Source organism: Fodinibacter luteus (genome assembly GCF_039541575.1).
GTDB classification, from domain to species: Bacteria; Actinomycetota; Actinomycetes; order Actinomycetales; family Dermatophilaceae; genus Fodinibacter; species Fodinibacter luteus.
Genome location: NZ_BAABGM010000020.1, coordinates 115344 through 172633 on the forward strand (window position 1 = coordinate 115344; position 57290 = coordinate 172633).

48 protein-coding genes, 1 tRNA gene and 1 pseudogene (2 of these 50 cut by a window edge) are annotated in these 57290 nt (G+C 74.3%); 18 read left to right on the top strand and 32 right to left on the bottom strand.

The genetic code is table 11. From position 1 onward, the window contains the following. Positions 1–1065 carry the final stretch of a CHAT domain-containing protein gene (locus tag ABD899_RS15290; protein WP_345207555.1) on the top strand. The gene continues 1392 nt to the left of window position 1, outside the view, so only the last 1065 of its 2457 coding nucleotides appear in the window; the start codon falls outside the window, past its left edge; its stop codon occupies positions 1063–1065. Here the strand turns inward: ABD899_RS15290 and cysE are convergent. Then, positions 1058–1651: a serine O-acetyltransferase gene (gene cysE, locus ABD899_RS15295; RefSeq protein ID WP_345207557.1), complete on the bottom strand. Its 594-nt coding sequence runs from the start codon at positions 1649–1651 to the stop codon at positions 1058–1060. The two genes, ABD899_RS15290 and cysE, sit on opposite strands and share 8 nt — an antisense overlap. Before the next feature lies 1 nt (position 1652). After that, positions 1653–2582, bottom strand: coding sequence for a cysteine synthase A (gene cysK, locus ABD899_RS15300; protein ID WP_345207559.1), 930 nt, complete (start codon positions 2580–2582; stop codon positions 1653–1655). A gap of 284 nt (positions 2583–2866) precedes the next feature. Here cysK and ABD899_RS15305 point away from each other — a divergent pair, with 284 nt between their 5' ends. Continuing rightward, positions 2867–6088 carry a (Fe-S)-binding protein gene (locus ABD899_RS15305; protein WP_345207561.1) on the top strand — a complete coding sequence of 1074 codons (3222 nt, stop codon included), beginning with the start codon at positions 2867–2869 and terminating at the stop codon, positions 6086–6088. Between the two features lie 241 nt (positions 6089–6329). Here ABD899_RS15305 and ABD899_RS15310 read toward each other — a convergent pair whose 3' ends face one another. From ABD899_RS15310 to mtrA, 6 genes are all read right to left on the bottom strand, one after another. Next, positions 6330–7253 (bottom strand): ABC transporter substrate-binding protein, encoded by a 924-nt coding sequence (locus ABD899_RS15310; RefSeq protein ID WP_345207562.1) that lies wholly within the window; start codon positions 7251–7253, stop codon positions 6330–6332. A gap of 47 nt (positions 7254–7300) precedes the next feature. Next, positions 7301–8065: an ABC transporter permease gene (locus tag ABD899_RS15315; RefSeq protein ID WP_345207563.1), complete on the bottom strand. Its 765-nt coding sequence runs from the start codon at positions 8063–8065 to the stop codon at positions 7301–7303. After that, the gene (locus ABD899_RS15320) at positions 8062–8709 is read right to left on the bottom strand and encodes an ABC transporter permease (RefSeq protein WP_345207564.1); all 648 of its coding nucleotides are present in this window, start codon (positions 8707–8709) and stop codon (positions 8062–8064) included. The genes ABD899_RS15315 and ABD899_RS15320 overlap by 4 nt, the downstream gene beginning before the upstream one ends. After that, on the bottom strand, positions 8706–9872 hold the full coding sequence (locus ABD899_RS15325; RefSeq protein ID WP_345207565.1) for an ABC transporter ATP-binding protein: 1167 nt from the start codon (positions 9870–9872) through the stop codon (positions 8706–8708). The genes ABD899_RS15320 and ABD899_RS15325 overlap by 4 nt, the downstream gene beginning before the upstream one ends. A 101-nt stretch (positions 9873–9973) precedes the next feature. Next, positions 9974–10186: a hypothetical protein gene (locus ABD899_RS15330; protein ID WP_345207566.1), complete on the bottom strand. Its 213-nt coding sequence runs from the start codon at positions 10184–10186 to the stop codon at positions 9974–9976. 315 nt (positions 10187–10501) lie between these two features. Further along, the gene (gene mtrA / locus ABD899_RS15335; protein ID WP_345207567.1) at positions 10502–11179 is read right to left on the bottom strand and encodes an MtrAB system response regulator MtrA; all 678 of its coding nucleotides are present in this window, start codon (positions 11177–11179) and stop codon (positions 10502–10504) included. A gap of 140 nt (positions 11180–11319) precedes the next feature. Between mtrA and ABD899_RS15340 the strand changes: the two genes are divergently transcribed. Further along, a complete protein-coding gene (locus ABD899_RS15340) occupies positions 11320–12762 on the top strand; it encodes a sensor histidine kinase (RefSeq protein ID WP_345207568.1) in 1443 nt (480 codons plus the stop codon). A gap of 35 nt (positions 12763–12797) precedes the next feature. On the opposite strand, the pseudogene ABD899_RS15345 reads toward ABD899_RS15340, so the two are convergent. The 4 genes and pseudogenes from ABD899_RS15345 to ABD899_RS15360 all read right to left on the bottom strand — a co-directional run. Beyond that, a pseudogene (locus tag ABD899_RS15345) lies at positions 12798–14591 on the bottom strand (FAD-dependent monooxygenase); the annotation flags it as partial. A 95-nt stretch (positions 14592–14686) separates the two neighbouring features. Continuing rightward, positions 14687–18157 (bottom strand): ATP-binding protein, encoded by a 3471-nt coding sequence (locus tag ABD899_RS15350; protein ID WP_345207569.1) that lies wholly within the window; start codon positions 18155–18157, stop codon positions 14687–14689. 106 nt (positions 18158–18263) lie between these two features. Further along, complete coding sequence (locus ABD899_RS15355; RefSeq protein ID WP_345207570.1) at positions 18264–19949, bottom strand: cbb3-type cytochrome c oxidase subunit I; 1686 nt, start codon at positions 19947–19949, stop codon at positions 18264–18266. Further along, on the bottom strand, positions 19946–20536 hold the full coding sequence (locus ABD899_RS15360) for a cupredoxin domain-containing protein (protein ID WP_345207573.1): 591 nt from the start codon (positions 20534–20536) through the stop codon (positions 19946–19948). The genes ABD899_RS15355 and ABD899_RS15360 overlap by 4 nt, the downstream gene beginning before the upstream one ends. Before the next feature lie 149 nt (positions 20537–20685). On the opposite strand from ABD899_RS15360, the gene ABD899_RS15365 reads away from it, so the two are divergent. Continuing rightward, positions 20686–22074, top strand: a complete 1389-nt coding sequence (locus ABD899_RS15365; protein ID WP_345207575.1) for an MFS transporter — start codon at positions 20686–20688, stop codon at positions 22072–22074. Here ABD899_RS15365 and ABD899_RS15370 read toward each other — a convergent pair. From ABD899_RS15370 to dcd, 3 genes are read right to left on the bottom strand one after another with little or no spacing between them, the layout of a single operon-like run. After that, entirely contained in the window at positions 22037–22675 is a 639-nt protein-coding gene (locus ABD899_RS15370; protein WP_345207577.1) for an alpha/beta hydrolase, read from the bottom strand. The genes ABD899_RS15365 and ABD899_RS15370 overlap by 38 nt on opposite strands. Further along, entirely contained in the window at positions 22672–23070 is a 399-nt protein-coding gene (gene cutA, locus ABD899_RS15375; protein ID WP_345207579.1) for a divalent-cation tolerance protein CutA, read from the bottom strand. The genes ABD899_RS15370 and cutA overlap by 4 nt, the downstream gene beginning before the upstream one ends. A 9-nt stretch (positions 23071–23079) precedes the next feature. Then, positions 23080–23655 carry a dCTP deaminase gene (gene dcd, locus ABD899_RS15380; protein WP_345207581.1) on the bottom strand — a complete coding sequence of 192 codons (576 nt, stop codon included), beginning with the start codon at positions 23653–23655 and terminating at the stop codon, positions 23080–23082. A gap of 152 nt (positions 23656–23807) precedes the next feature. Between dcd and ABD899_RS15385 the strand changes: the two genes are divergently transcribed. Both ABD899_RS15385 and ABD899_RS15390 read left to right on the top strand, forming a co-directional pair. Then, positions 23808–23878: transfer RNA gene (locus ABD899_RS15385), tRNA-Gly, on the top strand. A gap of 54 nt (positions 23879–23932) precedes the next feature. Beyond that, a complete protein-coding gene (locus ABD899_RS15390) occupies positions 23933–24070 on the top strand; it encodes a hypothetical protein (protein WP_345207583.1) in 138 nt (45 codons plus the stop codon). A gap of 27 nt (positions 24071–24097) precedes the next feature. Here the strand turns inward: ABD899_RS15390 and ABD899_RS15395 are convergent, their stop codons facing one another. Continuing rightward, positions 24098–24967, bottom strand: a complete 870-nt coding sequence (locus ABD899_RS15395; protein ID WP_345207585.1) for an alpha/beta fold hydrolase — start codon at positions 24965–24967, stop codon at positions 24098–24100. Positions 24968–25017: 50 nt separating this feature from the next. Between ABD899_RS15395 and ABD899_RS15400 the strand changes: the two genes are divergently transcribed. Then, complete coding sequence (locus ABD899_RS15400; RefSeq protein ID WP_345207587.1) at positions 25018–25608, top strand: TetR/AcrR family transcriptional regulator; 591 nt, start codon at positions 25018–25020, stop codon at positions 25606–25608. A gap of 26 nt (positions 25609–25634) precedes the next feature. Here the strand turns inward: ABD899_RS15400 and ABD899_RS15405 are convergent, their stop codons facing one another. The 8 genes from ABD899_RS15405 to ABD899_RS15440 are packed head-to-tail and all read right to left on the bottom strand — an operon-like array spanning position 25635 to position 38265. Beyond that, positions 25635–27095, bottom strand: a complete 1461-nt coding sequence (locus ABD899_RS15405) for an aminoglycoside phosphotransferase/kinase family protein (RefSeq protein ID WP_345207589.1) — start codon at positions 27093–27095, stop codon at positions 25635–25637. Beyond that, the gene (locus ABD899_RS15410) at positions 27092–28366 is read right to left on the bottom strand and encodes a phosphotransferase (RefSeq protein WP_345207591.1); all 1275 of its coding nucleotides are present in this window, start codon (positions 28364–28366) and stop codon (positions 27092–27094) included. The genes ABD899_RS15405 and ABD899_RS15410 overlap by 4 nt, the downstream gene beginning before the upstream one ends. Then, positions 28363–30279, bottom strand: coding sequence for an ABC transporter ATP-binding protein (locus tag ABD899_RS15415; RefSeq protein WP_345207593.1), 1917 nt, complete (start codon positions 30277–30279; stop codon positions 28363–28365). Before ABD899_RS15415 ends, ABD899_RS15410 begins: the two co-directional genes overlap by 4 nt. Continuing rightward, on the bottom strand, positions 30266–32650 hold the full coding sequence (locus ABD899_RS15420) for a glycosyltransferase (RefSeq protein ID WP_345207595.1): 2385 nt from the start codon (positions 32648–32650) through the stop codon (positions 30266–30268). The genes ABD899_RS15415 and ABD899_RS15420 overlap by 14 nt, the downstream gene beginning before the upstream one ends. Continuing rightward, positions 32647–34803, bottom strand: a complete 2157-nt coding sequence (locus ABD899_RS15425; protein ID WP_345207597.1) for a phosphotransferase family protein — start codon at positions 34801–34803, stop codon at positions 32647–32649. Before ABD899_RS15425 ends, ABD899_RS15420 begins: the two co-directional genes overlap by 4 nt. Next, complete coding sequence (locus ABD899_RS15430) at positions 34800–36041, bottom strand: phosphotransferase (protein WP_345207598.1); 1242 nt, start codon at positions 36039–36041, stop codon at positions 34800–34802. The genes ABD899_RS15425 and ABD899_RS15430 overlap by 4 nt, the downstream gene beginning before the upstream one ends. Beyond that, a complete protein-coding gene (locus tag ABD899_RS15435; RefSeq protein WP_345207600.1) occupies positions 36038–37228 on the bottom strand; it encodes a glycosyltransferase family protein in 1191 nt (396 codons plus the stop codon). The genes ABD899_RS15430 and ABD899_RS15435 overlap by 4 nt, the downstream gene beginning before the upstream one ends. Before the next feature lie 23 nt (positions 37229–37251). Then, complete coding sequence (locus tag ABD899_RS15440) at positions 37252–38265, bottom strand: NAD-dependent epimerase/dehydratase family protein (RefSeq protein WP_345207602.1); 1014 nt, start codon at positions 38263–38265, stop codon at positions 37252–37254. Positions 38266–38448: 183 nt separating this feature from the next. On the opposite strand from ABD899_RS15440, the gene ABD899_RS15445 reads away from it, so the two are divergent. Both ABD899_RS15445 and ABD899_RS15450 read left to right on the top strand, forming a co-directional pair. Further along, complete coding sequence (locus tag ABD899_RS15445) at positions 38449–39879, top strand: phosphotransferase (protein WP_345207604.1); 1431 nt, start codon at positions 38449–38451, stop codon at positions 39877–39879. Positions 39880–39986: 107 nt separating this feature from the next. After that, a complete protein-coding gene (locus tag ABD899_RS15450; RefSeq protein ID WP_345207606.1) occupies positions 39987–40841 on the top strand; it encodes a hypothetical protein in 855 nt (284 codons plus the stop codon). Between the two features lie 39 nt (positions 40842–40880). Here the strand turns inward: ABD899_RS15450 and ABD899_RS15455 are convergent, their stop codons facing one another. Then, positions 40881–41534, bottom strand: coding sequence for a hypothetical protein (locus ABD899_RS15455; protein ID WP_345207608.1), 654 nt, complete (start codon positions 41532–41534; stop codon positions 40881–40883). Between the two features lie 93 nt (positions 41535–41627). Between ABD899_RS15455 and ABD899_RS15460 the strand changes: the two genes are divergently transcribed. Beyond that, the gene (locus tag ABD899_RS15460) at positions 41628–43499 is read left to right on the top strand and encodes an acyl-CoA dehydrogenase (protein ID WP_345207610.1); all 1872 of its coding nucleotides are present in this window, start codon (positions 41628–41630) and stop codon (positions 43497–43499) included. A gap of 159 nt (positions 43500–43658) precedes the next feature. Here ABD899_RS15460 and ABD899_RS15465 read toward each other — a convergent pair whose 3' ends face one another. The 3 genes from ABD899_RS15465 to ABD899_RS15475 all read right to left on the bottom strand — a co-directional run bounded on the left by ABD899_RS15465 (position 43659) and on the right by ABD899_RS15475 (position 45691). Next, positions 43659–43907, bottom strand: a complete 249-nt coding sequence (locus tag ABD899_RS15465) for a DUF6458 family protein (protein ID WP_345207612.1) — start codon at positions 43905–43907, stop codon at positions 43659–43661. A gap of 63 nt (positions 43908–43970) precedes the next feature. Next, a complete protein-coding gene (locus ABD899_RS15470; RefSeq protein ID WP_345207614.1) occupies positions 43971–44138 on the bottom strand; it encodes a hypothetical protein in 168 nt (55 codons plus the stop codon). A 155-nt stretch (positions 44139–44293) separates the two neighbouring features. Continuing rightward, a complete protein-coding gene (locus ABD899_RS15475; RefSeq protein WP_425474981.1) occupies positions 44294–45691 on the bottom strand; it encodes an FAD-binding oxidoreductase in 1398 nt (465 codons plus the stop codon). A 120-nt stretch (positions 45692–45811) separates the two neighbouring features. Here ABD899_RS15475 and ABD899_RS15480 point away from each other — a divergent pair, with 120 nt between their 5' ends. Next, positions 45812–46723, top strand: a complete 912-nt coding sequence (locus tag ABD899_RS15480) for a hypothetical protein (RefSeq protein ID WP_345207618.1) — start codon at positions 45812–45814, stop codon at positions 46721–46723. Between the two features lie 59 nt (positions 46724–46782). On the opposite strand, the gene ABD899_RS15485 is transcribed toward ABD899_RS15480, so the two are convergent. After that, positions 46783–47622, bottom strand: a complete 840-nt coding sequence (locus tag ABD899_RS15485) for a nitrilase-related carbon-nitrogen hydrolase (RefSeq protein ID WP_345207620.1) — start codon at positions 47620–47622, stop codon at positions 46783–46785. Positions 47623–47702: 80 nt separating this feature from the next. Then, positions 47703–49700 carry a bifunctional copper resistance protein CopD/cytochrome c oxidase assembly protein gene (locus ABD899_RS15490; protein ID WP_345207622.1) on the bottom strand — a complete coding sequence of 666 codons (1998 nt, stop codon included), beginning with the start codon at positions 49698–49700 and terminating at the stop codon, positions 47703–47705. A 27-nt stretch (positions 49701–49727) separates the two neighbouring features. Here ABD899_RS15490 and ABD899_RS15495 point away from each other — a divergent pair, with 27 nt between their 5' ends. From ABD899_RS15495 to ABD899_RS15510, 4 genes are all read left to right on the top strand, one after another. Continuing rightward, entirely contained in the window at positions 49728–50576 is an 849-nt protein-coding gene (locus tag ABD899_RS15495) for a maleylpyruvate isomerase family mycothiol-dependent enzyme (RefSeq protein WP_345207624.1), read from the top strand. Continuing rightward, positions 50576–51049 carry an SRPBCC family protein gene (locus ABD899_RS15500; RefSeq protein ID WP_345207626.1) on the top strand — a complete coding sequence of 158 codons (474 nt, stop codon included), beginning with the start codon at positions 50576–50578 and terminating at the stop codon, positions 51047–51049. The genes ABD899_RS15495 and ABD899_RS15500 overlap by 1 nt, the downstream gene beginning before the upstream one ends. Before the next feature lie 82 nt (positions 51050–51131). Beyond that, positions 51132–51608, top strand: coding sequence for a MarR family winged helix-turn-helix transcriptional regulator (locus ABD899_RS15505; RefSeq protein ID WP_345207628.1), 477 nt, complete (start codon positions 51132–51134; stop codon positions 51606–51608). Beyond that, positions 51605–53299, top strand: a complete 1695-nt coding sequence (locus ABD899_RS15510) for an MDR family MFS transporter (RefSeq protein WP_345207630.1) — start codon at positions 51605–51607, stop codon at positions 53297–53299. The genes ABD899_RS15505 and ABD899_RS15510 overlap by 4 nt, the downstream gene beginning before the upstream one ends. A gap of 135 nt (positions 53300–53434) precedes the next feature. Here the strand turns inward: ABD899_RS15510 and ABD899_RS15515 are convergent, their stop codons facing one another. Both ABD899_RS15515 and ABD899_RS15520 read right to left on the bottom strand, forming a co-directional pair. Then, positions 53435–53911 carry a PTS sugar transporter subunit IIA gene (locus ABD899_RS15515; protein ID WP_345207632.1) on the bottom strand — a complete coding sequence of 159 codons (477 nt, stop codon included), beginning with the start codon at positions 53909–53911 and terminating at the stop codon, positions 53435–53437. Beyond that, the gene (locus ABD899_RS15520) at positions 53908–54141 is read right to left on the bottom strand and encodes a PTS sugar transporter subunit IIB (RefSeq protein ID WP_345207634.1); all 234 of its coding nucleotides are present in this window, start codon (positions 54139–54141) and stop codon (positions 53908–53910) included. Before ABD899_RS15520 ends, ABD899_RS15515 begins: the two co-directional genes overlap by 4 nt. 119 nt (positions 54142–54260) lie before the next feature. On the opposite strand from ABD899_RS15520, the gene ABD899_RS15525 reads away from it, so the two are divergent. The 3 genes in view from ABD899_RS15525 to nagA are tightly spaced (each overlapping or abutting the next) and all read left to right on the top strand, a layout consistent with a single transcriptional unit that may run on beyond the window. Next, a complete protein-coding gene (locus ABD899_RS15525; protein ID WP_345207635.1) occupies positions 54261–55106 on the top strand; it encodes a GntR family transcriptional regulator in 846 nt (281 codons plus the stop codon). Next, entirely contained in the window at positions 55103–56338 is a 1236-nt protein-coding gene (locus ABD899_RS15530; RefSeq protein ID WP_345207637.1) for a PTS transporter subunit EIIC, read from the top strand. The genes ABD899_RS15525 and ABD899_RS15530 overlap by 4 nt, the downstream gene beginning before the upstream one ends. Continuing rightward, a protein-coding gene (gene nagA, locus ABD899_RS15535; protein WP_345207639.1) for an N-acetylglucosamine-6-phosphate deacetylase crosses the window boundary here: on the top strand, positions 56335–57290 show its 5' portion. The gene runs 169 nt beyond the window's last position; only the first 956 of its 1125 coding nucleotides appear in the window; its start codon is at positions 56335–56337; its stop codon lies beyond the right edge, outside the window. The genes ABD899_RS15530 and nagA overlap by 4 nt, the downstream gene beginning before the upstream one ends.

The following is a 57290-nucleotide window of genomic DNA, read 5'->3' on the forward strand; positions in this document are numbered from 1 at the left end:
CGGATCGCCGCGCTCGAGGACCAGGTGGCGCAGCGGGAGTGGGCGCTCACGGTCGACGGCGCACGGGCCGCGACGGTCGCCGCCGTCGGCGCGGACGAGGCACGCGCCACGGCATCCGAGCGGGACGTCACCGTCGTGGAGTTCTTCGAGCTCGACGACCACCTGTGGACCATCGAGGTGTCCGCCGGTGCCCTCAGCGTGCGCCGTACGGCGCCGGTGGTGGACGCGACGCGGCTCGTGACCAGGCTGCGTCGCGACCTGCGGGCGCGGGCGATCGTGGCCGTGGGCTCCCCGCTGGCGCCGATGCTCGAGCGCGCCGCGACGGCGTCGCTCGTCGCGCTCGACGCCGCCCTCAACCCGGGGGGTCCCGGGAGCGCCCGCGTCGTCGTCATCCCCTCGCGCAGCCTGGCCGCCGTGCCCTGGAGCCTGCTGCCGAGCCTGTACGGTCGCCCGGTCACCGTCGCTCCCTCCCTCACCCGGTGGGTCCGGGGCCCGGCGCGCGCTGCGACCCCCGTGTGGACCGACACCGTGGCGGCGCTCTACGGGCCGGGCCTGGCCCGCACCCGGCAGGAGGTGGGGGCCGTGCGCGCCGCGTGGGCGGGCAGCCAGGAGCCCGACCCGGCGGGCCCCGCGACGAGCGAGGAGGTGCTGCGGGCGCTCGGGTCGGCGCGCGTCGTGCACCTGGCGGCGCACGGCATCCACGAGGCGCAGAGCCCGTTGTTCTCCTCGGTCCTGGCCGCCGACGGTCCGGTCTTCGCCCGGGAGTTCCCGCGCCCGGTCGCCGCAGAGCACGTGGCGCTCAGCGCGTGCGACGTCGGGCAGTTCTCGAGCCGGCCGGGAGACGAGCCGCTCGGCCTCGCGATCGCGCTCATCTCGCTCGGCGCGACGAGCGTGCTGGGGGCGGTGGCGCCGGTCTCCGACGACGTCGCGGCGGAGGCGATGGTCGCCTACCACCGCCTTCTCGCAAGCGGTGCCGACGCCTCGACGGCGTGGGGGCAGGTCGTCGAGCAGCACCCCGCCGCGGGGGTGTTCTGCTACTACGGCTCGGAGTGGAGCGTCAGATGAAGATGGCCGGCTCGGCGAACAGCGCGTCGTAGGGGTCCTCGCCGCGGTGCTCGGGGAAGCGCACGCGCGCAGGGATGCCGGTGGCGACCGCCCCCGGCGGGACGTCCTTGACGACGACCGAGTTCGCGCCGATCTGCACGTCGTCGCCGATCTCGATGTCGCCGAGCACCCGCGCCCCGGCGCCGATGGTGACCCGGTCCCCGACCGTCGGATGCCGTTTGGTCCCGCGGGCGAGCGACCGACCCCCCAGCGTGACCCCGTGGTAGAGCATGACGTCGTCGCCGACGACGGCGGTCGCGCCGATGACGACGCCCATCCCGTGGTCGATGAAGAACCGACGACCGATCCGCGCCCCGGGATGGATCTCGACCCCGGTGAGGGCCCGGGCCAGGGTGGAGACGACCCGGGCGACGGGGCGCCCGCCCGGCCTGAGCCAGAGCCGGTGCGCCCCACGGTAGATCCAGATGGCGTGCAGCCCGGGCGAGTTCACGGCGACGTCGGCACGCGTCTCCGCTGCGGGGTCACGCAGCATGGCGGCGTCGAGGTCCTCACGAACCATCGTCCGGGCGGCACGGATCCAGCTCATGTCAGTCGACGAGACCCTCGAACAGGATCGTCGAGAGGTAGCGCTCGCCGAAGCTCGGGATGATGACGACGATCGTCCTGCCGGCGTTCTCGGGGCGGGCGGCGACCTGCGCCGCGGCAGCGAGGGCGGCGCCCGACGAGATGCCGACGAGCAGGCCCTCCTCGGTCGCGGCCCGGCGGGCCCATTGCACGGAGGTCTCGGCGTTGACGTCGATGACCTCGTCGTAGACCTCGGTGTCGAGGATCTCGGGGACGAAGTTGGCGCCGATGCCCTGGATCTTGTGCGGTCCGGGCTGCCCGCCGTTGAGGATCGGTGACTCCTCCGGCTCGACGGCGATGATCTGCACCTCGGGCTTGCGGGCCTTGAGCACCTGGCCGACGCCGGTGATCGTCCCACCGGTGCCGATGCCGGCCACGACGATGTCGACCGCACCGTCGGTGTCCTTCCAGATCTCCTCGGCGGTCGTGCGGCGGTGGATCTCGGGGTTGGCCTCGTTGGCGAACTGCCGCGCCAGCACCGCCCCCTCGCGCTCCGCGACGATCTCCTCGGCCTTCGCGAGGGCCCCCTTCATGCCGAGGGAGGGGTCGGTGAGCACGAGCTCCGCGCCGTAGGCACGCAGCAGCGCGCGACGCTCCTTGCTCATCGACTCGGGCATCGCGAGCACGACCTCGTAGCCCCGGGCGGCGCCGACCATCGCCAGCGCGATGCCGGTGTTGCCGGAGGTGGCCTCGACGATCGTGCCGCCGGTCGTCAGCTCACCCGACGCCTCCGCGGCGTCGACGATCGCGACGCCGATGCGGTCCTTGACCGAGCTCGCCGGGTTGTAGAACTCGAGCTTGGCGGCCACCGTGGCGTCACCGTCGATGATCCGGTTGAGCCGGACGAGCGGGGTGTTGCCGACGGCCTGGGTGACGTCGTCGAGGATGGGCATGGACGGGTCCTTTCGGGGGCGCGGGCGCTGCGGTCGGCGTGCGGCATCCTGTGGGCACGCCATGCCCTCACTGTAACGCCGTCGCGTTATGGGTATTCCAATCCCCAGTTATCCCCGTCCGGCTCTCCCGCCGGCTGTCCGGCATCCGGCGCGGGCCACGTCGGGGGCGGCTGGGGTGAGCATCACACCGAGGTATGCAAGCGCTTAGTGATGGCTAGACTCGCGGTGCCCGCGTCGCCCGACCCGGGCACGCCCAGCCACCCTTCCGCCGGACGGAGCACCAGATGACGGCCGTTCTTGTGACCGGACTCCTCATGACCGCGATCGTGCTGGCGTTCGCCGGACGTCGAGTGGCCTGGATCTACCGGCTGATCACGAGCGGGCAGCCGGCACCCGATCGCATCGACAACGTCACCCGGCGCACGGCCACGGCCGTGAAGTCTCAGCTCGTCGAGGTGTTCGGCCAGCGCAAGCTGCTCAAGTGGACCGTCCCCGGTGCCGCGCACTTCTTCGTCTTCTGGGCCTTCCTCATCCTCGCGACCGTCTACGTCGAGGCGTACGGGTCGCTCTTCGTGGAGGGCTTCGCGATCCCCGTCGTCGGGCGGTGGGGCGTCCTCGGGTTCCTCCAGGACTTCATCGCCGTCATGGCGCTGCTCGGCATCCTCGCGTTCGCGGTGATCCGGCTCAAGGACTCGCCCGCGCGGCTGGGTCGCGGGTCGCGGTTCCAGGGGTCGCACCTGGGCAGCGCCTGGCTGACGTTGTTCATGATCTTCAACGTCATCTGGACGATGCTCCTCTTCCGGGGTGCCGGCGTCGCGACCGGCAACTTCCCCTACGGCGAGGCGGCGTTCGCCTCGCACGCCGTCGGCGCCCTCATCGAGCCCCTCGGCGAGGACGCCGCGACCGTGCTCGAGCACGTCGGGCTGCTGCTCCACATCGGCGTCATGCTCGCCTTCCTCATGCTCGTGCTCTACTCCAAGCACCTGCACATCTTCCTGGCCCCGCTCAACGTCATGTTCGGCCGCCGGCCGGTGGCCCTGGGGGCGGCCAAGGAGCTCACCGTCGCGGGCAAGCCGTTCTCGGTCGACGACGCCGAGGACCTCGACGAGGGCGCCGCGCTCGGTGTCGGCCACGTCGAGGACTTCACGTGGAAGGGCCTGCTCGACTTCTCGACGTGCACGGAGTGCGGTCGCTGCCAGAGCCAGTGCCCCGCGTGGAACACCGAGAAGCCGCTGTCGCCCAAGCTGCTCATCATGGGCCTGCGTGACCACGCCAACGCCAAGGCGCCCTACCTGCAGGCGCTCGCCAAGGTCGACGGCGACCGCTCGCGGGTGCCGGCGGGCGTCACCGCCGTGCCGGCCCACCACGGCCACCCGGCACCGGAGGGCCTGTCCTGGGACGACGTGCCGCTCGTCGGGGACACCGGCTACGACGGTGACCACCTCGCGGCCTACTCCCCGACCGGTCCGGGTGCGGTCATCGACACCGACGTGCTGTGGTCGTGCACGACGTGCGGCGCGTGCGTCGAGCAGTGCCCCGTCGACATCGAGCACGTCGACCACATCGTCGACATGCGCCGCTACCAGACCCTCATCGAGTCGGCGTTCCCGAGCGAGCTCGGCGGTCTGTTCAAGAACATGGAGAGCAAGGGCAACCCCTGGGGCATGGGCGCCCGGGCCCGGCTCGACTGGGCCAAGGACCTGCCGTTCCCCGTCAAGGTGCTCGGTCGCGACGTCGAGAAGGCGTCCGAGGTCGAGTGGCTGTTCTGGGTCGGCTGCGCCGGGGCCTACGAGGACCGTGCGAAGAAGACGACCCGCGCCGTGGCCGAGCTGCTCGATGCCGCCGGAGTGTCGTTCGCCGTGCTCGGCGACGGCGAGACCTGCACCGGCGACTCCGCGCGCCGGGCCGGCAACGAGCTGCTCTTCCAGACCCTCGCGGCCCAGAACATCGAGACCTTCGGCGAGTTCGGCGTCACCAAGGTCGTCGTGACGTGTGCGCACTGCTTCAACACGATCAAGAACGAGTACCCCCAGGTCGGCGGGTCCTCCTGCGAGGTCGTCCACCACACGCAGCTCCTCAACCGGCTCGTGCGCGAGAAGAAGCTCGTCCCGGTCGCGCGCCCGGACGACGTGCCCGGGATGTCGTCCGCCAGGAACCCCGCGTCGACCGCGGCCACCGTGACCTACCACGACCCCTGCTACCTCGGTCGCCACAACGACGTCTACGCCCCACCGCGCGAGCTCATCGGCGCGCTGCCCGGAGTCGAGCTGCGCGAGATGGAGCGCACCAAGGAGCGGTCGTTCTGCTGCGGCGCCGGCGGTGCGCGCATGTGGATGGAGGAGAAGCTCGGGTCCCGGGTCAACACGAACCGCACCGAGGAGGCGCTGGCCACCGGTGCCGAGCGGATCGCCATCGGCTGCCCGTTCTGCCGGGTGATGATCTCCGACGGGGTCACCGAGAAGGGGCGCGCGGACGAGGTCGAGGTCGTCGACGTCGCGCAGATGCTGCTCGCCGCGGTGCGACGTGGCCAGGAGGCGCCCTCGGGTGCGCAGGAGGCCGAGCCCGTCGGCGCCGGCGCAGGGATGCCGTCCGCACCCGCTCCCGAGGTGACCGCACCCACCGCTGCCGCCACCGCCTCGGCGGCTGCGGCCACCACCACCGCTGCTGCGACTGCCGCGGCAGCACCGGCTCCCGCAGGCCCCGCTGTCGAGGCGGACCCCTGGGACGAGCCCGCCTCGGCCCAAGCAGCACCTCCTGCAACCGCAGCACCGGCCCCGGCACCCGCGGCAGCACCCGTCGCCGAGCCGGACCCCTGGGACGAGCCCGCCTCGGCCCAAGCAGCACCTCCTGCAACCGCAGCACCGGCCCCGGCACCCGCGGCAGCACCCGTCGCCGAGCCGGACCCCTGGGACGAGCCCGCCGCGACCGCACCCCCCGCAACCGCAGCACCGGCCGCAGCACCCACAGCAGCACCCGCGGCAGCACCCGTCGCCGAGCCGGACCCCTGGGACGAGCCCGCCTCAGCCGCAGCAGCACCTCCTGCAACCGCAGCACCGGCCCCGGCACCCGCAGCAGCACCCGTCGCCGAGCCCGACCCCTGGGACGAGCCCGCCTCGGCCGAAGCAGCACCTCCTGCAACCGCAGCACCGGCCCCGGCACCCGCGGCAGCACCCGTCGCCGAGCCGGACCCCTGGGACGAGCCCGCCGCGACCGCACCCCCCGCAACCGCAGCACCGGCCCCGGCACCCGCGGCAGCACCCGTCGCCGAGCCGGACCCCTGGGACGAGCCCGCACCCGTGACGGACGCCCTGGCCGTTGAGCCACCGGCCGTCGAGGCCGAGACCCCCGAAACCGGGGCACCGGTGAGCCCGCAGGCACCGGCATCCGCTGCGGCCCCACCGTCTGCGGCCCCTCCGGCTGCGGAGACGCCGAGCGACGGGGCCACCCCGGCAGCGGAGTTCAGCGGCGACCCGTCGCTGCTCGACGAGCCCGACCCCTGGGACTGAGCCACCGCCAGGGAGCGCCACCATCAAGGAGCGGAGAACCCGGGGTGATCACCCCGGGTTCTCCGCTCCTTGACCCGATCCTGCTTTCTCCGAACCCGGCGGGACCCGGCATCAGCGCGACCTACCGCCTGGTGGTCGCTGCTGTGGCAGCGACTCCTGCGCGGTAACCGACGCCGTGCCCGCCGCGCCCCCAGCCAGGGCAGCCACCAGCGGCGCGACGCCGCCGTGCGGGCTGGACGGGTCAGCCGAGGTCGTTCGTCGTGAGGAACTCCTGGGCGACCGCCTTGGGGTCCTTCTTGTCGATGTCGGTCTGCTTGAGCATCGCCGCGATCGACTCGGTCGTGAGCTTGGCGGACACGGCGTTGAGGGCGTCCTTCACCTCGTCGGCCCGGTCGGCGCGCACGAGCGGGACGATGTTCTGGGAGCCGAAGAGGCGCTTGGTGTCCTCGAGCTGGACGAAGCCGTTCGCCGCGATGGCAGGGTCGGTCGAGAAGATGTTGGCCGCGTCGACCTGGCCGTTCTTCAGCGCCTGGACGATGCCCTGGCCGGTCAGCGGGCGGAACGAACCGAACACGACGCCGTACGTCTTCTCGAGCCCGGGGATGCCCTGCGGCCGCTCCTTGAACTCCGGCGGCGCCGCGAGCGCGAGGTCACCGGCGACGCCCTTGAGGTCGTCGATCGTCGTGAGGTTGTTCGCGGATGCCGTGTCAGCGGTCACGACGATGGAGTCGTTGTCCTCGGCGGCCGACTTCTCGAGCACGGCGAGGGTGTCGGGGATGACCTCCTGGACGTGGGCGTACACCTCGTCGGCGTCGGTGCCGGTGAACGCCTTGTCGTAGTACAGGGCGAGGGCGCCGGTGTACTCGGGGAAGACCTGGACGGAGTTGTCCTCGAGGGCCCGCAGGTAGATCTCGCGGGAACCGATGTTGAGCTTCGTCGAGGCGTCGAGACCCTTGGCGCGCAGGGCACCGGCGTAGATCTCGGCGAGCAGGGTGGACTCGGAGAAGTTCGCGCCGCCGACGACGATCGGCTCGCCGGTGCCGCCACCACCCGTGGCCGAGGCCGCGGGTGAGTCGGAGGCGAGCGGGTCGCTGCCCCCGCCGCAGGCCGTCAGCCCGAGGACGGAGGCGGCCAGGAGGGCGATGGCTGAGGTCGTGCGCTTCATGAGGGTTCCCTTCGTCGGGTGGCGCATCGGTGGGTGTCGAACGGCGGTCAGGCGGGCGCGCGGGAGTGGGCCGTGGGCCTGTCGGCGTCAACCTCCGCGACCCGCGAATCCTTCCACCTCCTGCCGACACGGTCCCCGCCCGTGGTCAGGCCGGGCGAGACGACCCGTCGCTGGACGAGGGCGAGCACGGCGTCGAGGAGCACGGCGAGCACCGCGACGAGGACGGCCCCGCCGGCCGCCCGGGGGTAGTCGCCGAGCGCGATGCCGTCGATGAGGTACCTGCCGAGGCCCCCGAGCCCGACGATCGCCGCGATCGTGGCGGTGGCGACGACCTGGAGCACCGCCGAGCGCACCCCCGAGAGCAGGAGCGGCAGCGCGTTCGGCACCTCGACCTGGCGCACGACCTGCCAGCCGGTCATGCCGACGCCGCGGGCGGCGTCCCGGGCAGCGGGGTCGACGGCCTCGATGCCGGCGTACGTGCCCGCGAGCACCGGCGGGATCGCGAGGATGACGAGCACGACGATGCTCGGGACGAGGAAGGCGAGCTCGCCCCGGATCTTGGGCCCGAGCCACAGCGAGACCGCGAACAGCAGGCCGAGGGTCGGCACGGCGCGCACCGAGTTCGTGAGCGACACGAGCCACCTCGCGCGACCGGTGTGCCCGACCCACAGCCCCACCGGGACGGCGACGACCGTGGCGAGCACGACCGTGAGCACGGTGTAGCCGATGTGCTCGAGCAGCCGTGCGGGGATGCCGTCCTCGCCCGACCAGGTGGCCGGGTCGGTGAACCACTCGAGCAGCGAGGCGATCACGACCGGCCCCCCTGCGCCCGCACCCAGGGGGTGAGGGCGCGCGATCCCGCCTGGATGGCGAGGTCGAGGACGAGGGCGAGCAGGACGCAGGCGAGGATGCCGGTCGTGAGCTCGGCCCAGATGACGCGGTTGTAGCCGTCGACGAGGAGGTCACCGAGCTGGGAGACCCCGACGACCGAGGCGACGCTGACGATGCTCACGTTGGACACCGCCGCGACCCGCAGCCCCGCCGCGATGACGGGGACGGCCAGGGGCAGCTCGACGCCGACGAGGCGCCGCAGGCCCTTGTAGCCCATCGCCGTCGCCGCCTGCTCGACGTGGTCGGGAACGGCTGTCAGCCCGTCGGCGACGGTGCGGGTCAGCAGGGCCACGGTGTAGATCGTCATCGCGACGAGGACGTTGACCGGGTCGAGGATCTGCGTGCCGAGCAGCAGCGGCATGATGACGAACAGCGCGAGCGAGGGGATCGTGTAGAGCAGCCCCGTCGAGGTGATGACGGCCGGGGAGGAGCGCGGCCACCGCTTGGCCACCCACCCGAGCGGCAGCGACACGACGAGCCCGACGAGCAGCGGCACGCCCGCGAGGTAGAGGTGCGCGCCCGCGAGGTCGAGCACCGTGCGCCAGTTGTCGGCGAGCCAGGTCACCGGGTGTCCTCCCCGGACCCCGGCCCGGTGCCGTGCTGCACCGTGGCCGCACCGCCGTGCACGGGGTCGCCCTCGTGCCGCTCCGGTCGCTCGGTGTCCTCGATGGCCGTGAGCACCTCGTGCGCCAGCACCGTGCCGCACAGCGCACCCGACGCGTCGACGACCACCCCGCGGCGGCTCGGCGACGACAGCGCCGCGTCGAGCGCCCCCCGCAGCGACCCGTGCTCGCGGGCGACGGTGCCGCCGCGGTGCAGGTCGCCCTCGGTCACCTCCCGGTCGCCGACCCGGGCCGGCTCGACCCAGCCCAGCGGCCGGCGGTCGTCGTCGACGACGAGCAGCCACGCGGCATCCCGCCCACCGGGCCGCTCGCCGAGCACGATGGTGGGCTCGGAGCGCAGCGGCAGCCGCGGCGCCTCCTGGAACTGCAGCGCCCGGTAGCCGCGGTCGCGGCCGACGAAGTCGGCGACGAAGTCGTCGGCCGGGTGGGCCAGCAGGTAGGCCGGCTCGGCGAGCTGCGCGAGGCGGCCGCCGACGCGCAGCACCGCGACCTGGTCGCCGAGCTTGATGGCCTCGTCGATGTCGTGGGTGACGAACAGGATCGTCTTGCCGAGCTCACCCTGCAGCCGGAGGAACTCGTCCTGCAGCTGCTCGCGCACGACGGGGTCGACGGCCGAGAACGGCTCGTCCATGAGCATGACGGGCGGGTCGGCCGCCAGGGCCCGGGCCACGCCGACGCGCTGCTGCTGGCCACCGGAGAGCTGCGAGGGGTAGCGGTCCGCGAGCTCGGGCGCCAGCCCCACCCGCTCGAGCAGCTCGCGCGAGCGCTCGCGGGTCCGCTTCCGGTCCCAGCCGAGCAGGCGCGGCACGGTGCCGATGTTGTCGAGGACGGTGCGGTGCGGGAACAGACCGGCGTGCTGGATGACGTAGCCGATGCCGCGGCGCAGCTCGGCCTCGTCCATCCGCGCGGTGTCCTGGCCGTCGAGGGTGATCGTGCCGCGGGTGGGCTCGATCATCCGGTTGACCATCCGCAGGCTCGTCGTCTTGCCGCAGCCCGAAGGCCCGACGAGCACCGTGATGCGGCCGGTGGGCGCGGTGAGGGAGAGGTCGTCGACCGCGGTCGTCCCGTCGGGGAACTGCTTCGTCACGGCATCGAACCGGATCATGCGAAGGCCCCTCACGAGGTCGGTCACGTCGCTCCCAACCTAGCGGAGGCACCCCGCGCGACGGGCCGGACGGGGCCCGGCCCGGCCCGTCGCGGCGCGGGTCAGCGCCGGGTCGCGGTGACGACGAGGTACTCCCAGTCGCTGTCGAACGAGCCGTCCCGCTCCCGGTTCGTGTCCGCCGCGAGGGCGACCATGTCCTCGCGCAGCCTGCGCCGCCCGTCGTCGGTCAGCCGCGAGGCGGCGACGTGCGTCGGGCCGTAGTGGGTGAGGAAGGTGTCGGCGAAGTGCTCGGGCGAGGTGAAGCGCTGCCGCACGACGCTCGTGGCGGCCGTGACGTCGGGCCTGCCCGGTGAGCCCGAGCGCCTCGTACTGCGCGGTGGCGACGCGGTCGTTCTCGAGCCCGTTCGCGATCTGCTGGTACAGCACGCTGCCGAGGATCGACACGACGAACAGGCCGAGCAGCATCGTCGTCGTGACGACGCGGAACTGCAGGGACTGGCGCCAGCGGCGGCGCACGAGCACGAGCCCGTTGCGCAGGGCGGAGGCGACGTCGGCAACGCCACGGCGCCCGCGCTCCCGCCCGGAAGCCAGCGCCGTCCGCACGCCGAGCTCGGCGGAACCGGACACGCTCAGGCCTTGCCCGCCTTGTACCCGACGCCGCGGACGGTGACCACGATCTCGGGGCGCTCGGGGTCGTGCTCGATCTTCGAGCGCAGCCGCTGCACGTGGACGTTGACGAGGCGGGTGTCCCCGGCGTGCCGGTAGCCCCAGACCTGCTCGAGGAGCACCTCGCGGGTGAAGACCTGCCACGGCTTGCGGGCGAGCGCGACGAGGAGGTCGAACTCGAGCGGGGTGAGGCTGAGCGCGACGCCGTCGCGGGTCACCGAGTGGCCGGCGACGTCGATGACGAGGTCGCCGATCGTGAGGCGCTCCGGCTCGGGCTCGTCGCCGCGGCGCAGGCGCGCACGCACCCGGGCGATGAGCTCTTGGGGCTTGAACGGCTTGACGACGTAGTCGTCGGCGCCGGACTCGAGGCCGACGACGACGTCGACGGTGTCGGTGCGGGCGGTGAGCATGACGATCGGCACGCCGGACTCGGCACGGATCTGGCGGCACACCTCGAGGCCGTCGATGCCGGGCAGCATGACGTCGAGCAGCACGAGGTCGGGGCGGTACTCACGGAAGGCGCCGATGGCCGACGTGCCGTCGGCGACGTGGTCGACCTCGAGCCCCTCGTTGCGCAGGACGATGCCGAGCATCTCCGCCAGTGCCAGGTCGTCGTCGACGACGAGCACGCGACCCTTCACGTCGTCCCGTTCCTTTCCCCTGCTCCCGGCCCGGAGATCATCCGCCGGCCGAACACGATGTCGGGCAATCCTCCCACAGCAGGCTGGGAGAACCCTGCACGTGAGCGGGGCGCGACGGGCCTCGGCGATACCCTGCAGCAGTGACCCGACTGCCCTGGCTCCGCTGGCTCGACGCGTCGGTCACGATCCGCATGGCGTTCGCCGTGCTCACCGCGCTCATCGCGGTTCTGACTCCCGAGCCCTTGGCCGACGTCCTGCCGTGGCTGGTCCTCGTTGCCGTCCTCGACATGGTCGTCGTCACCCTCGACCGGATGCCGGTCGCGCGCCGCGGCGTCGTCAACAGCCTCGCGATGTCCCTCCTCGCCCTGTCCGCCGCCGCCGCCGGCGCCGCCTTCGCCCTGGAGGGCAACTCGGCGGCGCTCCTCATCCTCATCCCGGCGTACCACGCGGGCACCCGCTACGGCAGGTTCGGCTTCCTCCTCACCTCCGCCGTCGGCGGGGGCTCCTACCTGCTCGCGGTCTGGATCTTCGACCCGGAAGGAGGGGTGCAGGGGGTCATGCTCGCCTGGCTCGCCGCGGCCTCCCTGCTCGGCATCCTCGGCGCGTGGAACCAGCGGCTCGCGGCGGAGCAGGGCACGACGGAAGCGGACCCCGCGGCGCGCGAGGCGATCGAGCTCATCGAGCGGCTCCACGACCTGTCGTCGCAGATGTCGACCGGCCTCGACGCGCTCGCCAGCGCGACGTTGGCTCTCGACCTGCTCGCGGCGAGGGTCCCCTCGACCCGCAGCGCGGTACTCGTCACCCACGACACCCAGCACTTGGTCCCCGTCGCCCTGCGCGGCTCGACCCGGGCGCCGTGGTCGGTGGCCGAGCAGGTGACGCAGGTGCTGTCCCTCGGACCGTCGAGGTGGGCCCCCACGGAGGTCACGTTCACGGACGACCTCGGCCCGCGGCGGGCGCTCGTCGCACCATGCGCCCTCGGCAACGGCTCCGCGACCGTGCTGGTCGCCGACCGGCCCGACGGCCAGCCCTTCAGCCGGGAGGAGCTCCACGTCGCCGGGAAGGTCACCCGGCGTGTGGCCCCGACCATTCAGGCAGGCCTGCTCTTCGGCGAGCTGCGGCAGGTCGCGAGCATCGAGGAGCGCGACCGCATCGCCCGTGACATCCACGACGGCATCGCGCAGGAGCTCGCGGCCCTGGGCTACCGGGTCGACGCCCTGCGCGCCCAGGCCGGCCCGCCCGGCACCTCGATGCGCGACAACCTGGACGGCCTGCGGCAGCAGCTCGGGGACGTCATGGCCGACCTGCGCCTCAACATCACCGACCTGCGGGTCGCCGAACGCCCGGGCAGCGGGCTCGGCGCGGTGCTCGGGGCCGCCGTGCAGAGCTTCGGCAGCGTCACCGGCATGCGCACGACGGTGACTGTCAGCGAGCGCCAGCGTCGCCTCGACCCGCGCGTCGAGATCCTCGTCCACCGCCTCGTCATGGACGTGCTCGCCGACGCCCAGGCGAGCCATGCCCGAAACGCGTGGGTGACCCTCACCGCGTCGGTCGCCGGCCCGACGTCGGTCGTCCAGGCGTAGCCACGGATGCCGGCCGCGCTGCGCCGGCCGCTGACCATGCGGAACAGCTCGTGCCGGGGTGCCGTGACCGACCCGGCGGGCTCACCGTCGCCGACGACCCACTCACGGGAGCCGTCGCCGAGCCGGATCGCGGGGAGCCCCACCGCGACGAGGCGCGCGTGCAGCCAGTCCCGGTAGGCGGCGAACCCGAACCGGGCAACGGGGCCGTCGGTGTCGGCCGGCGCGCCGAGCGCCTCCCTGAGGTCCGCGACGTGGACGGCCAGGTCCCCGACCGGCGCCGGGACGAGCCACTCCGGCCCGTCGGCGATGGCGGCGTCGCCGCGCCGCAGGGCGAGGACGAGCCGGCCGCCGTGGAGGCGCAGGTGGCGCAGGGCCCCGTCCCGGCTGCGGTCGGTGAGCCGGTCGACGTGGGACGCCGTCCAGGCCTCCCGCCGCTCGGCCAGCGCCGGGTCCCGCCAGGCATCGAGCGCCCGTTCCGCGTAGGCGCCGCGGGCGGCATCCTGCGCGACCCCGGTGAGGTGCGCGAGCAGGTCACCCACGCTCCACGCGGGGCACGCCGGCACGGCATCCGCCATGGCCGACTCGGGGAGGCCCTCGAGGATCCGGGAGAGCTCGGCGAGCCCCTGCTCGTACACCCAGGCCGCCCGCCAGCGCGCGCGGCGGACCGGTGTCATGACCTCGCCGGGGCGGTGGTGCCGCGAGAAGGTGTCGAGGAACTCCTGCCCGGCGACGGGGTCGGCCGCCAGCCCGGAGTACAGGGCCGCCGCCTCGGACCCCGGGAGGCGCGCGGCCTGGTAGGACCACTCGAAGAAGTCGGCGGCGCGGTCGTCGCGCCACGCCTGGTAGTCGCGCAGGTCGTCCCCCCGGCCGAGCGCGGCGCCGACGAACCACCCCTGGGCGAGCGCGTCGCCGATGCCCTGCGCCGTCACGGGGTGCTTGAACAGGCCGGCGTCCCCGACGAGGGCCCAGCCGGGTCCGGTGGCCGGGCGCTCGACGCCCCGCAGCATCGTCTCGGGCACGACGACGACCGGGGAGACCTGCCGGGCGTCGTCGAGCAGGCGGGGGTTGAGCACCGCCGGGAACCGTCGCAGCGCAGCCAGGTACGCCGCCGCGCGCTGCTCGCTCGTCCCCCGGGTCAGCTCGGCAGGTCCGGCGACCGAGAGCAGGTGGACGTCGTCCTCGCAGGGAGCGGACATCAGTCCCAGCCGCCCCTGGACGTCGATCCGGCACCAGCTCGAGTCCGGCAGGCCCTCCCAGTAGGCGAAGAGCATGGCGACCTCGCCACGCAGCCGGCGGGTCACGGGAAGCCCGAGCCGCCGCGCGACCGTCGAGCTGCGCCCGTCGGCGCCCACGACCCACGGCGCGAGCACCCGCTCACCGCCGTCCAGGACGACCCCGCGCACCGGGTCGTCGGCCGTGCCCGAGCCGACGAGGTCGGCCACGGACGTGCCGAACCTCGTGAGGGCTCCCGCCTCGGCCGCGGTGTCGACGAGGGCGGCGTCGAGCGCGACGCGCCGGATCGACACCGTCCGGTCGTGGCCGCCGACGGGGGTGAAGGTCCCCCGGACGGTGTGGCCGAGGACGCGCCAGCTGTAGCCGACGGGGCGCAGCCGGTGGGCGGCGCGGACCCGCTCACCCGCGCCGAGCCGGTCGAGGAGGTCGAGCGAGTCGGGGAAGAGCTGGTGGGTCGACACGGTGTCGCTCGGGAACTCGGCCCGGTCCACGAGCAGGACGCGCCGACCGGCTCGCGCGAGCAGCGTGGCGACGGTGGCCCCGGCGCACCGGGCGCCGACGACGACGGCGTCGTACTCGTCCTGGGGCGGTCGCATCCCGGCTCCTCACTCTCCTGCGTCGGCTGTCCTGCTCGGGCCACCACGGTGCCGACGGGGTGTGGAAGGTGGGTGGAAGGGGCGTGCCCGCCCCGTCACGGCGCACCCGCCCGGCGCCAGCGCTCGGCGGAACCGATGCGCGCGTGGAGCTCGCCCGCCCGGTGCCGCCGCTCCCCCGCCTCGGCCGGCATCCGCCGTCGGTCCGCCAGCCGGGCCCAGGACTCGAGGGCGGCCGCCTCGTGCCACGGCAGGCGGTGCCGGGCGAAGACCGCCACCGCGAGGGCGTAGGCGTCGTCGGCGCGCTCGGGCTCGTCCCCCGCAGCCGCGACGGCGGCGCGCGCCAGCTCGACCTGACCGGCGGCGCCGCACCAGCGCTCCCCGCCGGCGAGGATGCCGTCGCAGCGGGCCAGGTGGCGGGCCGCCCGGGCCGGGTCCGTGCGCGCGTCGAGGCGGGCGAGCGCGGCCCGGGTCACGAGCTCGGTGGGCACCTGGGGGCCGTCGCAGGCCAGGGCCAGCGCCCGGTCGAGGGCCACCCGGGCGCCGTCCCGGTCGTCGAGGACGAGGCGGGCCGACGCGAGCCAGACGTGGTTGAGCGCGGCGTCGTGCAGGTCGCCCCGTGCCTCGTCGGCCGCCGCCGCCGCCGACCACGCCGCCTCCGCCTCCTCCCACCGCCCGTCGAGGTAGAGCAGCATCCGCCGAGCCACGGCATCCTCCGGCAGGCCGGCCGCCACCTCGTGCGCTCCCTCGAGGTCACCCATGGCCGCCGTGGCGAGGGCCAGCTGGTCGACGACGGTCGCGTGCGGGTCGGCGAAGACCGTGAACCGGGGCTGGCCCAGGCCACGACGGCACCACGACCGCGCCCCCTCGGGGTCGAGGAGGTAGGCGTTGGACGCGAGCGCGGCGGCGTTGACCGGGGTCCAGCCGAGGTAGGGGTCGGCGAGCTCGTGGGCGACGTCCCACGCCGCGTTCCACCGTCTCCCGGCCAGCGCCAGGTGGCCCTCGTCGAACGCGGCCCAGCCCAGCGCCCACTGGGGCAGCACCGTGAGGTCACGGCGGCCGAGCATCGTCGCCACCGCCTCGGCACGCTCGGCGGACCGGGAGAGCAGGTCGGTCCGCAGGCCGAGCATGGCGGCCTGGGCTCGCCCGCGGTGGAGGTGGTACGCCTGCTCGGGGGAGGGCATGAGACGCTCCGCAACGGAGAAGTGCTCGAGGGCCCGAGGGACGTCCATGACGCTGTGGTGGAGGGAGTACGCCCCGCCGAGCCTGCTGTGGACGACCCCGGCGGAGGCGTCGTCGCCCGCCCGGAGGAAGTCCTCGAGGGCCGCCTCGAGCAGGTCCACGCCCTCGCGGTACCCACGCCCCGACCTCAGCCGCAGCATCCCCGCCGTGAGCGCCGCCTCGGCCCGGGCGCCGGGGGGCTCCCCCGCGAGCAGGCGCACCGCCGCCTCGGCCTGCTCGACCGCCTCGTCCCAGGCGTGGACGGAGCGGGCCTCCCCCGACGCCGCGAGGCTGTACCGGGCGGCGACCGCCGGGTCGGCCGCCGGCCCGGCGGCCCGCAGGTGCCCGGCGATCGCCGCGCTCCCCGACCTGCCCGGTCGGGCGATGAGTGCCTCGGCGGCCCGAAGGTGCAGGGCGCGGAGCCGGAAGCCGGTGAGCGTCGAGACCAGCGCCTCCCGGACCAGGTCGTCGGGGAACGCGTAGGCGCCCTGCCAGGAGGACCCCGACTCGACGAGCAGGCCCTCCGCCACCGCCTCGTCGAGGGTCTGCACGACCTGCTCCTCCGGGCGGTGCGCCACCTGCGCGAGCAGCTCGACGTCGACCGACGCCCCCAGGACGGCCGCCAAGGGAAGCACGTCGCCGGCCGCGTCGGACAGCGACGACAGGCGGTGCCGCACGACGTCGCGGATGCCGGGTGGCAGCCGCCACGGTGGGCCGTCGGCGTCGCCCGACCTCATGACCGCGTGGGCCAGCTCCTTGGCGTAGAGCGGGTTCCCGCCGGTGTGCTGCCATAGCCGGTGGGCGTGCCGGTCGACGTCGGGGGCGGTGGGACGCACGAGGTCGGCGAGCTCGCGCTCGTCGAGCGGCCCGAGCTCGACGCGGTCGCCGAGGACTCCCGGCGCGGGGTCGCCGAGGAGGGGCAGCAGGGCGGCGTGCCGGCCACCGGGTGGGTCGCGGAAGCACACGAGCAGCAGCACGCCGGGCGACAGGTGGGCGAGCAGGTGCCGCAGCAGGAGCGAGCTGGCCCGGTCGATGCGCTCGGCGTTCTCGACGACGAGGAGCACCGGCCCGGGGGCCGCGAGGCGAGCCACGACCGAGGTGACCGCGGCGTACAGCGTGACCTCGGAGCCGTCGCCGGGCGCCTCGCGCACGGGCCCGGGCCCGGTGTCCTGCGGCCCGTCGAGCAACGCGGCGAGCTCGGCGGCGACGGCCGGTGGGGCGGCCGCGACGACCGCCTCGGCGTCCGCGCTGCTGCGCAGTGCCTCGGCCACCGGCTCGTAGGGCACCCGCGCGGTGTCGCACCGCCCCAGGAGCACCGGCCGCCCGTCGTCGCGGACCCGCCGTGCGAGGTGCGCGGCGAGGTGCGACTTGCCGATCCCCGCGACGCCGGAGACGAGCACGACCCGGCGCTCGCCGCGGCCGGCGCCCTCCCACGCGGCGACGAGGCGGGCCAGCTCGGTCGTGCGACCGACGAGGGCGGAGCGAGCGAGGGCCGCGAACACGGCATCCGGGGGGCGCGCAGCCGGCTGCGCCACGGCGGGCGCCGCAGCCGTGGAGGGCGACACGCCCCCGCTGTCCCCGAGCAGGAGGGGATCCTGCCGCAGGACGCGGTGGCTCAGCTCCTCCAGCTCGGGCCCGGGGTCGAGGCCCAGCTCGTCGGCGAGCCGGAGCCGGGTCGCGGCGAACGCCTCGAGGGCCTCCGCCTGGCGGCCGGACCGGTAGAGCGCCACCATGAGCTGGGCCGTGAACCGCTCGCGGAAGGGGTGCTCCCCGACGAGGGCCTCGAGGTCCGCCACGACCTCCCGGTGGCGGCCGGACGCGAGCTCGGCCGCGGCGAGCACCTCGAGGGCACCGAGCCGCAGCTCCTCGAGCCGCGCCGCCTCGGCGACCGCCGGGTCCACGTCCTCGAGCTCGGGGAACGGCGGGCCCCGCCACAGCCGCAGCGCCTCCCGCACGAGCCGGGCGGCCCGGTGCGGCCTGCCCAGCCCCAGCGCCTCCCGGGCGAGCCCGAGACCGTCCTCGAACCGGTCGGCGTCCACGCCCCCGACGGGGACGACGAGGCAGTAGCCCGACGGTCCCGACGTGAGCGACACGCCCCGCACGACCTCGCCGAGGCGCCGGCGCAGGTGGGACACGTGGCTGCGCAGGGTCACCTCGGCGCCGCGGGGGGCGTCGTCGCCCCACAACCCGGCCACGAGGCGGGACGCGGGCACCGACCGGTTGCGGTGCAGGACCAGCAGGGCGAGGAGGGCCCGTTGCTTGGACCCGCGCACCGCCGCGGTGGAGCCGTCGGCGGTCGCGACCTCGAGGGGCCCGAGGACGCCGAGGAGCGGCGGGTCGGTGTCCACGACGTCACCCGGTCCGGTCCCGCGATGCCCACGCCGGGCGCCGCTGCCTCACAGCGGCAACCTACGGCCCTTCGCGGCCGGGCACCATGCCCCGGCCGCGGGCCCGTCACTCCTTCCCGGCCCCGGTGGTCGCGGTCTCGGGCTGGACGGCGAGGTCCGTGCCGGGCACGAGGACGGAGGGCGGCAGGGGGGAGCGCCGGAAGAGGCCCACGGCGCCGCTCAGGCCGAGCGTCATGACGATGTTGTAGAGGAAGACGAGCAGCGCCACGAGGAGGAGGAACCCGCTGATCGCGGCGAGCACCATGTAGGGCTGGAACTCGCCCTCGTAGTAGATCGTGCGCCGCAGCATCCCCTGGAGGCCGGCCATGCCCATGAAGGCTCCCATGCCGATCCCGCCGACGAGGTGGCACCAGAAGTGCACGGTCGCGAGGCGCTGGCTGTACAGCTCGGCGCCGTTGGTGAGCAGCGGCAGGAGGAGGTAGACCGCGGCGTAGAGCGTCATCGTGAGTCCGACGAGCACCGCGACGTGGACGTGCGGGCCGATGACCCACTGCGTGTTGTGGAGGATCCGGTTGAGCCCGGCGTCGGCCTGCATGATGCCGGCCGGCACCGCGAGCGCGAACCCGAGGAGGCCGCCGATGAGGAACTTCAGCGGGTTCGACATCGTGAGCGGCCGCGCCTGCCACAGGGTCACGAGGACGATGAAGAAGGCCAGGCCCTGGGTGATGAGCTCGAACGCGGTGACGAACTCCCCCGACCCCATCTTGAGCGCCGCCGGCTGCCCCTGGTCGGAGAGCAGGTGGTGGCTCCACACCGTCCACGACACGACGACCTCGAGGCCGAGCGCGAACCTCGCCCACCGGGCCATGAAGACCTCACGCCCGGTGATGAGCTGGGCGAGCAGGTACCACGTGCCGGCGACGAAGACGAGGACGAGGCCGTCCGCGACGAGGTCGAGGCCCCACCAGTACCAGTTCTTGTACAGGAGGGCGTCGACGGCGCTCGTGCGCAGCGAGGTCCCGAGGATCTCCGCGACCATGTAGACGAGGATGAGCACGCCCGTGAACAGGATGACCCCGGCGTTGAAGAGCACGTCGACCGTGCCCCGGGCGATGGCGGCCACCGGCAGGGAGACGAGGTGGTCCTGCTCCTTGCTGCGGCTCAGCTTCCCCGTGAAGAACAGCTTGAGGGTCGTCAGGCCGAGCGCGTCGCCGAGCAGCCGCCCCGGCGGCTGGCGGGTCCAGCCCTCGGGGGTGTAGGAGATCGTCTTGAACACGTTGAGGACGAAGAGGAGCGTCCCGACCATGACGAGGGCGATGCCGGTGATGAAGATGGCGCCCGCCACCGGCTCGAACTGGTCGAAGTCCGCCGGGAGCGGCCAGTAGAGCGTGTAGAGGGGCGCGTAGTGGGTGATGAACCCGTCGAGCCAGAAGGTGAAGACGCCGACGACGATGAGCCACAGGGTCCAGTTCGCGAGGCGGTAGGACCACAGCGGCTTGTGCATGAGGTACGGCAGGAGGAACGTGAACGCGCCGAAGACGAGCAGGTAGGACGACCCGAAGATGCCGACGAGCGGGTGCGCGGTCAGCATCGCGTAGTAGCGGTCGGGGAAGAGCAGCTCCTGCGGCTCGACGGCGTTGATCCGCAGCAGCATGCCCTCGATGACCGCGAACGCGTAGTAGACCAGCCCGAAGACGACGTACTTCAGGGTCAGCTTCTGCATCGGCGTCAGGGTCTCGGGGTGGAACGAGTGCTCGTTGCCGTGGACCAGGGTGTCGGTGAACGTGCTCATCGGGAACCTCCTTCGGCCGACGCCTGCGACGTGCACCCGGTGACCCGTACGGCATCCGGGACGACCATCTGGTCACCCTCGGGGCCCGAGTACTCGGTGGAGCGGATGCTGTAGGACCCGTCGGTCTCGAAGGTCCACAGCAGGTCGTTCGCGCTGCCCGGCACGACCTGCATCTGGGTCACCATCGACTGGTCGTCGCGGAAGAGGCCGAACCCGTAGGTGAGGTCGGTGCTCGTCACGGAGAACTCGACGAGCTCTCCGCAGGGCACCTCGAGGGGCTGCTGCGGCAGCTGCCACTCGTGGTCGCCGACGGTGATGGCGTAGCTGGCGACGGGGTCGCCGCCGTGCAGGTCGGGCTTGACCCAGGGGATGGTGTTGTACGTGACGAGGTGGAGGCTCACCCCGAGCACGGCGAGGAAGCCCACCCACACGTAGAAGATCTTCGGGGTGACGACACGCTCCCCCGGTGGTCTCGTGACCCGCCGGGCGAACCAGGCGACGAGGCTGATGATGACGAGGCAGTACGCCGTGTACATCAGGGTCTGGCCCCAGAGCACGACGCTCGAGTCGACGAGGGAGTGGACCATGGCTCACGCGCCTTTCGCGGCCGCCCACGTGCGGGACGTCCCGCACCTCGCACCGTAGGACCGCCCCCGCCGCCCCGCTGTGACCCACGGATCAGGCCCGGTGTCTGCTCGGTCACCCCGCGACGCGCCCGCCGTGGTACGCATACGGGATGCCGGCCGCGGCGCTCGCGCGCGACTCCCGCCAGGGCCGAGCCCTGCTCGCGGGCGTCACCCTCGGCTCGGCCGTCGCGATCCTCGACGGCTCCGTCGTCAACGTCGCGCTGCGCACCATCGGCCGCGACCTCGACGCGTCCCTCGCCCAGCTGCAGTGGGTCGTCAACGGCTACCTGCTCGCCCTCGCCTCGCTCGTCCTCGTCGGCGGGGCCCTCGGGGACCGGCTGGGCCGCCGGCGCGTCTACCTCGTCGGCGTCGCGTGGTTCATGGTGGCGTCCGGCCTGTGCGCCGTGGCGCAGACCCCCTCCCAGCTCATCGCCCTGCGGGTGCTCCAGGGCGTCGGGGCGGCGCTGCTCACCCCCGGGGCGCTCGCCCTCATCCAGTCCTCGTTCCGCCCGGAGGACCGCGCCCCCGCGATCGGCACGTGGGCCGGGGTGTCGGGCGTCGCGGCAGCCGTCGGCCCCGTGCTCGGGGGGTGGCTCGTCGACCACGCGAGCTGGCGCTGGATCTTCGCGATCAACCTCCCGCTGTGCCTCGCCGTCCTCGCGCTGGCCGGCCGCAGCGCCCCGGAGAGCCGGGATGCCGGGGCCACCGGTCGCTTCGACGTGCTCGGCGCCGCACTCACCGTCGTCGGCCTCGGCGCGGCGACCTACGCCCTCACCGCCGCGACCGAGGCGACGACGGCGGTCGTCGCCACCGCCTGGCTCGTCGCGCTCGCCGCGGCCGCGGCGTTCGTGCGGACCGAGCGGCGCACGGCATCCCCGCTCGTCCCACCGAGCCTGTTCGCGTCCCGCGTGTTCTCCGCGGCGAACGCGATGACGACCCTCGTCTACGGCGCGCTCGGCGGGGTCTCGCTGTTCACCGTGCTCCAGCTGCAGGCGGCCGGCTGGGGGGCGCTCGAGGCCGGGCTGAGCGGCCTGCCCATCACGGTGGCGCTGCTCGTGCTCTCACCGCGGGCCGCCGCGCTGTCGGCCCGGATCGGGCCCCGAGTGCCGATGACCGTCGGCCCGCTCGTGTGCGCGGCCGGCGCGCTGCTGCTGCTCCTCGTCGCGGAGGAGGCCACCTGGGCACGGGTCCTGCCCGGGATGGTCGTCTTCTCCCTCGGGCTCGCGCTGCTCGTGTCGCCGCTCACGGCCGCCGTGCTCGCGGCGGCCCCGGGCCGGTACGCCGGCGCCGCGAGCGGGGTCAACAACGCGGTCGCGCGCGCCGGGTCGCTCCTCGCGGTCGCCGCGCTCCCGGCGCTCGTCGGGCTGGCCGGGGACGACTACCTCGACCCCGAGGCGATGACGGCCGGCTACCGGGCCGCGATGACGTGGTGCGCCGCCCTCCTCGCCCTCGGCGGGGTGGTCAGCTGGTTCGGTCTCGGCCGAGGAGCAGCTCGCTGACGAAGCCGGCGACGGTCTCCTGCCAGAGCGGGGCGTCACGCAGCATCGCGTGGTCACCCCCGTCGACGCTGACGTGGCGCACGTCGACGCCGCTCGCGGCGAGCCGGTCCGCAAGGGCGGCGGTGCGGCGCGGGTCGGTGATTCGGTCGCGCGTGCCGTGGACGAGCAGCAGCGCCGTGCCCGGACGAGGCCGGCCCACGTCGCCGGCCACCCACGGCGCGAGCGCGGCGACGCCGACGACGTCGGGCTCGGCCGCGAGGTGCAGGGCGACCCGCCCGCCCATCGAGTGGCCGACGAGGACGACCGGGGCACCGGGCAGCGTGGCCCGGATCCGGTCGAGGGCCCACCGGGCGTCGTGGACGGGGTCCCGGCGGGCGCCGTTCCAGCCCCGGACCCGGTTCTTGAGCCGGAGCACCGCGACCGCGTGGCCGGTGCGGCTGCCGATGGCCATCGCGAACGGGACCATCCGCAGCGGCGCGAGGCCCCACCACGCGACCCGCTGCCGGCCGCTCTCCGCACCGCCGTGGAGGAGGAGCACGACCCCCCGCGGGCTGTCGGGGACGCGTCCGCGCAGCCCGGCGCCGTCGTGCTGCTCGTTCATCGCGTCAGGGAGCCGGGACCCGCCCCGGCGTCGTCCCCGGCGGGACGGACCGAGGCGTCGAGCCACCCGGCGTAGCTGGCGTCGACGGCGACGACCGGCACGGCCAGCACCTCGGGGGTGTCGTACGGGTGCTCGGCGCGCACCCGCTGCCGGACGGCCTCGAACAGCGCGGCCGTCGACTTCACGAGCAGCAGGTGCTCCTCGGCCGTCTCGACGGCGCCCTCCCACCGGTAGGTCGACCGCACCCCCGGCACGACCTGCACGCACGCCGCGAGGCGCTCGTCGACGAGCAGCCGGGCGAGTCGGGCGGCGGTGGCGGCATCCGGGGCGGTGACGTGGACCTCGACGTGCGTCGTGCCCGCCCCGTCCGGCCCCCCGTCACCCACGTCGTCCACGACCACCCGTCAGACGTCGGCGCGGTGGAAGTTCTGGAAGCTGCGGCTCGCGGTGGGGCCGCGCTGGCCCTGGTAGTGGGAGCCGTGGGTCGCCGAGCCGTAGGGGTTCTCGGCCGGGGAGGACAGCCGGAAGAAGGCGAGCTGGCCGATCTTCATCCCCGGCCACAGCATGATCGGCAGGGTCGCGACGTTCGACAGCTCGAGGGTGACGTGGCCGGTGAAGCCGGGGTCGACGAACCCCGCCGTCGCGTGGGTGAGCAGCCCGAGGCGGCCCAGGCTCGACTTGCCCTCGACGCGGGCGGCGAGGTCGTCGGGCAGCGAGACCGTCTCGAGGGTGCTGCCGAGCACGAACTCACCGGGGTGGAGGACGAACCCCTCGGCGGGGTTGACCTCGACGAGCCGGGTGAGGTCGGCCTGGTCCTGCGCCGGGTCGATGACCGGGTACTTGTGGTTGTCGAAGAGCCGGAAGAACTTGTCGAGGCGGACGTCGACGCTGCTCGGCTGGATCATGACGGGGTCCCACGGGTCGAGCCGGACCCGTCCGGACTCGATCTCGGCCCTGATGTCGCGGTCGGAGAGCAGCACGGGTGCAGGCTACCGGTGGGCCCTCGGGCACGGGGGATGCCGGGGGCGGGCGACGTCGTCGACGGCGCCCCGGGTGGGTCGCCGGGAGCGCCGGCCGGTGGGTTAGACTTCCCGGCGCCGGGGAGGTCGCGTGCGACCGCTCGACCCGGCGCGCCGATGTAGCTCAATGGTAGAGCGCCAGCTTCCCAAGCTGGACACGCGGGTTCGATTCCCGTCATCGGCTCCGACACGCGGCGATCGGGATGCGCCGCCGGCCGCGGACCGGGATGATGGGCCCATGGCCAAACCCGAACCGAAGTCGAAGCCCGAGCCGGACGAGCCGAAGGACGACCCGACCGTCGAGCCCGAGGAGCCGACCGCGCCGTCGGAGGACGATCCGACGGCGCAGCCCGAGGGGTACATGGGCGGGGTCTGACAGGGGTCCGGACCGTCGCCACCGCGCTCACCGCGGGTGCGGCGCCTCGCTGCCGTCGACCTCGGCCCAGAAGTCCCGCAGCAGCCGGGCGAGCGTGACCGGCTGCTCGAGCGGGACGAGCGTGCGTGCCCCGTCGACGACCACGGCGCGAGCCGCGGGCGTGAGCGCCGCCGCGCGCACGGCATCCTGCGGGCTCCAGTCACCCCGGTCGTCCGACGCGACGAACAGGCTCGGCACGCGGATGTCGCCGAGGGTGTCGTTGACGTCCGCGCGGTCGAGGATGAACGAGCGCAGCGCGAGCGAGAGGCTGCGCCGCCCGGGTCGGCGGAGGCTGTCGACGACGACCGCCCGCAGCTGCGGGTCGGCGGCCGAGGCCTGGGTGAGCATCGCCTCGACGACCGAGTCCCGCACCGGCCGCACGGCGCCGGCGAGGCGCAGCACCGGTGCGAGCAGCGCGATCTGGCGCCGCAGCTCGGGCGTGATCGGCTCCGTCGGGGCGCTCACCGCGACGAGGCTGCGCAGCACGCCCTCCCGGGTCGCGAGGTCGAAGCCGACGTGGCCACCGAAGGCGTTGCCGACCCAGTCGACCGGGGCGTCGACACCGAGGCCGTCGAGGAGGTCGACGGCGGCGTCGGCCGCCTCGCCGATGCTGCTCCGCCGGCGCAGCGGCTCACTGCGCCCCAGGCCCGGGCCGTCGACGAGCACGTAGCGCCGGTCCGCGGCGAGGTGCGGCAGGAGGCGGTCCCACGTGTGGCCGTCGACGAACATCGACGGCCACAGCACGGTCACCGGGCCGCTGCCGACGATCCGCACGTGGAGGGCTCCGAGCCGGGTGCGCACCGACATGGCGGACCGCCCGGCCGATGTGCTGGTGGGTGTGCTGGTGGTGGTGGACATCGTGGGTCTCCTGTCGTCGTGCCGCATATATTGATGTTAGCCTCATTAATATGAATACGCGACCCTATTCGATGGAGGGCCGAGCGGCGTCGGCCGAGCGCACCCGCGAGCGCGTCATCGACGCCATGCTCGGGCGCTTCGCGGCGCAGCCCTACGACCGGATCCGGCTCGAGGACGTGGCCGGGGATGCCGGGGTGACGGTGCAGACGGTCATCCGCCGGTTCGGCGGCAAGCCGGGGCTGCTCACTGCCACCGTCGAGCGCGAGCAGGCCCGCGTCGTCGCCGCCCGCGAGCCGGCGACGCCCGGCCGGCCGGCCGGGACGATCGCCGACCTCGTGGCCCACTACGAGCGGTACGGCGCGCTCATCCTCAAGGTCTACGCCGAGGCCGACCGGGTCGAGGGGCTGCCCGAGCTCGCGGCGGCCGGGCGCCGCTACCACCTCGACTGGTGCCGGCGAGCCTTCGAGGACGACCTCGCGGGGCCCCCGGGGAGCCCGGACCGCGCCCGCCGCCTCGCCCAGGTCACCGTCGCCTGCGACGCGACGACCTGGCGGATCCTGCGCCAGGACCTCGGGCTCGACCCGGAGCAGACCCGGCTCACCATCGCCGCGCTCGTCGAACCGGCGCTCCGGCGCGGCTGACCCCCGCCGGCGATGCCGTCAGTCGCTCACCGTTCCAGGGCCGCCGTCCGCAGCTGGTGCACCAGGATGGCCAGCCGGGGCTCGACCCGCAGCAGGCGCACCTTCGACCACGTGTGCAGGACCGCGGTGAGCAGGTCGATCGTCTCCCAGAGGAGCACCCGCTCGCGGGTCACCGGTGCGTGCGCGGCGTACTCGTCGACGAAGAGGTCGCACAGCTCGTCGAGCAGCTCGAGCCGGCCCTCGAGGAGGTCGGGACGGTAGCCCTCCTCGGACGCCGACAGCGCCGTGACCCCGATGTCGCGCAGCTTGCCCCGGAACCGCCCCAGGTCCAGTGCGGGCTCGGCCATCGCGGCACCGTCGAAGTCGATGAAGGCGACCGTGCCGGGACCGAGGAGCACCTGCGCCGGCCGGAAGTCGTGGTGCGCGCTCACGACGGGGTCGGCGGGCACGGCGAGGTCGAACGCCTCGAGGCGCTCGAGCATCGGTTCCGCCGCGTCGCGCAGGCCCGGCACGGTGAGGGTGAGCCGGTCGAGGACCTCGCGCGTCTCGGCGAGCTCGTCGGTCCAGGCGACCGAGCGCGCGTACGTCGCCCCGCTGCGGTGCAGCGCGGCGAGCGCCACGGCGGTGCGACCCAGCTCGGCGCGCAGGGTGCCGAGCAGGCCGGCATCCATGCTCTCGAAGGCCCGGCGGGCGAGCTCCTTGAGGGTCTCGTCCTCGGGCACCGGCCCCTGGAGCAGGACCCGCTCCTCGGGCAGGTACCCGAGCGGCTCCGCGAGGAGCACGACGTCGCCCCTCGCGAGGTCGGTGCCCCACAGGGCGGTCATCGCGTCGTGGGCCACGGCTCCCTTGTCGCCCTGGTGGGTCTTGGCGACGACCGGGTTCGGCAGGGCGTCCGTCGGCGGGTCGTACGCGACGTCGTAGAGGATCGTGCACCGGCTGCCGGGCTTGTACCGGACGACGTTCGGCGTGCTCGACGCGACGCGCGCCTGCGGGTAGGCCCCGGCGCGCAGCATCCGCTCGATGACCCGGGCCGAGGCCTCCGGGTCGGTGAGGGCGCCCAGGCTCGGCAGGCCGGGGTCCTCTTCCTCCGCGGCGAGGTGGACGCGCAGGTCGGCGAGGAACACGCCGTACCCCGGCTCCCCGAACGGCAGGGACGAGCCCGGCACGGGCAGCTGCGGGTCGGGGCGTCGCGGTGGGTACAGCTGGCCGACGAGCACGACCTCGCGCGGTTCCGCGGGGGCCGCGTCGGCCGGCCCGGCGGGGTCCGCGACGACCACCCGGCACCGGGCGAGCCAGTTCTCGTCCTTGGCCCGCAGCCGGTCGGCGCGGCACTCGACGAGCACGAGCCGGCCGTCCGCGAGCTCGGGGACGTGGCGCCGCAGGGACGCCTCCAGCCGTCCGGGACGCATCAGCCCCGCGAGCCAGTCGGGCAGCTCGGCGAAGGGTTCGAGGGCGTCGATGGTCGCGTCACGCGTCGTCGTGCTCATGAGGTTCTCCCCTGGGTGGTGTGGCCGGTGGACAGCAGGGTCAGTGCGAGGTCGGCCCGGGCATCCTTGAACCGCCGGGTGGCGCGCAGCGCGAGCAGCGCGAGGTTGACCTGTCGGTGGGCGCGCACCCTCGTGTCGAGCTCGGCACGGGGGGCGGACGGGGCCGCGTAGGCGTCGAGGAAGGCCGCCGCGTGGGCGGCGACGGCGGCGGGCGAGGCGCCGCGGGCCGCCGCGCGCACGTCGTGGTAGGCGAGGTAGCGGCCGAGGTCGGTGGCCGGCTCCGCGAGACACAGGGTGTCGAGGTCGACGAGCCCGAGGCCGAGCGGCAGCCTCGTGAGCTGGCTCGGGGTGAAGTCGCCGTGCGAGAGCACGGCAGGGCCGGCCGCGCCGGCCTCGAGCACCCCCGTGGCCCGGGTGAGGGGCGCGTCGACCGCGTCGGCCACGTCGGGCCACTCCGTCGCCACGAGGTCCTGCTCGGCCCGGGCCCGGGCCACCGTGCGGGCCGCGGTCAGCCCCGGCAGCGACCCCGACGGGGGGTGGGCGTGCAGGGCACGCAGGGCCCGGCCGGCGTCCGCGGGACCCACCGGGGTGGAGGGGGAACCGTCCTCGGCCGCCGTGGGGGTGAGCGACTCGAGGACGGTCGTGTGGAGCGGGCGGCTCAGGGCGAGCAGCCCGGGGAGGCGGACGCCTTCGGCACCCGCACCGCCGAGGGTCGTGGTGCCGACGGCCGCGAGCACCCCGGCGGCGGCGGACGCCTCGCTCGCCCTCGGGTAGACCTTCGCGTACGCCTGGCGGTGACGCCCGTCGTCGACCGCGTCGAGGCGCAGCACGCAGGCGCCCTCGCGGGGGTGGTGCACGACCTCGGCGCGGTAGGTGCCCGGCAGGCAGTCGGCGAGCACCGGCCCGAGCGCACCGGGTGAGAGCACCGCGGCGAGGGTCGGCAGCTCCGGGTCGTCCGGGAACGCCGTGACGACGAGGTGCCCCCCACGCTCGTGGACGAGCAGCGTCGTGTCCGCGGATGCCGGGCCGTCGCCGTCGGCTCCGTCGTCAGCTCCGCCCCCGCCCGTTCCGTCGTCGAACCGGACCGATACCCGCGCCGAGACGTCCCCGGGCCCGCGGTACAGCGCGGAGTGGGTCCTCGTCGCCACGACCCGTCGCCCCGGCCGGTGCTCGTCCGCCCACTGACGGGCCAGCACCTCCCCGGCCGCGGGGTCCGTGACCCACGCGGTGTCCGGTGGCCACCCCCGGAGCGTGGGGGCCGAGGTGCTCACCACGGCCCCTCGCGGCCGGGTGTCGGTGCCGCGCCGGGGGTTCCGGCGGCCGTCGCGCGCCCGAAGAGGTCGGCGTAGGGGCCGCTCGTGCGGGCCAGCACCTGGGGCGGGCCCTCCTGGACGATCCGTCCGTCGTTGATGACGAGGATGCGGTCCGCGCACGAGACGAGGTCGACGTCGTGGGAGATGATGATCGTCGTCGTCCCGTCGATGAGGGAGCGCAGGGCCTCGGTGACCTGGGCCGCGGCCTCGGGGTCGAGGCCGGTCGTCGGCTCGTCGAGCACGAGCACGGGCGCCCGCCGGATGAAGGCGCGCGCGATGGCGAGGCGCTGCCGCTGGCCCCCCGACAACGTGGCGGCCCGCTCGCCGAGCACCGTGTCGTAGCCCCGGGGGAGCTCCTCGATGAACTCGTGCGCGTTGGCGAGCCGAGCGGCCTCCTCGACGCGCGCGGGGTCGGGGTCGTCGATGCCGTAGGCGATGTTCTCGGCGACGGTCCCGGTGAGGAGCAGGGTCTCCTGGAGGACGAGGCTGACCTGCCCGCGCAGCGAGGCGAGGGTGAAGTCCCGCACGTCCATGCCGTCGATCGTCACCGTGCCCGAGTCGGGGTCGTACAGGCGGGGGATGAGCTGCGCGATCGAGCTCTTGCCCGCACCGCTCGGCCCGATGAGGGCGACGACCTCGCCGGGTGCGGCGCTGAAGGTGATGTCGTGGAGCACGACCCGCGACTCGGCCTCCTCCTCGTGCTCCGGGCGGTAGCTGAAGGTGACGTCGTGGAAGGCGAGGCGACCCTCGAGGGCCGGCGCAGGCTTCGAGAGGAGCGTGTCGGTGACGGTGGGCTGCCGCTCGAGCAGCTCCTCGATCCGCTCGGTGCTCGCGATGAGCTTGCCGACCTTGTACCACTCGCTCACGATCTTGCGCGAGGGCTTGAACATGTTCTGGATGAGCATGACGAACAGCACGAGGGTGCCGGGCGAGATCGACCCGCGGTCGACGAGCCAGAAGCTGAGCCAGAGCACCCCGGCGATGGTGAGCCCCTCGAGCACGGCTATGACGAAGCTGAACTGGGCCTGGATCGTCGCGATGCGCAGCGAGGCCCGCATGCTCTGGTCGCTCTGCTTGGAGAAGTTCTCGAGGTCGACGTGCCCGCGGCCGTAGCTCTGGACGAGACGGATCGACGACAGCATCTCCTGCGCGGTCGAGGCGAGGTCGCCCTCCTTGGAGCGCTGCTCCTTCGAGACCCGCTTGAGGCGCAGCGAGAACCAGTTGGCCACGAGCGCGAGGACGGGCACGACGACGAGGGCGATGAGGGCCACCTCGGGCGAGCGGGTGAGCAGCACGACGAACGAGCCGACGAGGAGCAGCGCGCTCGCGACGATGTTGCTCAGCGACGCCACGACGAACTCCTCGACGACGAGCACGTCGCCCGTGACGCGGGTCAGCACGTCACCCGTGCGGCGCTTGTCGTGGAAGGCCATCGGCAGCTTCTGGAGCCGGTCGTACATCGTGACCCGCACGTTGTACCCGAGGGTGCGGCCGCCCCGCGCGAGGAACACCTCGGACAGCGAGTCCGCCCCCTTGTTGACCGCGGCGATGAGGATGATGGCGAGCCCGAGCACGAGCACCGTCTCGACCCGCTCGTTGGCGAGGAACGCGGGCAGCCCCGCCTCGCGCAGGCTCGGCTTGCGGCCGGTGACGTAGTCGACGGCGTAGGCGATGGGGAAGGGCTCGAGGATCGCGGTCAGCGCCTCGAACACGAGCATGAGGAACCCGAGGACGAACGGCGCGTTGCTGCCGTGGAAGCGGCGGATGAGCGCGAACGCCCGGACCGTGTCCGACCGTCGGCGAGCGGGCGCCGGCTCCCGGCCGGGGGGCTCCTCGAGTCGCCGCTCCGGCTTGGTGTCAACCGAGGACATGCTGGTTCCTCCATGGTGTGTCGAGTCCACGTCGGGCGTCGGCCGCGACGAGCCGCGGCTCGTCGGACAACGGGGATCGCGCGAACGCGCGAAGGGCCTTGCGCATGAGCGCGACCGCCACGTAGAAGTCGACGCGCGCCGCGAAGGTCCCCTCCGGCTCGGGGGCGACCGCGTCGCGGTAGGCGTCGACGAAGGCGCGAGCGGTCGGCTCGGTCGCGTCGGCCGCGCAGGGGTCGGAGGGGTTCGAGCGGATGGCCTGCTGGCGCAGGGTCGCGACGAAGGTTCCCACGTCGGATGCCGGGTCGGCGACGCCGCAGTGGTCGAGGTCGAGGATCGCGACGTCGTCGCCGCAGGCGAGGAACTGGCTCGGCTTGCAGTCACCGTGCACGAGCGACGCCGGCCCGGGTGGCGCCTGGGTCGAGTGCAGGCGCTCGGCCAGCTCGAGCAGGGGCTCACCGGCCTCGGGGTCGACGGACCGGATCGCCATCGACCGGGAGACGAAGCGGCGCAGCTCGCGGTCGACCGGGCGCGGGCGGCCGGCCGGCACGCTCAGGCCGTGCAGGACGGCGAGCGCCGCGGCCGCCCGGGGTGCGTCGGCGTCGGTGAGCGGCACACCCTCCACCCAGGCCTGGGCGACGACGGCGAGGTCGGGCAGGTGCGCGACGACCGGGGCGAGGAGGAGTGGGGCACGCGACGGCCGGCCCACGAGGGCCGCACCCTCGGCCGCGACCGCCGCGGCCTTGGCGCCGTCGTGGTAGACCTTCGCGACGTACCGGCCCTGCGCCGGTCCTCCGCCCAGGGTCACCTCGACCGTGGCGCGGCGGCCCGGTCGGTAGCGCAGCAGCCGCAGCCGCGCCTCGACCCTCTCCGCATCCGGGTCGCCGATGGCCCCGGCCAGCGCCGGTCCGAGCACCGCCGGGTCGAGCACGGCCGGCAGGGTGGGCAGGGCCGGGTCGGTCGGGAACTCCTCGACCGTCACGCCGCTCGGCTCGACGGTGGCGTGCACGAGCCGGGTGGCGTGCCGGTAGAGCACCGTGGCGGGCCGGCCCGGCTCGAACTTGGCGTCGAGGACGACGCAGTCACCGCCGCCCTCACCGACCGGCATCCGAGCCGGGTCGATCGCCCCGAGGAAGGCCTCGTAGTGCGCCCTCGGGCGCGCGGCGAGGGAGAAGACGTCGACGAGCTGCTCGGCGGCGCGGTCGACGTCGAAGGACGCCTCGACGGTGGCCCTGGCACGCCGGCCCATCTCCTGCCGGCGAGCCGGATCGGCCAGCAGCTCACCGAGGTTCGCTGCGATCGCGGCGACGTCGCGTGGGGCGCAGAGCAGGCCGTCGTGCCCGTGCGTCACGGCCTCGCCGACGCCACCGACCTCGGTGGCGACGACGGGCAGGCCGGCAGCCATCGCCTCGACGACGACGTTGGGCACGCCGTCGCGGTCACCGTCGGTCGTGACGTACGGGGTGAGCGCGAAGACGTCCGCCGCACGCATCGTCTCGACGACGACGGAGCTGTCGTGCTCCCCCTCGAAGTCCACGACCCCGTCCAGGCCGAGGGCGGTCCGCTGTGCCTCGAGCGCCGGGCGCAGCGGCCCGTCACCGAGCACGGTCAGCCGGAACGGCCGGTCGGGGGCGAGCGCGGCGCAGGCCCGCAGCAGGTCCGGGAAGCCCTTCTTCTCGACGAGCCGACCCACCGAGACCACGCGGGGGACGCGCTCGCCCGCGGGGTGGCTGCGCGGGGTGAACTGCTCGAGGTCGATGCCGTGGTGGACGACCCGGACCCGCTCGGCGACGGACGGCTCGAGGTGGGCGTCGAGGTAGTCGACGTTGGCCCGGCAGCAGGTGAGCACACTCGTCGCCGAGGCCACCCGGGTGCGCAGGTTCTCGGGCGGGATCTGGTAGAGGTCGCGGGCGTGCGCGGTGATGCTGTACGTCAGCCCGGTGAGCCGGTGGTGCAGGAGGGCGACGAGGGCCGGGTCGTGGGCGAAGTGGGCGTGCAGGTGGGTGACGCGGATGCCGTCCGCCTCCAGGCGCAGGCAGCGCGCGGCGAGCTGGACGGCGTGCTCGAAGCACTGCCGCGTCGTCGCGTTCGCGTACCCGCTCGACAGGCCCGGCTGCTCGCCCGCGAAGCGCGAGGTCGCGTCGTAGCGCTGCGGCCAGCGCGCGGCGACGAGCGCGTGGTCGGCGGGCGGCGCGGCATCCGTCGTGTAGCGCACCGGTCGCCGCACCCGGTCGACCTGGGGCTGGCGCACCTCCTCGCCCGAGGGGGCCATCGCGTGGACCTCGAGGTCGACGCCGCGCCGCTCGAGCGCGAGGACCTCGTTGACGACGAAGGTCTGCGACAGCCGCGGCCAGCTGCGCGTCAGGTATATCACGCGCGCAGGCATGACGCTCCTCGGGTGAGGCGGGCGACGGCGGCCGCGACGACGTCGTCGCCGACGTGCCCACGGGTCGTCTGGCGGGTGATCTTGAGCAGGGCGTAGGCCCGGAAGAAGGCGAGGCGGTGCGCGGCATCCGGTCCGCGGAGGGGTCCGTAGGCCTCACGGAACGCCGTGGCGAGCGCGTCGTCGGCGCCCGGGGCACCGCCCGCCGCCTCGTCGGCGTAGGCGCACAGGTGGGCGAGGTCGAACGCGGGGTCGCCCATCCGGGCCTCGTCGAGGTCGATGACCGTCGCGCCGCCGCTGGGGTCGACGAGGACGTGGCCGAGGTGGAGGTCCTTGTGGATGAGGGAGTCGCGCACCCGCGGCAGCGAGGGTGCGTGCGCGGCGAGGAGCTCGGCGAGCTCGCCGGCCGGAGCCCGCAGTCGGGTGTCGGCGCGCGCGACCTGCTGGGCCCAGAGCGCGGCGTTCGCCACCTCGTGGTCGACGTCGAGCACCCGCCGCGCACCGGAGCCGGTGGCGTGGACGGTGCGCAGCCAGACGCCGAGCCGTTCCGCGACCGCCCGGCGGACATCGGCGGCCGGGGTGTCCGGCCCGGCGGACAGGGGGGACCCGTCGGCCGCCCGGCACACGACGACGCCGTGGACCGGGTCGACGCCGATCGGGTGCTGGGTGCCGCACCGGACGACCGGGTCGCGCAGGCTGTCGAAGAGCACGAGGTTCTCGTGGGTGACGACGGCGCGCTCCCTCTCGGCGAACGCCTTGGCGATGACCTGCACCGGGCTCTCGGCGGCACCGGCGACGGTGCAGCGCACGACGATCCGCCGGCCCGGCGCGACCCGCAGGGTCTCGACCGAGGTGACCTGCACCCTGTCGGTGGCGCCGCCGCCGAGCAGGTCGTTGAGCAGCGAGGTCATCGCGGTGGGGTCGGTGAGGTCGGGCAGCCGGTCGCGACGCAGGGGGGTCGGCGGCCCGTCGGCCGGCGTGTCGTGCCGCTCGAGGACGGCGGATGCCGCGCCGACCAGGAGGGGCACGGCATCCCAGTGGGTCGTGTCGAGGCTGCGGTAGCGCCGGCCCGCGATCTTGAGCAGCGCCGCCGCGCGCCACCAGTCGAGGGCGACGGGGTCGACCTCTCCACCGGCCGATGCGTACCCCGCTCGCACCGCGGCGGACAGCACCGGGGCCGGGGCCTGCTCGCCGCGCAGGTGCTGCCAGTCGAGGTGGGCCATCGCGTTCCCGAGGTCGCGGGCGGGGTCGGCCGGGCCGGCACCGTCGAGGTCGAGCACGGCGAGCCGGCCGCCGTCGACGACGACCTGCCCCGGTCGGAACGAGCCGTGGCCGAAGACGGTGCGGGTCACCTCGGGGACCTCGGCCGCGAGGCGGTCGAGCACCCAGCCGAGCGACAGCGCCGCGACGGCATCGGCCTGCCACGCGGCCGGGAGGAGCCGGGCGAGGCCGGCGAGCTCGTCGGACGGGGTGCGCACCCGCTCGGCCACGAGGGGCCCCGGGTGCACCCGGTGGATGCCCGCGAGGAGAGCGCCGAGGCGCGTCGCGAGGCGGATCCGCTCCTCCGGCCGGAGCCGGGGGTCCCGGAGCAGCGCGGAGGCGGTGGGGCCGGGCACCTCGGCGGTGACGACCGCGGACAGCTCGGGCCAGCAGCCGACGACGGGCACCGCCCCGCCCGCGAGAGCCTCATGGCTCTCGGCGCACTCCCGCGCACCCTCCGCGAGCACCTTGACGTACACGGTGCGCCGGCGACCGGACCGGTCGGTGGCCTCGCACCGCACGACGCACCGCGAGCCGGGCCGGTAGCTCACCGGCGTCGTGACGCAGCCACGGGGGCGCCCGCCGAGCACCGGCGCGAGGTGGCCGGCGAGGCGCTGCGGGTCGAGCACCTCCGCGACACCGGTCAGCGCGACGTCGTCGCGGAGCCGGCGCCGCGTCAGGCCGTCCGGTGTCGCCTCGACGACGACGACCGCCCCGTCGGCCCGGTCGAAGGCGACCCGGGTGCGCCGCTCGGGGTCCCACCGCACCTGGTGCACCCCGCCGGGTCGCGACTCGGCCTCGACGACCGGCCCGACGAGCCCGACGAGGCGGTCGAGGTCGGTCCAGTGGGCGCCGGCCGGCGCGGCGGGCCAGGCGGTGGTCACCGCGGGCTCCGGTGGGTGCTCTCGGCCGAGGACACGGCCGCCTCGACGGCATCCGCCCAGCCGGGCTCGTGCAGTGGGACGCGGCGTCCGACCGCACGGAGCTGGAAGAGCACGTCGTAGAGGTGGGCGCGGCGCAGGCGGGCGGGCGGGCACCGGCCGTACCCCTCGAGGACGGCGCCCACGAGCACCTCGGCCGCGGTTCCGCCCCCCCGGGCCCACCACCGCAGGTCGGCGGTCAGCTTGCCGAGGTCGAGGGCCGGGTCACCGGTCGTGACCCGGTCGAGGTCGAGGAGGCACAGCCGGCCACGGTCGACGAGGACGTTGTCGCACTTGAGGTCGCCGTGCACGAGGTGGCCCCGCTCGTCCGGCCCACTGAGCAGGTCGGCCAGGGTGGTGTCGAGCAGCCACTCCACCCGGGCGGCGAGCGACGGGGCGAGGGCGACGACGTGCTCCAGGGCACGCCGGGTCGACGCGGCCTCGGCCGCCGGGTCGGTGCGGCCGTCGCGGCCGTCGCGGCCGTCGCGGCCGGGCTCGGGCAGCGGGTCACGGACGTCGTGCACCGAGCGGATGGCCGCCCCCGCGAGCCGGGCGACCGGCACCGCCCCCGTCGGCGGGCCCGAGACGAGCTCGGACATGACCCGGCCGGGGTGGCCGTCCCACAGCGCGACCCGGTGCGACGCGACGTAGCCGGCGCCGCGCGCGACCCGCGCGGACCCGTCACCGCGCGAGAGCGCATCCGCGACGACACCCCGCACCGCGACGGCACGGCGCCCGGCGTCGTCGCGAGAACACTTCGCGTACAGCCGGTCCCGTCCGTCGGCGCTCTCGACGAGGAGCACGTGGCGCTGACCGGGCCGGTACCGCAGCGGGGTGACGGTGAGGTCGGGCCCGAACCTGCCGGGAACGGCATCCTCGAGCACGTCGGCGAGGCGGGTCGGGTCGTAGAGGTCGGGCAGCCGGGGGAAGCCCGGGTCGGCCGGCGCCACGAGGACCCGCATCCCCTCCTCCGCCTCCCAGGTCGCGGTCGCCGGCGGGTGGCGGATGCCGTCGCCCGTCACGTCCGCGGACACCGTCAGCTTGCGCCCCGGCTTGAGCTTGGCGCGCGTGACGCGGGCGCGCACCGGGCCGGTGCCGCGCGGCAGCACCGTCGCGAGCTCGCTGGCGAGCAACCGGGGGACGTCGTCGGCGAGGAACCGGCACACCTCGTCGGCGGTGGCCAGGGCGAGGGGCGCGGTCACGTCGCGACCGACTGCAGCCGGGCCTCGGGGGTGGCCCCGAGGTCTCGGGTGAGGTGGGCGACTGCCGTCGAGCGTCCCCGCAGGTCCGGGCTCTTCCCCGCGGCGAGTGGCCGGGTGAGGGCCGCCACCATGGCGTCGGCGACGAGCTCCGGCTCGAGCCGGTCGGGATCGAGCCAGCGCACCCAGTTGCGCTCGGCGAACAGGCGGGCCCGGGTGCGCTGCTCGGCACTCGGGCCGCTGCGCGGGATGAGCAGGGCCGGGGTGCCCGCGTTGAGCAGCTCGACGGTCGTGTTGTAGCCGGCCATCGCGACGACGAGGTCGGCCCGGGCCACGCGGCCGCGGCCGCGGATCCGGCGCCGCACCTCGACCATCGGCAGGTCCCTCGCCTGGCGACGGAGCGCCTGGACGTCCTGGGCCGGCATGCACGGACCGGTGACGAGGACGAACTCGGCATGCGTCGCGGCGTGCACCTGCCCGGCGGCGTCGAGCACGCCGCTGAGCATCCGATATGCGTCACCCCCGCCGCCGGCGACGACGAGCACCGTCGGGCGGGCCGGAGGTCCGGAGACGGGGACCGCCGCGAGCCGCCGGGCCCGGCGGTGCGGGTCGTCGCACACGTAGCCGCAGTAGGTGGGGTCGAGCCCGAGGGTCGTCGGCCAGTCGTACTCACGGGTCACGTCGAGCACCTCGCGGGAGCCGTAGACGAGCACGTCGTCGTAGAACTCCTCGAGCGCGTCGAAGGCGCCCTCCGCCGTCCACCGGCGACGCACCGTCTCGGGGTCGTCGAGGATGTCGCGCAGGCCGAGGACGACCCGCATGCGGTCGCTGCGCACCGAGCGCAGCGCGGGGATGAGCTCACCCATCGCGCCGTGCGGCATGTGGTCGACGAGCACGACGTCCGGCTCGAAGGCCCGGATGGCGCTCACGATGATCCGGCTGCGCATGCCGAGCACGTCCTTGAACGACGAGGCGAGCGACACGGCCTCCCACTCACCGGGTCCGGCCTTGCGGATGCTCGGCAGCTTGAGGAAGTCGTGGCCGGGGGCCGTCGTGAAGAACTGGCCGAGCGGCGAGTCCGACAGCGTCAGCGCGCTCGCACCCGGCACCTGGTGAAGGAACTCCCGGGCGAGGAGGGAGGTGCGCCGCATGTGCCCCAGCCCGAGGCCGTCCTGGGAGTAGATGAGCATCCGCGGCTCGTGCCCCCTGCGGGTCACCGGACCCACCCGCCCTGCAGTGACGCCTGCGCGGGCGGGGGCGGCCCGGCGGCCGACGGGGTCGCGTCGCGCAGCCCCCGGTGCCAGGCCACCTGGTGCTTGAGGCCGAGGTGGAGGTCGGTCGAGGGGCGCCACCCGAGGTGCGTGGCCGCCGCGCTGCTGTCACCGTGCGTGCTCGCGGTGTCACCCGGCCGGTGCGGCAGCCGCGCCACCGCGGCCGCTCCGCGCACCTCGTCCTCGATGAGGCGCAGCACCTCGGGGACGGGGACCGGCGACCCCATCGCGACGTTGAGGACGGTGCCCGACGGCACCGGGGCCGTCACCGCCGACACGACCGCGCGGGCGACGTCGCCGACGTAGGTGAAGTCGCGGAGCTGGACGGCGTCGCCGAACAGCGTCACCTCCCGGCCGTCGAGGAGGGCCTCGGTGAAGCGGTGGATCGCCATGTCGGGGCGCTGGCGCGGACCGTAGACCGAGAAGAACCGCAGGGACACCGTCGCGAGGCCGCGCTCCTGGGAGTAGGCGCCGACGAGGCACTCCCCCGCGAGCTTGCTCACCCCGTACGGGCTGAGCGGGCCCAGCCGACCGGTCTCGCTCATCGGGTCGCTGGTCGGCGCGTAGACCGACGAGCTCGAGGCGTAGACGACCCGCGGCCGCACCCGTGCTCGCGCGGCAGCCTCGAGGAGTCGCTGGGTGGCCAGGACGTTGCGCTCGACGTAGGCCGGGAACGCCTCGCCCCAGGACTTGCTCACCCCCGGCTCGGCCGCGAGGTGGACGACCGCGTCGACGCCGTCGAGCAACGCGTCGAGGTCAGCCGTCGTGAGGTCGTCGTTGACGAACGTGAATGACGGGCTCCCCTGCAGGCCAGCGATGTTGCGGAGCTTGACGCCGGGGTCGTAGTTCTCCGTCAGGGCGTCGACGACGCGCACCTGCCAGCCCTCGCTGACGAGCAGCTCTGCGACGTGGCTGCCGATGAACCCGGCGCCCCCGGTCACGAGTACGTTCTTCATCTTGCCCCCACTGGTCTTGCCGAGCCCAGTAGCCCATCGCTCAGTGTGGCACCGCGCGAGTGGACCGTACAGCCGTTTTCGAACTTCCGGTGAACGCCGGGTGGACAGCCGATACCAGGAAGAGGGCCGAGTGGGTCCGGTGATACACGGCCTATGCTGTCGCGACGGGGAAGGGAGCAGGCCATGGAGTCCACGTGGTTCGAGCGCGCGGCACACCCGGCGCACGTCAGTGCCGCACTGGCGTCGGAGGTTCCCGAGCTGCGCGCCGGCACGAGCGAGCTCGTCGGATGCCGGGTCACGCGCCTTCGCTCGGCGGGTGACGACGCACCCGCCGGGGCCGAGGGGGCGTGGACGGCGACGTACCTCCTCACCGTCCGCGACGGCGACGCCGTACCGACGACCCTCGCCGCCCACGGCACGCTCGTGCCGCCCGGGGCCGACCCGCCGGCCGCCGACCCCACCCCGGGCCTGACCGGCGACGGGTGGTCGTGCTGGCTGCCCGACCTACGCCTGCACCTGCGCACGTGGTCCGCCGATGCGGACCTTCCCGGGCTGGCGGCCCTCACCCACGAGGCGTCGGCGCGCGAGCTGCTCGAGCCGCTCCTGCGTCGCTCGGCGGGAGGCCCGGACGACCCGCACGGCGCGGACGACGTGCGGCTGGCCGGCTGCACCGCCACGGTCGCCAGCTACAAGCCGGGCGTGCGCGCCACCGTGTGCTGCGACCTCGAGTACGCGACGACGACACCCTCCCCGGCCCGGCCCCATGCGGTCGTCGCCAAGGTCCACAGACCCGACGAGGGCCGCGCCGTCCACGACGCGCTCGAGGCCCTGTGGTCCTCGCCCCTGCGCACCAGCCCGGCGGTCCGCATCGCCGAGCCGCTCGGGTACGTCGACGAGCTCGGCGTCTCCGTGCAGTCCCACCTCGACCACGAGCTCACCCTCAAGGACCTCCTCGCGCAGTCCTTCGCCGGTCCCGGCGCGGACCCGCGGCTCGTCGACGCGCTGCGCACGACGGCCGCCGGCATCGCGGCGCTGCACACGTGCGGCATCACCGACGGGCCCGAGGTGCGATGGTCCGACGAGCTGGCCGCCGTCGAGGCCAAGCACGCGAAGCTGGCCGCCGTCGTCCCCTGGCTCACCGACCTCACCGGCGACGCCCTCGCCCGGGTCGCGGCCGCCGGCGAGCGCCACGCGCCCGACCCTGCGGCGCCGGCGCACGGCAGCCTGCGCCCGGCCCAGGTGCTCCTCCTCGACGGGGGCGGTCTCGGCCTCATCGACTTCGACAAGGTCGCCCGGGCCGAGCCGGCCGTCGACCTCGGGCTGTTCCTCACGAAGATGCGGCACACGGCCGTCAACAAGACCGGCGAGCCCGACGAGCCCGGCGAGCTGGACCCCGCCCGGCTCGAGGAACGCTCGGCCCGGGTCGACGCCCTCGCCGACGCGTTCCTCTCGGCCTACCGCCAGCAGGCTCCGGTGACGCTCGAGCGGGTCAGGCTCTGGGAGTCCCTCGAGCTGTTCTCGCTCGTGCTCAGCGCGGCGAAGAAGCTGCTGCCCGACCGCGCCGCCACCTGTGCCGCGATGCTCGAGAGGCACCTCGCGACCCAGGACCGGTGAGGCCGCGGCGGCGCCAACCACCCGGCCGGGGTGATGCGGCCCGGCAGCCGGCCCGGGGAGCGTGGGCCGGAACCGCAGCTCCGCTGCCTTCGAGGAAGGACATCGACATGCCCGGCACCAGAAGGCCCAGCCGCCCGACCACCCTCGTGGCGGGCCTCGCCCTCGCCGCCGCCCTGACGACGTCGGCATGCGGCGGCTCCGTGGAGGTGCCGACGCCGAGCGGCACCCGCACCGTCGAGCTGCCCTCCGCGAGCGTCTCGGTGCCGAGCATCGAGCGGCCCTCGGCCACCGAACCCCCCGAGGCCACCGACACCCCCGAGGCGAGCGAGCCGCCGGAGCCGACCCGCACGCCCGACGCGACTCCGGCTCCGACGGTGACCGAGACCGCCACCTCCGAACCGGAGCCGGCCGAGACGGTCACCGAGACGGCGGCCCCGACGCCGAGCGAGACCGAGACGCCGTCCCCGACGCCCTCGCCCACCGAGACCGACATCGCGGCCCCCGCTTCCGAGGAGGCGGACGAGGGCGGCGTCCCGGCGTGGGTGTGGTGGCTGGCCGCCCTCGGCGTGCTCGCCGTCGCCGTCGTCCTGCTCCTGCGCTCCCGCCGTCGCGCGGCGTGGGACGTCGAGCTCGAGGCCGCGCAGGCCGAGGTCACGTGGCTGGCCCGCGACCTGCTCCCCCGCGTGCGAGCCACCGGTACCCGCGAGGCCGCGGCCGGCGCCTGGGCGGTGTCCGGGGACCGGGTGCAGGCGCTCGAGGACAAGCTGACCTGGCTCGAGGCGACCGCCCCCGCGGAGCCGCGACGGCTGCGCGCGGAGGTGCTGCGCGACGCGGTGCGCGACGTCCATGCCCGCGCCGCCGCGCTCACCCAGCCCGGCTCGGACACCCACTTCACCGAGGAGGTCGACGCGGTCGTCGCCACCCTCGAGGACGCCCTGACGCGGAGCGCGCCGCAGCCCTGACCCGGTGCTCGGGGTCGGCTCGAGCCGACCCCGCACCGCTCAGCCTGGGACGATCCACCCCAGGGCGGTGACGAAGCCGATGACGGCGAAGACGACGAACGCCACGGCGAGCACCCACGCGACGAGCCACGCGGCGTCGAACCCCCCGTCCGCGTCGTCGGCCCCCTCCTCCGGGTCCGCCGTGCCGGCCCGGGCCGCGGTGTCGGGCCCGTCCGCTGTCCCGGCCTCGTCCCCCGTACCGCCCTGCGCCGCGGCACCGGCCGGCACCGCGGCACCGGCCGGCTCGTCCCGGGCGACGGAAGGGTCGAGGGCGAGCGCCCGCTCGCGCAGCGCCTCGACCCGTCGGGCCCGCGGCTCGGCCCGCACCGAGGCCGGCAGCGAGTGCCACATGACGGCGAAGTCGTCGTGGGACTGCTCGCGCCAGGCCGCGACGTCGGCATCCGCCTCGGGGCCGGTCGCGCCGGCGGCGAACCACATCGCGCCGGCCCGGGGCAGGTCGCCCATGTCGTGCAGGACGCGGGCGAGCTCGGCGAGGGCGTCGGGATCGCGCTCGGCCTCGACGTGCGCGGCGAGCAGGTCCCGGGCGCGCCAGGCGCTGCCGGTCTCGAGGGCGGCCCGTGCGTCGCGGACCGCCTCGGATGCCGTGCCGTCGCCGCCCACGACCCGAGTATGCCGGGTGGTGACGTACGGCACGTCACCGAGGGGACGGCATCCCCCTTGTTTTTGTTACCGGTGGGTAGCACACTGGTAAGCAAGCGCTCACTGCGTACCAGGAGGACAACCGGGATGGGCCACTACAAGAGCAACCTGCGCGACATCGAGTTCAACCTCTTCGAGGTGCTCGGTCGCGGCGACGTGCTGGGCTCCGGCCCCTACGAGGAGGTGGACGGCGACACCGCGCGCGAGATGCTCAAGGAGGTCGCGCGCCTCGCCGAGAACGAGCTCGCCGCATCCTTCGAGGACGGCGACCGCAACCCGCCCGTCTACGACCCGCAGACCCAGGCCGTCACCATGCCCGAGTCGTTCACGCGGTCGTTCAACGCCTACCGCGACAGCGGTTTCTGGGCCGTCGACCTCAACGCCGAGCTGGGCGGCACGGTCGTGCCGCCGACGATGCGCTGGGCCGTCAACGAGATGCTGCTCGGCGCCAACCCCGCGGTCGCGATGTTCGCCGCGTCCTACGGCTTCGCCAAGCTCCTGTACGTCCTCGGCAACGACGAGCAGAAGAAGCTCGCCCGCTGGATCGTCGAGAAGGGCTGGCACTGCACGATGGTGCTCACCGAGCCCGACGCCGGGTCGGACGTCGGGGCGGGCCGCACCAAGGCCACCCAGAACGACGACGGCACGTGGACCCTCAGCGGCGTCAAGCGCTTCATCACGAGCGCCGAGTCCGACATGGTCGACAACGTCGTCCACTTCGTCCTCGCCCGCCCCGAGGGCGCCGGCCCCGGCACCAAGGGCCTGTCCCTGTTCGTCCTCACCAAGTACGCCGTCGACCTCGACACCGGTGAGCTCGGCGAGCGCAACGGCGTCTACGTCACGAACCTCGAGAAGAAGATGGGGCTGAAGGTCTCCACGACGTGCGAGCTCACCTTCGGCGGCGAGAAGCCGGCCGTCGGCACCCTGCTCGGCGACGTGCACGACGGCATCGCGCAGATGTTCCACGTCATCGAGAACGCCCGCATGCTCGTCGGCACCAAGGCGATCGCGACCCTGTCGACCGGCTACCTCAACGCCCTCGAGTACGCCAAGCACCGCGTCCAGGGCGCCGACCTCACCCAGTCGACCGACAAGAACGCCCCCCGCGTCACGATCACCCACCACCCCGACGTGCGCCGCTCGCTCATGACCCAGAAGGCGTATGCCGAGGGCCTGCGCGCCCTCGTGCTCTACACCGCGAGCCAGCAGGACATCGTCGAGCAGGAGCTGCTCGCCAGCGGGTCCGAGCACTTCGAGAAGGGCTCGGCCGCCGACATCGCGAGCCGGGTCAACGACCTCCTCCTGCCCATCGTCAAGGGGCTGGGCTCCGAGCGCGCCTGGGTGCTGCTCGGCACCGAGTCGCTCCAGACCTACGGCGGGTCCGGGTTCCTCCAGGACTACCCGATCGAGCAGTACGTCCGCGACGCGAAGATCGACACCCTCTACGAGGGCACGACCGCCATCCAGGGCCTGGACTTCTTCTTCCGCAAGATCGTCCGGGACAACGGCCAGGCCCTGACCTTCGTCGCCTCGCAGATCCAGGAGTTCGCCAAGGACCTCGGGTCGCACGACGGCCGGCTCGACCGCGACCGCGAGCTGCTCGGCCAGGGCCTCGAGGACGTCCAGGGCATCCTCGGGTACATGGTCGGCGAGCTCATGAAGTCCGACCCGCGCAGCGGCGGCGACGTCACGAACATCTACGGCGTCGGCCAGAACACCTCGCGCCTGCTCCTCGGGGCCGGCGACCTCGTCGTCGGGTGGTTGCTCCTGCGCCAGGCGCAGGTGGCGCTCGACGCCCTCGCGGCCGGTGCGTCCGAGAAGGACAAGGACTTCTACGAGGGCAAGGTCGCCGCGGCGCAGTTCTTCGCCCGCCAGGTCCTGCCCCGCCTGTCCGCCGACCGCGCGATGGCCGAGGCGACCGACTCCCTGCTCATGGACGTCCCCGAGTCGGCGTTCTGAGCACCTGACCCGGGCCGGGCGCGCCGCCCCACCGCGCGCGTCCGTCCCGTCCCACCAAGGTCCGAACGGCCCACCCCTTCACGGGGTGGGCCGTCCGGCGTTCTGGGGCGAACGGCATCCGGGATGCCGTCGCGCGGGCTCCCGCGGAGCCCGCCCGCGTCAGCGGGGGTCGATGTCCGTGTGGTCGACGCGCGAGCCGGTGGCCGGGTCGACCTGGCTCTCACGGGTCGTCGTGTAGCCCGCGGGGCGGCGACGCGTCGCCACGAAGGACAGGATGATCGCGAGCACACCCGCGGCCATGAGGATGTAGCCGAGGGTGTCGTCGCCGACGCCGGGGATGTCGATGTTGAGGGCGAAGGCGAGGATCGCGCCGAGGACGATGAGGACGATGCCGAGTCCGATGTACATGGCGGCGAACCTACCCGCGCGGCCCTCCTGACGGAGGTTTCGTGACGGGCGGTGTTCCCGGCGTCAGAACCCGCCGCCGCCGTCCATCCCGCCAAAGCCACCCATGGGGCCGGGGGGCGGGTTCCGCCCCGGGTCGCCGGAGTGGTCGAGGCCGTCGCCCGGACCCCGGCGGGCAATGACGGCGGAGATCCCGGCGACGAGGACGACGAACCCGATGACCCACCACCACATGACGGCCTCCCGGTGGCCCGCCCGCGGGTGCCGCGGGGCTCCGGCCAGTGTCCTCCCCCCGGGGCTCCGGCGTCCATGGTCCGGTCGGGTCACGCCACCCCGGGGTCGGGTGCCCACCTGGCTGCTCCGGCGACCACCTCGGCACCCGACGCCCGTCAGACGAAGCTGCCGGGGTTGAGGATGCCGTGCGGGTCGAGCGCCGCCTTGACCCGGCGGTTGAGCTCCATGACGTCGGGCCCGAGCTGGGCCTCCAGCGATCCCGCCTTGAGCCGGCCCACCCCGTGCTCGCCGGTGATCGTGCCACCGAGCGCGATCGCCGCCGCCATGACCTCGTCGAACGCGAGCCGGGCCCGGCGCTCGGACTCGTCGTCGCCCGGGGTGTAGATGATCGCGGGGTGGGTGTTGCCGTCACCGGCGTGCGCGACCATGGGGATCTGCACGCCGTGTCGCTGCGCGATCCCCTCGACGGCGGCGAGCAGCTCGGGCAGCCGGGGCACGGGCACGCCGACGTCCTCGGGGAGCACGGCGCCGCGGGCCTCGAGCGCCGTGAAGTGCAGCCGCCGCGCCTGCACGAACATCTCGCCCTCCTCGGGGTCCTCGGTGGCGAAGACCTCCTTGGCGCCCGAGACCTCGCAGGCGGCGACGGCCACCGCCACCTCCTCGGCGCGGGCGGCGCCGGGGGCGTCGCACTGGATGAGGAGCAGCGCGCCGGCATCCCGGTCCAGGCCCATCGGCCGGAAGTCCTCGACCGAGTTGACCGACGCCTGGTCCATGAGCTCGACCATCGACGCACGCAGGGTGCGCCCGAGCTCGATGACGGCGGCGGCCGCGGCGGCGACGGAGGGGAAGGTCGCGACGACGGTGGCGGGCGGCGGCGGGGCGGGCACGAGCCGCAGCGTCGCCCGCGTCACGACGCCGAGGGTGCCCTCGGAGCCGACGAAGAGCTTGAGCAGCGACAGGCCCGCGACGTCCTTGACGTAGCTGCCGCCGAGGGTGACGAGCGTGCCGTCGGCGAGCACGACGTCGAGCCCGAGCACGTAGTCGGTCGTGACGCCGTACTTGACGCAGCACAGCCCGCCCGCGTTCGTCGCGATGTTGCCGCCGATCGAGCAGATCTCGTACGAGCTCGGGTCCGGCGGGTACCAGAGGCCGTACTCGGAGGCCGCCCGCTTGACGTCCACGTTGAGCGCGCCGGGCTCGACGACGGCGACCCGGGCGGCGGTGTCGATCTCGACCGCCCGCATCCGCTCGGTCGACAGCACGATGGCACCGTCGACGGCGAGTGCGCCGCCGGACAGCCCCGACCCGGCACCACGCGGCACGACGGGGATGCCGTGCCGGCTCGCCCAGCGCAGCACCTCCTGCACGTGGCCGGCGGTCTCGGCACGGACCGCGGCGAGGGGGGTGCCGGCGCGGGCGTCGTGCGTCCAGTCGAAGCGGTACTTCTCGAGGGCGTCCGGCGCGGTGGCGACCACCCCGTCGGGCAGGGCGTCGACGAGCTCGGCGACCGCATCAACGGCAGCGGCGGCAGCGGCGGCATCCACGGCATCCATCCTTCCAGCCTCGCAGAGTCGGGTGCTCAGGCGGTTGTCCCGGCGACCGTCTGAGCACCCGACTCCGGGGCTGTGGAGAACTTCACGGAGGGTCGGCCCACGCGGAGCAGACTCCCGGCCGTGGACAGGACATGGCAGGAGGCGGCCGAGAACCGGTGCGGCGTGCTCTCGGAGGCGACCCTGCGCGAGCTCAAGGTCACCCGGGGCTTCGTCCGCAACCAGGTGAGGGCGGGTCGCTGGACCGAACGCACCCACTCCGTCTACACGACGACGACCGGGCCCCCGTCTCGTGAGCAGCTGCTGTGGATCGCCCTCGAACACGCCGGGCCAGACGCCCTGCTCGGTGGCCTGACGGCAGCGGAGGCCCACGGCTTGCGCAACTGGTCGCGCGAGGAGGTGACGGTCGTCGTCGACCATGCCCTGTCCTTCGACCCGATCGACGGCGTGCGCTTCTTCCGCACCCGCCGGGACCTGGCCGCCCTGCGTCATCCCGGCAGGACGCTTCGCACCTGCCGCATCGAGCCGGCCGTGCTCATCTTCGCCGGCGACGAGGCGTCGCAGCGCACGGCGATGGGAGCCATCGCGGCCACGGTCCAGCAACGGCTCACGACGCCCGAGCGGCTCCTCGCATGGACTCGAGCACTCCGGCCGCTTCGCCGAGCCGCTGACATCCGCGGCCTGCTCGCAGACCTGTCGGGGGGTTCGCAGTCCCTCGCCGAGGTGGACGTCCTGCGGACGTGCCGGTCGTGGGGGATCGTCCCACCATGTCGGCAGAAGCGGCGCACGGACAGGAGCGGTCGGTTTCGCTACACGGACTGCGAGTGGGACCTCCCTGACGGGAGGGTCCTCGTGCTGGAGATCGACGGGGCGTTCCACCTCGACGTCGAGAGCTACAGCGAGGACGTCCGGCGGCAGCGGCGTCTGACCACGCCGACCCGGGTCATCGTGCGCTGCACGGCGCAGGAGGTGCGCCACGAGCCACTGGAGCTCCTCTCGGACCTCGTGGCCCTCGGGGTGCCGAGAGCAGCCTGAGTCGGGTGCTCAGGTGGCTGTCTCGGCGCCGTCTGAGCACCCGACCCGAGCGGTGGGGGTCAGAGGCGGCGGTCCGCGAGCACGGGGAACGAGTCGCGGTAGGCGGTCGTCGCCTCGAGGTCGACCTCGACCGACAGCACGCGCTCCCCCGCACGGGCCGGGTCCGCCGAGCCGTCGTCCGCCGGGGCCGGAGCCTCGACGAGCACCTCGCCGGCGGCGGTCACCACCTGGCTGTGCCCACCCATCTCGTACCCCGCGTGGGTCCCCGCCGTGTTGCACTGCACGAGGACGCACTGGTTCTCGACCGCCCGCGCCCGGCCGAGCAGCGTCCAGTGCGCCACCCGGGCGGCCGGCCAGGCGGCCGGGACGACGAACAGCTCCGCCCCGGCATCCAGCTGGCGCCGGTACAGCTCGGGGAAGCGCAGGTCGTAGCACGTCGACAGCCCGACCTGCACGGTGCCACCCCCACCGTCGGGGATGCCGGTCACGACCACCTCGTCGCCCGCCTCCATGAGTGCCGGCTCACCGGCCCCGAAGCCGAAGCGGTGGATCTTGCGGTAGCTCGCGAGGAGCCGGCCGTCGGCGCCGAGGAGCAGCGACGTGTTCGCGAGGTCGTTGCCGTCGGCGCCGGCCTCGGGCAGGCGCTCGACGAACGAGCCGGCGTGCATAGTCACGCCGGCGGACCGCGCGGCATCCGCCATCGCCCGCGCCCACGGGCCGTCGAGCGGCTGGGCGCGCTCGGCCCACCTGCCGTAGTCGAAACCGGTCGCGCCCCACAGCTCGGGGAGGACGACGAGGTCGTGCCCCGACAGGCCGGCCACGAGGGCGGTGACCCGGTCGACCCGGGCCTCGAACGACTCGTCGTCGCCGTAGGCGAGCTGGACCACCGCGATGCGCATGCCGTTCATCCTGCCGTGAGTGCGGAAGTGGTCGCCAGGGCAACCACGTGTGCACTCACCGCGGGGACGGGGAAGGCGGTTCAGCCGAGGCGCTCGGCCTCGTGGCGCAGCCGCGCGAGGTGCTCGTTGTAGGCGCGCAGCTCGGCGTCGCCGTCGCGGTCGGCCTGGCGGTCCTTGCGCCGGGTCTCCAGCGCGTCGCGGCGGTACCACTGCACCGCGACGACGACGGCGAGCACGAGGGTCGGCGCCTCCCCGACGCCCCAGGCGATCTCGCCGGCGCGGTGCTGGTCGGCGAGCGGGTCGGGACCCCACGGCAGGTTGAGCTGGGTGAAGAAGTCGGCGGCGAGGAGGTCCTCGCTGCCGGTGAGGGCCACCCCGAAGAAGGCGTGGAACGAGATCGTCGCGAAGAGGATGACGAGCAGCATGAGCGGGTTCCACCGCTGGACGCCGGGGTCGATGCCGATGAGCACCCACGTGAACAGGTACCCGGTGAGCAGGAAGTGGGCCATCATGAGCAGGTGGCCCGTGTGGGTCGTCAGCGACAGCTCGAACAGGCCGGTCCAGTAGAACGCCGCGAGGCTGAAGAAGAACAGCGCCGCCGCGACGACCGGGTTCGCGAGCGCCCGCATCGCCCGGGAGTGCACGACCTGCAGCAGCAGCTCGCGCGGCCCCCACGTCTTGTCGGGGCGGGCCTTGAGCGCCCGCAGCGCGAGGGTCACCGGTGCCCCTGGCACGAGCAGCAGCGGCACGAGCATCGCGACGACCATGTGCATCACCATGTGCACGCTGAACAGCACGCGCCCCCAGATGCCGGGCGCCCCGCACGTCGCCCACACGAACAGGGCCCAGCCGAGCACCCAGCACACGGTGCGGGCGAGCGGCCACCGGTCGCCGCGCCGCACGAGCCGCACGACGCCGGCGAGGTACAGGCCCACGGCGAGCACGGCGGTGGCGAGGAAGAGCCAGTCGAGCCGCCACGCGGTGAGCCAGTCGGCGGCCGCCATCGGTCCCGGGTCGGGGAAGCCGGTGAGCTCGAGGACGCGGCTCGGGGCGGGCAGCGCGTCGGGCACGGGTGGGACGCTGCGCGCGAGCACCGCGGCCAGCCCGGTCGCGGCACCCATGACGGCGATCTCCACGACCGCGAGGCGTGCGAAGGCGGCGCCGTCCCCGGGCCGCTCGGTGAGCCGGGTGGCGATCGAGCGTCGGTGCAGCCAGCCGAGCACCCCGAGGGCGACGAGCGCGAGGGTCTTGAGCGCGACGACCGTGCCGTACGCCGTCGTCAGCCCGTCGACCGAGCCGACCCGGATCCAGGCCTGCTGGATGCCGGTCACGCTCACCGCGGCGAAACACCAGGCCGCGACCGTCGAGTAGCGCGACACCGTGGCGCCGAGGTCGTCCCCGAGGGTGGGCCGCACGACGACGAGGGCGATGAGGCCGCCGGTCCAGACGACGACCCCGAGCAGGTGGACGGCGAGCGCGTTGACGGCGTCCTCGTGGCTCGCCGAGCCGGCGGCGTGCCCGGTGAGGGCGAGGACGACGACGGCTGCGAGCGTGGACGCGGCGAGCCAGGCCATCGGCGCCCGCCGGGTCGTGAGCCGCGCGCACGCCGCGACGACGACGGCGACGAGCGCGCTGATGAGGAGCACCCGCGTCGTCTCGAGGGTCCACACGAACGACACGAGCTGGCTGACGAGGTCCGGGCTCGTGAGCGGCGTCCCGGCGAGGTCGGCGAAGGTGAGGGCCACCTCGAGCAGCGCGGCGACCGCCCACACCGTGGCGGCGGTCGCGGCGTACCGGGTGGCCGTCACCCGGCGCGAGGTGCGGGTGCGCTCGGGCACGAGGAACGCGGCGAGGCCGAGCAGCCCGACCGTCGCGCTCGCGGCCAGCGTGCTCACCGTCGAGACGACCGGCACACCCCAGCGCACGAGGGGGCCGGGGTCGGCGAGCTCGAGCGGGGCCGCGGCGCCGGTGAGGGCGGCCGCGACGACGGCGGCCAGCAGGCCCGCGGCGACGGCGAGCCCGAGGGGTCGCGCCAACCCCGCGGAGCGCGCGGCCGACGTCGTCTGCGGGGTGGCCATGCCCCACAGCGTAGGTACTGTGGCGCTATGCCCGTGCACCCCCCGGCCCCCAGCGACCTGGGCGAGCTCGTCGACGCGTACGCCCGCACCGTGCAGAACGTCATCGACCTCGGGCGCACGATGCGCCCCGACGACGCCACGCGCCCCACCGACTGCCCCGGCTGGACGGTCCTCGACCAGGTGGCGCACGTCGCGAGCACCGAGGCGATGGTCGCCGGCGAGCCCGTGCCGGACCTCGACGTGAGCGGACACGCCCACGTGCGGCACGAGTTCGGGGCCCGGATGGAGAAGTACGTGGAGTCCCGTCGCGGGCGCAGCCTCGAGGAGGTGCTCGACGAGCTCGAGGAGCGGCTCGACGAGCGCCTGCGGGTCTACCGCTCGGGGACGGAGTGGGCGTCGACCCCGGTTGACGGCCCCTTCGGCCGCACCACGCTCGGCGACCTCCTCGGGGTGCGGGTCTTCGACATCTGGATGCACGAGCAGGACATCCGCGAGGCGCTCGACCGCCCCGGCGACCTCGACTCGAGCGCCGCGGCGCACACCGTGTCCCGGCTGTTCGCCGCCCTCCCACGCATCATCGCCCGCGACGCCGCCATCGAGCCCGGCAACGCCGTCGTGCTCGACCTCACCGGGCCGACGACCGGCCGGGCCGGCGCGCGGGTCGAGGAGCAGGACGGTCGTGCGGTCGGCATCCCCCTCTTCACCGGCGGGGCCGACGAGCACCCGGACGTCGTCACGACCTCGCTCACGATGTCGACCCGTGTCGCGACCCGGCTCGCCGGCGGCCGACGGGCCCCGGAGGACCTCCACGTCGTCGTCCACGGCGACGAGGACGTCGCGCGGCGGGTGCTCGCCGCCCTGGTCATCACCCCCTGATGGCGACGTTCTCGACGTCGAGCCGGTCCACGGCGACGGTGACCGCGGAGGTCGGCGAGGTGTGGGCCGTGCTCACCGACCCCGACCTGCTCGCCCGCTTCACCCCGTTCCTGCACTCGGTGACCGAGCACGGCGAGCACTGGGTGTGGCAGCTCTCCCGGATCCCGGTGCTCGGCGCGAACTTCTCCTTCACCTTCCGCGAGCGGATGGACTTCGACGAGCCGCACCGCATCGACTTCACGCACGACCCGGCCCCCGACAGCGACGAGAGCGCGGGCGTCGCCGGCTGGTACGCCCTCGCCCCGCACCCCCGCGGCACCCACCTCGAGACGGCGATGACGATCACCGTCGAGCTGCCCTTCCCCGGCGTGCTGCGCCCGGCGGTGACGACGGCGATGAAGGGGGTCGTCGGCCTCATGGGCCAGCGCTTCTCGCACAACCTCCTGCACCACCTCGGGGCCCACACGACCTGACCGAGCCGCGCCGGATGCCGGAATGCCGCGCCGGCGGATATGGTTGTATGCCGCAAGCAACTTTCGTGAGGAGTTCCCCGGCATGCCGCCCAGCCCCACCCCGTCGACCCCGACGGCCGTCCTCGGTGACGACCTCGTCCGGGTCGTCAAGCTGCTCCACCACGTGCGGCAGCAGGCGCCGCGACGGCATCCGCAGGTCGACCCGATGGCCTACCCGCTCCTGTTCAACCTCGTCGCCGGACCGCGGCGGGTCTCCGCGCTCGCCGAGGCGATCCATTCCGACGTGTCGACGGTGAGCCGGCAGGTGAGCCTGCTCGTCGACCTCGGGTTCGTCACCCGCGGGCCGGACCCCGACGACGGTCGGGCCCAGGCGCTCACCCTCACCGACGAGGGGCAGGCCCTCCTCCACGGCATCCGTGACGACCGCGACCGCTGGCTGCGGGGCCTGCTCGCCGACTGGGACGACGACGACGTCGTGGCGTTCTCGCGGCACCTGCGCCACTTCGCCGCCGACCTCGAGGCCTCGCTCTCCACGCCCACCCGAAGGACCGACCGATGACCGAACCCGTCGCCACCTGGTCGGCGGACTCGCCGACCGGGCCGCTCTCGCACCGCCAGATCGTCACGATCCTCGTCGGGCTCATGATGGGCATGTTCCTCGCCGCCCTCGACCAGACGATCGTCGCGACGGCGATCCGCACCATCGCCGACGACCTCAAGGGCCTGAACCACCAGGCGTGGGCCACGACGGCCTACCTCATCACCTCGACCATCGTCACCCCGCTCTACGGCAAGCTCGGGGACATCTACGGGCGCAAGAAGCTCTTCGTCATCGCCATCTCGATCTTCGTCGTCGGCTCGGTGCTGTGCACGTTCGCGACCTCGATGGGCACCCTCGCCCTCTACCGCGCGGTCCAGGGCCTCGGCGCCGGGGGCCTGTTCTCGCTCGCGCTGGCGATCATCGGCGACATCGTGCCCCCGCGGGAGCGCGCGAAGTACCAGGGCTACTTCCTCGCCGTCTTCGGGACCGCGTCGGTCCTCGGCCCGGTCATCGGGGGCTTCTTCGCGGGCCAGGAGACCATCCTCGGCATCGACGGCTGGCGCTGGGTCTTCCTCGTCAACGTGCCGATCGGCATCCTCGCCCTCGCCGTCGTCTCGAGGACGCTGCACCTGCGACACACCCGCCTCGACCACCGGATCGACTGGCTGGGGGCCGCACTGCTCTCCGTCGCCCTCGTCCCGCTCCTCCTCGTCGCCGAGCAGGGCCGCGAGTGGGGCTGGACCGCCGTGTCGTCCACGACCTGCTACGTCGTCGGGGTGCTCGGCACGGTCGGCTTCTTCTGGCAGGAGTGGCGGATGAAGGAGGAGGCGATCCTCCCGCTCGCGATGTTCCGCAACAGGACGGTGGGGGTCGCCTCCGTCGCCTCGGTGCTCATCGGCGTCGCCATGTTCGGCGGGCTGGCCGCGCTCCCGCTCTACCTGCAGATCGTCAAGGGCGCGACCCCGACCGAGGCGGGGCTGCTGCTCCTGCCGATGACCCTCGGCATCATGGTGGGCTCGGTCTTCTCGGGCCAGGTCATCTCCCGCACCGGGCGCTACCGGATGTTCCCGGTCATCGGGTCGGGCCTGCTCGCCGTGTCGCTCTTCGTCTTCCACTACGTCGCGTACGACACCCCGTTGTGGCAGACGATGGTCGTCATGGTCTTCTTCGGCCTGGGCCTCGGCTTCAACTTCCAGCCGCTCACGCTCGCCGTGCAGAACGCCGTGCCACCCCAGCAGATCGGGGTCGCCACCTCGACGGCGACCTTCACCCGCCAGATCGGTGGGGCGCTCGGTACGGCGGTGTTCCTGTCGATCCTGTTCTCGACGGCCTCCGACCGGATCACCTCGGCGCTCACCGCGGCGGTGCCGACCCCGTCGTTCCAGGCCGCCCTCGCCGACCCCGCGAACGCCGAGGCCGCGGCGGCGCTGCAGGCCGCCCAGGAGAGCGGCGCGGGCGTGGCCGGCGGCGTGCTCGAGGACAGCTCGTTCCTCACCGGCCTCGACGAACGGCTCGCGCAGCCGTTCCTCGTCGGCTTCTCGGAGTCGATGGACCTCGTCTTCCTCGTCGGGTCCGCCGTCATGGTCGTCGGCTTCCTCGTCATGCTCCTGCTCCCCCACGTGGAGCTGCGCAAGAGCTCGGGCTACGGGGAGCGCACGACCGACGAGGCCGACGCCGACACCGAGGCCCCGGTGACCGCCCACCCCTGAGGGCCCACACCGGGCGTTGGGTGCTGCGGTGGTCGCTGCAACGACCGCTCCAGCACCCAACTCCGGCGACTCGGGGGAAGGAGGCGGGCCCGAGACCGTCGAGATCGAGGAGCAGGGCACGGACCTGCGACGACGTCACGCGGGCGCGGATGCCGGTCCGGGTGGGGGCCAGGTGAAGAGCGCTTCCCCGGCCGCGACCCGTGAGCCGGTGCGCTCGCTCGTCACCGCGCCGGCCCGGGTGTCGAGCACGCAGACCATGACGAGGGGGCTCAGGCCCCGGGCGGCCACGTCGGTGGGGTCCCAGCGGGTGACGGGCTGGCCGGCATCCACGACGGCCTGCACCTCGACGAGCGGCTCGAAGCCGGCGCCCCCGAGCCGCACGGTGTCGATCCCCAGGTGCACGAGGAGGCCCGTGCCCTCGGGGGTGCGGACGACGAACGCGTGCGGGTGCAGCGTGACGACCGTGCCGGCCACCGGCGAGACGGCCTCGCCCGGCCCGCCGGTCGGCTCGACGGCGACCCCTGCCCCGACCATCTCAGCGGAGAAGACGGGGTCGGGAACCTCGGCGAGGGGGCGCACGAGGCCGGCGACGGGCGCGAGCACCACGCTCACATGAGGTCCTCGATGTCCTCCGCGAGGTTGTCGGCCTCGGGGCCGACGACGACCTGCACGACCGACCCGGCGCGGATGACGCCGTGGGCGCCGGCAGCCCTCAGGGCGGCCTCGTCGACGAGGCCGGCGTCGGTGACCTCGGTGCGCAGCCGGGTGATGCAGGGCTCGATCTCGACGATGTTCGCGGCGCCGCCGAGGGCGGCGAGGATCTGCTCTGCCTTGCTGCTCATCAGGGGGCCTTTCGACGGGAGTTGACGGGTGCTCGAGCGGGGTGCATCCTCGCTGGGGCGAACTGGACCGTACCAGTCAGGACCACCAGTGCCGAGAGGGGAGCGCCACCGTGCCGAGCATGCCGCCCCCGGCGCCCCACCGCATCACCGACGGGGCCGAGCCGACCGTGCCGACCGTGCCGAGCCGGCCCCGCCGGGAGCCCCACCGCATCACCGACGGGGTCGAGCCGAAGCACGTGCAGCTGCGCTCGGTCCTCGCGACGATGGCCGCCACCGAGCTCCTCCCCGACTCCGCCATCCCGTCCGAGCGCGAGCTCATGGAGCGCTTCGCCGTGTCGCGCGCCACCGTCCGCCGCGCCATCGAGGCGCTCATCGGCGACGGCGTGCTGCAGCGCGTCCAGGGCAAGGGGACCTTCGTCGCGCCGCCCCGGGTGCGCTCGCACCTCCACCTCGCGTCGTTCACCCGGGACATGCGGCGACGGGGCCTGTCGCCGTCGACCCGCGTCGTGCGCGTCGAGGCGGCCGCGCCACCCGACGACGTGGCCCGATGGTTCGGCCTCGCCCCCGGCGCACCTGCCTGGCGGGTCGAGCGGGTGCGGCTGGCCGCCGGCGAGCCGATGGCCTTCGAGAGGGGGTGGTACTCCCCCGAGCTGCTCCCCGGCCTCGACCGGCACGACCTCGCCGCATCCCTCCACGAGCTGTTCGCGCGGGAATACTCCCGGCCCGTCGACTCGGCCGAGCAGTCGGTGCGCGCCGAGGTCGCCGACGCCGCCCTGGCCCACCACCTCGAGGTGCGCGTCGGTGACCCGATCCTCGCCGTCGACCGCTCGAGCCGCAGCGAGGGAGCCCCGCTCGAGCGGGTGCTCAGCCACTACCGCGGCGACCGCTACGAGCTGTACCTCTCCCTGGGCGACACCGTGCCCGGGAACCCGCAGCACCACCCCCGAGGAGGGAACCACCGATGAGCACCGCGGACGTCACCGCCGGGGAGGCCGCGAGGAAGCGGATCAACCTGGCCCCGGTCCAGAGGTTCGGGCGCAGCCTCATGCTCCCCATCGCGGCACTCCCGGTCGCGGCGCTCATGCTGCGCCTCGGCCAGCCGGACCTGCTCGGGGCCGAGGGCCTCGGCTGGGACACCGTCGCCGCCGTCGTCGGTGCGGGCGGCAACGCCCTCTTCGCGAACCTGCCGCTCCTGTTCGCCGTCGGCGTGGCCATCGGCATGGCGAGGAAGGCCGACGGCTCCACCGCGCTCGCCGCCGTCGTCGGCTACCTCGTCTTCAAGGGGGTCGGCGACGCGGTGTCGCCCTTCGTGCTGCCGCCCCCCAAGCCGGGCGAGGAGCAGGAGCTCATCAACTACGGCGTGCTCGGCGGCATCCTCTGTGGGTTCATCGCGGCCCGGCTCTGGGAGCGCTACTACCGGATCTCGCTCCCGCCGTACCTCGCGTTCTTCGGCGGCCGCCGCTTCGTGCCGATCGTCACCGGCTTCGCCACGCTCGTGCTCGCGGTGCTGCTCAGCATCATCTACCCCGCCTTCGACGCGGGCCTGACGCACCTGGGTGAGTGGGTCGCCGCGAACTCGATCATCGGCGGCTTCGTCTACGGCACGGCCAACCGGCTCCTCATCCCCCTCGGCCTGCACCACATCCTCAACTCGGTGCCGTGGTTCCTCATCGGCGAGTACGTCCCTCCGGCCGGCGGCGAGGCGGTGCAGGGCGACATCGCACGGTTCCTCGCGGGCGACCCCACCGCCGGCGCCTTCATGACCGGGTTCTTCCCCATCATGATGTTCGCCCTCCCGGCGGCGGCGCTCGCGATCTACCAGGAGGCCCGGCCGCGCGCGAAGAAGGCGGTCGGGGGGCTCATGGCGTCGGCCGCGCTCACCGCCTTCCTCACCGGCGTCACCGAGCCGCTCGAGTTCGCCTTCATGTTCGTCGCCTGGCCGCTCTACGTCCTCCACGCGGTGCTCACCGGAACGTCGATGGCCCTGGCCAACGCACTGGGCGCCAAGGACGGGTTCGGCTTCAGCGCAGGGTTGTTCGACTTCGTCCTCAACTGGAACATCGCGACCCGGCCGGGGCTGCTCATCGTCATGGGGCTGGGCTACGCCGCCGTCTACTACGTGCTCTTCCGCGTCGTCATCCGCCGGTGGAACCTGCGCACCCCCGGGCGCGAGGACGAGGAGGCTGACGAACTGTGATCCTCACCGCCGACCGCGTCGCCCTCCCCGCCGGGCTCGTCGGGCCCGGGTGGGCGGCGACGTCCGGCGACCGGGTCACCGGCGCCGGCGCGGGGATGCCGTCCGCACCGGCCGACCGCCACCTCACCGGCCTGCTCGTCCCCGGCTTCGTCGACCAGCACTGCCACGGCGGTGGGGGCGCCTCGTTCACCACCGGCGACCGCGCCGAGGCGGAGCGGGTCATCGCGACCCACCGTGCCCACGGCACGACGACGATGGTCGCGAGCCTCGTCACCGACACCGAGGAGCGCCTCGTCGCGTCGCTGCGCGCCCTGGCCCCGCTCGTGCGCACCGGCGAGCTGGCCGGGCTCCACCTCGAGGGTCCGTGGCTGAGTCCCGGCCGGTGCGGCGCCCACGACCCGACGCTGCTCCGCGTGCCCGAGCCCGCCGCGGTCGCCCGCCTGCTCGATGCCGGCGAGGATGCCGTGCGGATGGTCACGCTCGCCACCGAGCTCGACCACGGGCTCGACGCCGTGGCCCTGCTGGCCGGGCGGGAGGTGGTCGTGGCGCTCGGGCACACCGACGCGACGTACGCCGACACCCTCGCCGCGATCGGGGCCGGCGTCACCGTCGCCACCCACCTGTTCAACACGATGCCCCCGGTGCACCACAGGGAACCGGGCCCGGTGCTCGCGCTCACCGCCGACGAGCGCGTCGTCGTCGAGCTCGTCGCCGACGGCATCCACCTCCACCCCGAGGTGCTGCGCCGGGCCGCCGCGTCGGCGCCGGGCCGGTTCGCGCTCGTCACCGACGCGATGGCCGCCGCGGGCGCGGGGGACGGCGACCACGTCCTCGGGCCCTCGGTGGTCCGGGTGCGCGACGGCGTCGCCCGGCTCGTCTCGAACGGCGCCATCGCGGGCAGCACGCTCACGATGGACCGGGCCCTGCGGTACGCGGTGACGGTGGCCGGGGT

Coding starts and splice junctions, on each gene's coding strand:
- ABD899_RS15365 (WP_345207575.1), top strand. CDS start 20,686: ATGCCGGCCGCGGCGCTCGCGCGCGACTCCCGCCAGGGCCGAGCCCTG.
- ABD899_RS15510 (WP_345207630.1), top strand. CDS start 51,605: ATGACCGAACCCGTCGCCACCTGGTCGGCGGACTCGCCGACCGGGCCG.
- ABD899_RS15370 (WP_345207577.1), bottom strand. CDS start 22,675: ATGAACGAGCAGCACGACGGCGCCGGGCTGCGCGGACGCGTCCCCGAC.
- ABD899_RS15405 (WP_345207589.1), bottom strand. CDS start 27,095: ATGAGCACGACGACGCGTGACGCGACCATCGACGCCCTCGAACCCTTC.
- ABD899_RS15310 (WP_345207562.1), bottom strand. CDS start 7,253: ATGAAGCGCACGACCTCAGCCATCGCCCTCCTGGCCGCCTCCGTCCTC.
- ABD899_RS15435 (WP_345207600.1), bottom strand. CDS start 37,228: ATGCTCATCTACTCCCAGGACGGCCTCGGGCTGGGGCACATGCGGCGC.
- ABD899_RS15440 (WP_345207602.1), bottom strand. CDS start 38,265: ATGAAGAACGTACTCGTGACCGGGGGCGCCGGGTTCATCGGCAGCCAC.
- ABD899_RS15445 (WP_345207604.1), top strand. CDS start 38,449: ATGGAGTCCACGTGGTTCGAGCGCGCGGCACACCCGGCGCACGTCAGT.
- ABD899_RS15530 (WP_345207637.1), top strand. CDS start 55,103: ATGAGCACCGCGGACGTCACCGCCGGGGAGGCCGCGAGGAAGCGGATC.
- ABD899_RS15470 (WP_345207614.1), bottom strand. CDS start 44,138: ATGTGGTGGTGGGTCATCGGGTTCGTCGTCCTCGTCGCCGGGATCTCC.
- ABD899_RS15395 (WP_345207585.1), bottom strand. CDS start 24,967: ATGTCCACCACCACCAGCACACCCACCAGCACATCGGCCGGGCGGTCC.
- ABD899_RS15360 (WP_345207573.1), bottom strand. CDS start 20,536: ATGGTCCACTCCCTCGTCGACTCGAGCGTCGTGCTCTGGGGCCAGACC.
- ABD899_RS15525 (WP_345207635.1), top strand. CDS start 54,261: ATGCCGCCCCCGGCGCCCCACCGCATCACCGACGGGGCCGAGCCGACC.
- ABD899_RS15520 (WP_345207634.1), bottom strand. CDS start 54,141: ATGAGCAGCAAGGCAGAGCAGATCCTCGCCGCCCTCGGCGGCGCCGCG.
- cysE (WP_345207557.1), bottom strand. CDS start 1,651: ATGAGCTGGATCCGTGCCGCCCGGACGATGGTTCGTGAGGACCTCGAC.
- ABD899_RS15460 (WP_345207610.1), top strand. CDS start 41,628: ATGGGCCACTACAAGAGCAACCTGCGCGACATCGAGTTCAACCTCTTC.
- ABD899_RS15355 (WP_345207570.1), bottom strand. CDS start 19,949: ATGAGCACGTTCACCGACACCCTGGTCCACGGCAACGAGCACTCGTTC.
- ABD899_RS15415 (WP_345207593.1), bottom strand. CDS start 30,279: ATGTCCTCGGTTGACACCAAGCCGGAGCGGCGACTCGAGGAGCCCCCC.
- ABD899_RS15505 (WP_345207628.1), top strand. CDS start 51,132: ATGCCGCCCAGCCCCACCCCGTCGACCCCGACGGCCGTCCTCGGTGAC.
- ABD899_RS15485 (WP_345207620.1), bottom strand. CDS start 47,622: ATGCGCATCGCGGTGGTCCAGCTCGCCTACGGCGACGACGAGTCGTTC.
- ABD899_RS15490 (WP_345207622.1), bottom strand. CDS start 49,700: ATGGCCACCCCGCAGACGACGTCGGCCGCGCGCTCCGCGGGGTTGGCG.
- ABD899_RS15500 (WP_345207626.1), top strand. CDS start 50,576: ATGGCGACGTTCTCGACGTCGAGCCGGTCCACGGCGACGGTGACCGCG.
- ABD899_RS15475 (WP_425474981.1), bottom strand. CDS start 45,691: ATGGATGCCGTGGATGCCGCCGCTGCCGCCGCTGCCGTTGATGCGGTC.
- ABD899_RS15495 (WP_345207624.1), top strand. CDS start 49,728: ATGCCCGTGCACCCCCCGGCCCCCAGCGACCTGGGCGAGCTCGTCGAC.
- ABD899_RS15325 (WP_345207565.1), bottom strand. CDS start 9,872: ATGATCCGGTTCGATGCCGTGACGAAGCAGTTCCCCGACGGGACGACC.
- ABD899_RS15450 (WP_345207606.1), top strand. CDS start 39,987: ATGCCCGGCACCAGAAGGCCCAGCCGCCCGACCACCCTCGTGGCGGGC.
- ABD899_RS15465 (WP_345207612.1), bottom strand. CDS start 43,907: ATGTACATCGGACTCGGCATCGTCCTCATCGTCCTCGGCGCGATCCTC.
- ABD899_RS15390 (WP_345207583.1), top strand. CDS start 23,933: ATGGCCAAACCCGAACCGAAGTCGAAGCCCGAGCCGGACGAGCCGAAG.
- ABD899_RS15400 (WP_345207587.1), top strand. CDS start 25,018: ATGAATACGCGACCCTATTCGATGGAGGGCCGAGCGGCGTCGGCCGAG.
- ABD899_RS15305 (WP_345207561.1), top strand. CDS start 2,867: ATGACGGCCGTTCTTGTGACCGGACTCCTCATGACCGCGATCGTGCTG.
- cysK (WP_345207559.1), bottom strand. CDS start 2,582: ATGCCCATCCTCGACGACGTCACCCAGGCCGTCGGCAACACCCCGCTC.